General features: G+C 65.1%; 52 protein-coding genes and 2 pseudogenes (2 of these 54 only partly in view). 26 read left to right on the top strand and 28 right to left on the bottom strand.

The annotated features are described in order from the left end of the window. Both ACCC97_RS01095 and ACCC97_RS01100 read right to left on the bottom strand, forming a co-directional pair. Positions 1 to 4,071 (bottom strand): annotated as a pseudogene (locus ACCC97_RS01095) (hemagglutinin) (its annotated part extends 2,664 nt beyond the left edge of the window); the annotation flags it as partial. A 228-nt stretch (positions 4,072 to 4,299) separates the two neighbouring features. Continuing rightward, positions 4,300 to 4,428: pseudogene (locus tag ACCC97_RS01100) on the bottom strand (ESPR domain-containing protein); the annotation flags it as partial. Between the two features lie 470 nt (positions 4,429 to 4,898). Between ACCC97_RS01100 and ACCC97_RS01105 the strand changes: the two are divergent. After that, positions 4,899 to 6,035, top strand: a complete 1,137-nt coding sequence (locus tag ACCC97_RS01105) for a DUF2827 domain-containing protein (RefSeq protein WP_007830522.1) — start codon at positions 4,899 to 4,901, stop codon at positions 6,033 to 6,035. 20 nt (positions 6,036 to 6,055) lie between these two features. Further along, positions 6,056 to 6,916, top strand: a complete 861-nt coding sequence (locus tag ACCC97_RS01110) for a hypothetical protein (protein WP_413331397.1) — start codon at positions 6,056 to 6,058, stop codon at positions 6,914 to 6,916. A gap of 74 nt (positions 6,917 to 6,990) precedes the next feature. Here the strand turns inward: ACCC97_RS01110 and ACCC97_RS01115 are convergent, their stop codons facing one another. From ACCC97_RS01115 to ACCC97_RS01135, 5 genes are all read right to left on the bottom strand, one after another. After that, positions 6,991 to 9,576, bottom strand: coding sequence for a bifunctional aconitate hydratase 2/2-methylisocitrate dehydratase (locus ACCC97_RS01115; protein ID WP_007830518.1), 2,586 nt, complete (start codon positions 9,574 to 9,576; stop codon positions 6,991 to 6,993). Between the two features lie 76 nt (positions 9,577 to 9,652). Then, positions 9,653 to 10,201 (bottom strand): hypothetical protein, encoded by a 549-nt coding sequence (locus tag ACCC97_RS01120; protein ID WP_007830517.1) that lies wholly within the window; start codon positions 10,199 to 10,201, stop codon positions 9,653 to 9,655. 36 nt (positions 10,202 to 10,237) lie between these two features. Beyond that, positions 10,238 to 11,236, bottom strand: a complete 999-nt coding sequence (locus ACCC97_RS01125; RefSeq protein WP_007830516.1) for an HpcH/HpaI aldolase/citrate lyase family protein — start codon at positions 11,234 to 11,236, stop codon at positions 10,238 to 10,240. Beyond that, positions 11,233 to 12,021: a trans-aconitate 2-methyltransferase gene (gene tam, locus ACCC97_RS01130; protein ID WP_413331398.1), complete on the bottom strand. Its 789-nt coding sequence runs from the start codon at positions 12,019 to 12,021 to the stop codon at positions 11,233 to 11,235. The genes ACCC97_RS01125 and tam overlap by 4 nt, the downstream gene beginning before the upstream one ends. A gap of 14 nt (positions 12,022 to 12,035) precedes the next feature. Further along, complete coding sequence (locus ACCC97_RS01135) at positions 12,036 to 13,022, bottom strand: malate dehydrogenase (RefSeq protein ID WP_007830514.1); 987 nt, start codon at positions 13,020 to 13,022, stop codon at positions 12,036 to 12,038. Between the two features lie 185 nt (positions 13,023 to 13,207). On the opposite strand from ACCC97_RS01135, the gene ACCC97_RS01140 reads away from it, so the two are divergent. From ACCC97_RS01140 to accD, 19 genes are all read left to right on the top strand, one after another. Further along, positions 13,208 to 13,966, top strand: a complete 759-nt coding sequence (locus tag ACCC97_RS01140) for a GntR family transcriptional regulator (RefSeq protein WP_007830512.1) — start codon at positions 13,208 to 13,210, stop codon at positions 13,964 to 13,966. Between the two features lie 233 nt (positions 13,967 to 14,199). Continuing rightward, positions 14,200 to 14,646, top strand: coding sequence for a succinate dehydrogenase, cytochrome b556 subunit (gene sdhC, locus ACCC97_RS01145; RefSeq protein ID WP_007830511.1), 447 nt, complete (start codon positions 14,200 to 14,202; stop codon positions 14,644 to 14,646). Positions 14,647 to 14,659: 13 nt separating this feature from the next. Continuing rightward, on the top strand, positions 14,660 to 15,025 hold the full coding sequence (gene sdhD / locus ACCC97_RS01150; RefSeq protein ID WP_007830510.1) for a succinate dehydrogenase, hydrophobic membrane anchor protein: 366 nt from the start codon (positions 14,660 to 14,662) through the stop codon (positions 15,023 to 15,025). Between the two features lie 7 nt (positions 15,026 to 15,032). Continuing rightward, positions 15,033 to 16,841, top strand: a complete 1,809-nt coding sequence (gene sdhA / locus ACCC97_RS01155) for a succinate dehydrogenase flavoprotein subunit (protein WP_007830509.1) — start codon at positions 15,033 to 15,035, stop codon at positions 16,839 to 16,841. 16 nt (positions 16,842 to 16,857) lie between these two features. Next, the gene (locus ACCC97_RS01160) at positions 16,858 to 17,559 is read left to right on the top strand and encodes a succinate dehydrogenase iron-sulfur subunit (protein WP_413331399.1); all 702 of its coding nucleotides are present in this window, start codon (positions 16,858 to 16,860) and stop codon (positions 17,557 to 17,559) included. A gap of 23 nt (positions 17,560 to 17,582) precedes the next feature. Then, entirely contained in the window at positions 17,583 to 17,897 is a 315-nt protein-coding gene (locus tag ACCC97_RS01165; protein ID WP_007830507.1) for a succinate dehydrogenase assembly factor 2, read from the top strand. Positions 17,898 to 17,921: 24 nt separating this feature from the next. Continuing rightward, positions 17,922 to 19,232 carry a citrate synthase gene (gene gltA / locus ACCC97_RS01170; RefSeq protein WP_007830506.1) on the top strand — a complete coding sequence of 437 codons (1,311 nt, stop codon included), beginning with the start codon at positions 17,922 to 17,924 and terminating at the stop codon, positions 19,230 to 19,232. Between the two features lie 121 nt (positions 19,233 to 19,353). Continuing rightward, positions 19,354 to 19,494, top strand: coding sequence for an entericidin A/B family lipoprotein (locus ACCC97_RS01175; protein WP_007830505.1), 141 nt, complete (start codon positions 19,354 to 19,356; stop codon positions 19,492 to 19,494). 115 nt (positions 19,495 to 19,609) lie between these two features. Then, positions 19,610 to 20,563 (top strand): LysR substrate-binding domain-containing protein, encoded by a 954-nt coding sequence (locus ACCC97_RS01180; protein ID WP_007830504.1) that lies wholly within the window; start codon positions 19,610 to 19,612, stop codon positions 20,561 to 20,563. Between the two features lie 45 nt (positions 20,564 to 20,608). After that, positions 20,609 to 22,030 carry a 3-isopropylmalate dehydratase large subunit gene (gene leuC, locus ACCC97_RS01185; RefSeq protein WP_007830503.1) on the top strand — a complete coding sequence of 474 codons (1,422 nt, stop codon included), beginning with the start codon at positions 20,609 to 20,611 and terminating at the stop codon, positions 22,028 to 22,030. 16 nt (positions 22,031 to 22,046) lie between these two features. Continuing rightward, positions 22,047 to 22,697, top strand: a complete 651-nt coding sequence (leuD, locus tag ACCC97_RS01190) for a 3-isopropylmalate dehydratase small subunit (protein WP_007830502.1) — start codon at positions 22,047 to 22,049, stop codon at positions 22,695 to 22,697. Positions 22,698 to 22,740: 43 nt separating this feature from the next. Beyond that, positions 22,741 to 23,829, top strand: coding sequence for a 3-isopropylmalate dehydrogenase (leuB, locus tag ACCC97_RS01195; protein WP_007830501.1), 1,089 nt, complete (start codon positions 22,741 to 22,743; stop codon positions 23,827 to 23,829). A gap of 90 nt (positions 23,830 to 23,919) precedes the next feature. Then, entirely contained in the window at positions 23,920 to 25,065 is a 1,146-nt protein-coding gene (gene asd / locus ACCC97_RS01200; RefSeq protein WP_413331400.1) for an aspartate-semialdehyde dehydrogenase, read from the top strand. 169 nt (positions 25,066 to 25,234) lie between these two features. Continuing rightward, positions 25,235 to 28,054 carry a FimV/HubP family polar landmark protein gene (locus tag ACCC97_RS01205; RefSeq protein WP_413331401.1) on the top strand — a complete coding sequence of 940 codons (2,820 nt, stop codon included), beginning with the start codon at positions 25,235 to 25,237 and terminating at the stop codon, positions 28,052 to 28,054. A 29-nt stretch (positions 28,055 to 28,083) separates the two neighbouring features. Next, positions 28,084 to 28,905 (top strand): tRNA pseudouridine(38-40) synthase TruA, encoded by an 822-nt coding sequence (truA, locus tag ACCC97_RS01210; RefSeq protein WP_007830498.1) that lies wholly within the window; start codon positions 28,084 to 28,086, stop codon positions 28,903 to 28,905. After that, on the top strand, positions 28,902 to 29,594 hold the full coding sequence (locus tag ACCC97_RS01215; RefSeq protein ID WP_007830497.1) for a phosphoribosylanthranilate isomerase: 693 nt from the start codon (positions 28,902 to 28,904) through the stop codon (positions 29,592 to 29,594). Before truA ends, ACCC97_RS01215 begins: the two co-directional genes overlap by 4 nt. 47 nt (positions 29,595 to 29,641) lie before the next feature. Continuing rightward, entirely contained in the window at positions 29,642 to 30,919 is a 1,278-nt protein-coding gene (trpB, locus tag ACCC97_RS01220; RefSeq protein WP_007830496.1) for a tryptophan synthase subunit beta, read from the top strand. Then, positions 30,919 to 31,764, top strand: a complete 846-nt coding sequence (gene trpA / locus ACCC97_RS01225) for a tryptophan synthase subunit alpha (protein WP_007830495.1) — start codon at positions 30,919 to 30,921, stop codon at positions 31,762 to 31,764. The genes trpB and trpA overlap by 1 nt, the downstream gene beginning before the upstream one ends. Before the next feature lie 66 nt (positions 31,765 to 31,830). After that, a complete protein-coding gene (accD, locus tag ACCC97_RS01230; protein WP_007830494.1) occupies positions 31,831 to 32,703 on the top strand; it encodes an acetyl-CoA carboxylase, carboxyltransferase subunit beta in 873 nt (290 codons plus the stop codon). Positions 32,704 to 32,771: 68 nt separating this feature from the next. Here accD and ACCC97_RS01235 read toward each other — a convergent pair whose 3' ends face one another. Further along, positions 32,772 to 33,332 (bottom strand): YggT family protein, encoded by a 561-nt coding sequence (locus ACCC97_RS01235; RefSeq protein WP_007830493.1) that lies wholly within the window; start codon positions 33,330 to 33,332, stop codon positions 32,772 to 32,774. Positions 33,333 to 33,381: 49 nt separating this feature from the next. On the opposite strand from ACCC97_RS01235, the gene ACCC97_RS01240 reads away from it, so the two are divergent. The 5 genes from ACCC97_RS01240 (at position 33,382) to ACCC97_RS01260 (ending at position 38,229) form a co-directional block, all read left to right on the top strand. Beyond that, complete coding sequence (locus ACCC97_RS01240) at positions 33,382 to 34,026, top strand: LON peptidase substrate-binding domain-containing protein (RefSeq protein ID WP_413314978.1); 645 nt, start codon at positions 33,382 to 33,384, stop codon at positions 34,024 to 34,026. A 123-nt stretch (positions 34,027 to 34,149) separates the two neighbouring features. Further along, positions 34,150 to 35,712: a lysine--tRNA ligase gene (lysS, locus tag ACCC97_RS01245; RefSeq protein WP_413331402.1), complete on the top strand. Its 1,563-nt coding sequence runs from the start codon at positions 34,150 to 34,152 to the stop codon at positions 35,710 to 35,712. A gap of 2 nt (positions 35,713 to 35,714) precedes the next feature. Beyond that, on the top strand, positions 35,715 to 36,986 hold the full coding sequence (locus ACCC97_RS01250; protein WP_413331403.1) for an Hsp70 family protein: 1,272 nt from the start codon (positions 35,715 to 35,717) through the stop codon (positions 36,984 to 36,986). Then, a complete protein-coding gene (locus ACCC97_RS01255) occupies positions 36,983 to 37,504 on the top strand; it encodes a M48 family metallopeptidase (protein ID WP_413331404.1) in 522 nt (173 codons plus the stop codon). The genes ACCC97_RS01250 and ACCC97_RS01255 overlap by 4 nt, the downstream gene beginning before the upstream one ends. 38 nt (positions 37,505 to 37,542) lie before the next feature. Continuing rightward, positions 37,543 to 38,229 (top strand): hypothetical protein, encoded by a 687-nt coding sequence (locus tag ACCC97_RS01260; protein WP_413331405.1) that lies wholly within the window; start codon positions 37,543 to 37,545, stop codon positions 38,227 to 38,229. Positions 38,230 to 38,247: 18 nt separating this feature from the next. Here ACCC97_RS01260 and ACCC97_RS01265 read toward each other — a convergent pair whose 3' ends face one another. From ACCC97_RS01265 to fabD, 20 genes are all read right to left on the bottom strand, one after another. After that, positions 38,248 to 39,114, bottom strand: a complete 867-nt coding sequence (locus ACCC97_RS01265; RefSeq protein ID WP_007830488.1) for a hypothetical protein — start codon at positions 39,112 to 39,114, stop codon at positions 38,248 to 38,250. A gap of 21 nt (positions 39,115 to 39,135) precedes the next feature. After that, complete coding sequence (locus tag ACCC97_RS01270; RefSeq protein WP_413331406.1) at positions 39,136 to 40,482, bottom strand: galactosyl transferase GMA12/MNN10 family protein; 1,347 nt, start codon at positions 40,480 to 40,482, stop codon at positions 39,136 to 39,138. Positions 40,483 to 40,485: 3 nt separating this feature from the next. After that, positions 40,486 to 41,580 carry a beta-N-acetylhexosaminidase gene (nagZ, locus tag ACCC97_RS01275; RefSeq protein WP_007830486.1) on the bottom strand — a complete coding sequence of 365 codons (1,095 nt, stop codon included), beginning with the start codon at positions 41,578 to 41,580 and terminating at the stop codon, positions 40,486 to 40,488. Continuing rightward, on the bottom strand, positions 41,577 to 41,969 hold the full coding sequence (gene acpS / locus ACCC97_RS01280) for a holo-ACP synthase (protein WP_007830485.1): 393 nt from the start codon (positions 41,967 to 41,969) through the stop codon (positions 41,577 to 41,579). Before acpS ends, nagZ begins: the two co-directional genes overlap by 4 nt. 13 nt (positions 41,970 to 41,982) lie before the next feature. After that, positions 41,983 to 42,759, bottom strand: a complete 777-nt coding sequence (locus ACCC97_RS01285; protein ID WP_413331407.1) for a pyridoxine 5'-phosphate synthase — start codon at positions 42,757 to 42,759, stop codon at positions 41,983 to 41,985. After that, complete coding sequence (gene recO / locus ACCC97_RS01290; protein WP_413314986.1) at positions 42,756 to 43,526, bottom strand: DNA repair protein RecO; 771 nt, start codon at positions 43,524 to 43,526, stop codon at positions 42,756 to 42,758. The genes ACCC97_RS01285 and recO overlap by 4 nt, the downstream gene beginning before the upstream one ends. Before the next feature lie 129 nt (positions 43,527 to 43,655). After that, complete coding sequence (gene era, locus ACCC97_RS01295; protein ID WP_007830482.1) at positions 43,656 to 44,621, bottom strand: GTPase Era; 966 nt, start codon at positions 44,619 to 44,621, stop codon at positions 43,656 to 43,658. A 7-nt stretch (positions 44,622 to 44,628) separates the two neighbouring features. Then, positions 44,629 to 45,315: a ribonuclease III gene (gene rnc / locus ACCC97_RS01300; RefSeq protein WP_007830481.1), complete on the bottom strand. Its 687-nt coding sequence runs from the start codon at positions 45,313 to 45,315 to the stop codon at positions 44,629 to 44,631. Between the two features lie 17 nt (positions 45,316 to 45,332). Continuing rightward, a complete protein-coding gene (locus ACCC97_RS01305; RefSeq protein WP_007830480.1) occupies positions 45,333 to 45,701 on the bottom strand; it encodes a DUF4845 domain-containing protein in 369 nt (122 codons plus the stop codon). Positions 45,702 to 45,735: 34 nt separating this feature from the next. Beyond that, a complete protein-coding gene (lepB, locus tag ACCC97_RS01310; RefSeq protein WP_413331408.1) occupies positions 45,736 to 46,701 on the bottom strand; it encodes a signal peptidase I in 966 nt (321 codons plus the stop codon). Positions 46,702 to 46,708: 7 nt separating this feature from the next. After that, complete coding sequence (gene lepA / locus ACCC97_RS01315) at positions 46,709 to 48,520, bottom strand: translation elongation factor 4 (RefSeq protein WP_007830478.1); 1,812 nt, start codon at positions 48,518 to 48,520, stop codon at positions 46,709 to 46,711. A gap of 521 nt (positions 48,521 to 49,041) precedes the next feature. Next, on the bottom strand, positions 49,042 to 50,523 hold the full coding sequence (locus tag ACCC97_RS01320) for a DegQ family serine endoprotease (RefSeq protein ID WP_413331409.1): 1,482 nt from the start codon (positions 50,521 to 50,523) through the stop codon (positions 49,042 to 49,044). A gap of 94 nt (positions 50,524 to 50,617) precedes the next feature. Further along, positions 50,618 to 51,700: a MucB/RseB C-terminal domain-containing protein gene (locus tag ACCC97_RS01325; RefSeq protein ID WP_413331410.1), complete on the bottom strand. Its 1,083-nt coding sequence runs from the start codon at positions 51,698 to 51,700 to the stop codon at positions 50,618 to 50,620. Positions 51,701 to 51,729: 29 nt separating this feature from the next. After that, positions 51,730 to 52,404, bottom strand: coding sequence for a sigma-E factor negative regulatory protein (locus tag ACCC97_RS01330; RefSeq protein WP_007830475.1), 675 nt, complete (start codon positions 52,402 to 52,404; stop codon positions 51,730 to 51,732). Between the two features lie 17 nt (positions 52,405 to 52,421). Beyond that, on the bottom strand, positions 52,422 to 53,096 hold the full coding sequence (gene rpoE / locus ACCC97_RS01335) for an RNA polymerase sigma factor RpoE (protein ID WP_413314991.1): 675 nt from the start codon (positions 53,094 to 53,096) through the stop codon (positions 52,422 to 52,424). Positions 53,097 to 53,106: 10 nt separating this feature from the next. Next, positions 53,107 to 53,589, bottom strand: coding sequence for a hypothetical protein (locus ACCC97_RS01340; protein ID WP_007830473.1), 483 nt, complete (start codon positions 53,587 to 53,589; stop codon positions 53,107 to 53,109). A 16-nt stretch (positions 53,590 to 53,605) separates the two neighbouring features. Beyond that, on the bottom strand, positions 53,606 to 54,850 hold the full coding sequence (gene fabF, locus ACCC97_RS01345) for a beta-ketoacyl-ACP synthase II (RefSeq protein WP_007830472.1): 1,245 nt from the start codon (positions 54,848 to 54,850) through the stop codon (positions 53,606 to 53,608). Between the two features lie 99 nt (positions 54,851 to 54,949). Beyond that, positions 54,950 to 55,189 (bottom strand): acyl carrier protein, encoded by a 240-nt coding sequence (gene acpP / locus ACCC97_RS01350; RefSeq protein WP_007830471.1) that lies wholly within the window; start codon positions 55,187 to 55,189, stop codon positions 54,950 to 54,952. A gap of 98 nt (positions 55,190 to 55,287) precedes the next feature. After that, positions 55,288 to 56,031, bottom strand: coding sequence for a 3-oxoacyl-ACP reductase FabG (gene fabG / locus ACCC97_RS01355; RefSeq protein ID WP_056510018.1), 744 nt, complete (start codon positions 56,029 to 56,031; stop codon positions 55,288 to 55,290). A gap of 27 nt (positions 56,032 to 56,058) precedes the next feature. Further along, a protein-coding gene (gene fabD, locus ACCC97_RS01360; RefSeq protein WP_007830469.1) for an ACP S-malonyltransferase crosses the window boundary here: on the bottom strand, positions 56,059 to 56,636 show its 3' portion. Its footprint extends 376 nt past the window's final position; the window shows 578 of its 954 coding nt (coding positions 377-954); the start codon falls outside the window, past its right edge; the stop codon is at positions 56,059 to 56,061.

A 56,636-nucleotide genomic window follows, 5' to 3' on the forward strand; every position in this document is an offset into this window, starting at 1 on the left:
GCTGTCGATGCTGCTCGTAGCAGTGCTCAGACCCGTGGAGGTCGAGGTCGACAGGCTGGCAACGTTGCTGTTCGTCGTACTCAGGCCGCTCGACAGGCTGGTGATACCGCTTGTCGCAGTGCTCAGGCCGGTGGACAGACTGCTTATGCCGCTTGTTGCAGTGCTCAGGCCCGTCGAAGTCGAGGTCGACAAGCTGGCCACATTGCTGTTCGTCGTGCTGAGGCCCGTCGAAAGGCTGTTGATGCCGCTCGTCGCTGTGCTCAAGCCGGTGGAGGTCGAGGTCGACAGGCTGGCGACGTTGCTGCTCGTCGTGCTCAGGCCGGTGGACAGGCTGGTGATGCCGCTGGTGGCCGTGCTCAGGCCCGTCGAGGTCGAAGTCGACAGGCTGCTCACATTGCTGTTGGTTGTGCTGAGGCCCGTCGAAAGGCTGCTGATGCCGCTCGTCGCGGTACTCAAGCCGGTCGAAGTCGACGTGGACAAGCTGTCGATGCTGCTGGTAGCCGTACTCAGCCCGGTAGACGTCGAGGTCGACAGGCTGGCGATACCGCTGGTCGCCGTGCTCAAACCGGTCGAGGTCGACGTGGACAGGCTAACCACGTTGCTGTTTGTCGTGCTGAGCCCCGTCGACAGGCTGCTGATGCCGCTTGTCGCAGTACTCAGACCCGTCGACGTCGACGTAGACAGGCTAGTCACGTTGCTGTTGGTGGTGCTCAAGCCGCTCGACAGGCTAGAAATACCGCTGGTGGCCGTGCTTAGCCCCGTGGAAGTCGAAGTCGACAGACTGCCGATACTGCTCGTCGCAGTGCTCAGGCCGGTTGACGTCGAGGTCGACAAGCTGGCAACAGTACTGTTGGTCGTGCTCAGGCCGGTCGACAGACTGTCGAGACCGCTGCCCGCCGTGCTCAAAGCGGTCGACAGGCTGGAGATGCCGCTGGTGGTCGTACTCAGCCCCGTGGAGGTCGAGGTCGACAGGCTGGCAACGGCACTGTTGGTCGTGCTCAGGCCGGTCGACAACGAACCCGCGGTCGTGGAAAGTTGGCTGACATTGACGGCATCCTGCGGAGCACTGCCCGGGGCCACCCCCGTGATCTGGCGATTGCCCACGTTTACCTCGCCCGACGAGGTTTGCGGCGCGGCTAGGCCGAAGGCGGTGTAGTTGGTCAGCGCCCCCACGTTGGCCACTGAGCCAGCGCCCAGCGCTACGCTGTTGGCCACGTTGGTCTGCGCATTCAAGCCCAGCGCCACGCTGGAGTTGCCATTCGATATCGCGTTCTGGCCGATGGCCACGCTGTCGGCACCGAGAGCCTGACTGTCTGCACCCGTACTGTTGGTATGGAAATACTTCGTACCGGTGTTGTAGATCGTGCTGACCGACGAACTCAGCGTACTCAGGTTGCTGTTCGTCGTGCTCAGCCCCGTCGACAAGCTTCCAATGCCGCTGAAGGAGGTGCTCAGGCCCGAGGATGTCGAAGTTGAGAGGCTGCTGAGGCTGCTGTTGGTCGTGCTGAGGCCCGTCGACAGGCTGGTGATGCCGCTGGTCGCAGTGCTCAAACCCGTCGAAGTCGACGTGGACAAGCTGCCGATGCTGCTCGTAGCCGTGCTCAGACCGGTCGACGTCGAGGTCGACAGGCTAGCCACATTGCTGTTCGTCGTGCTCAAGCCACTCGACAGACTTGTGATGCCGCTGGTCGCGGTGCTCAGCCCCGTGGAGGTCGAGGTCGACAGGCTGGCGACGTTGCTATTGGTCGTGCTCAGGCCGCTCGACAGGCTGGTGATGCCGCTGGTAGCTGTGCTCAGGCCCGTCGACGTCGAGGTCGACAAGCTACCCACGCTGCTGTTCGTCGTGCTCAGGCCGGTGGAGAGGCTGCTGATACCGCTGGTCGCGGTGCTCAAACCCGTCGAAGTCGAGGTGGACAAGCTGTCGATGCTGCTGGTGGCCGTGCTCAGCCCGGTGGACGTTGAAGTCGACAAGCTGGCAACGTTGCTGTTCGTCGTGCTGAGCCCCGTCGACAGGCTGCTGATGCCGCTTGTTGCAGTGCTCAGGCCCGTCGAGGTCGACGTAGACAGGCTGGCCAGGTTGCTGTCCGTTGTGCTGAGGCTGGTAGACAAGCTACCGATACCGCTGGTCGCAGTGCTCAGACCCGTCGAAGTCGAAGTCGACAGACTGCTCACGTTGCTGTTGGTTGTGCTGAGGCCCGTCGAAAGGCTGCCGATGCCGCTCGTCGATGTGCTCAAGCCGGTGGAGGTCGAGGTCGACAGGCTGCTGATGCTGCTGGTGGCCGTGCTCAGCCCCGTGGAGGTCGAAGTCGACAGGCTGGCAACAGCACTGTTGGTCGTACTCAGGCCGCTCGACAGGCTGGTGATACCGCTCGTAGCAGTGCTAAGACCCGTCGAAGTCGAAGTCGACAAGCTGGAGACATTGCTGTTCGTCGTGCTCAGGCCGCTTGACAGGCTCGTGATGCCGCTGGTTGCGGTGCTCAGGCCTGTGGAGGTCGAGGTCGACAAGCTCGTCACATTGCTGTTGGTGGTGCTCAGACCAGAAGACAGGCTGGTGATGCCGCTGGTCGCAGTGCTCAAACCCGTCGAAGTCGACGTGGACAAGCTGCCGATGCTGCTCGTAGCCGTGCTCAGGCCGGTCGACGTCGAGGTCGACAGGCTGGCCACATTGCTGTTCGTCGTGCTCAAGCCACTCGACAGACTTGTGATGCCGCTGGTTGCAGTGCTCAGCCCCGTGGAGGTCGAGGTCGACAAGCTCGCGACATTGCTATTGGTGGTGCTCAGGCCCGTCGAAGTGGAAGTCGACAGGCTAGCCACATTGCTGTTCGTCGTGCTCAAGCCACTCGACAGACTTGTGATTCCGCTCGTTGCCGTGCTCAGGCCTGTGGAGGTCGAAGTCGACAAGCTCGCGACATTGCTATTGGTGGTGCTCAGGCCCGTCGAAGTGGAAGTCGACAGGCTGGCCACATTGCTGTTCGTCGTACTCAAGCCACTCGACAGACTTGTGATGCCGCTGGTTGCGGTGCTCAGCCCCGTGGAGGTTGAGGTCGATAAGCTCGCGACATTGCTGTTGGTGGTGCTCAGACCAGAAGACAGGCTGGTGATACCGCTCGTCGCGGTGCTCAGACCCGTCGAAGTGGAAGTCGACAGGCTCGCCACGTTGCTGTTCGTCGTACTCAGGCCACTCGACAGACTTGTGATGCCGCTGGTTGCGGTGCTCAGCCCCGTGGAGGTCGAAGTCGACAAGCTGGTGACGTTGCTATTGGTGGTGCTCAGGCCAGAGGACAGGCTGGTGATACCGCTCGTCGCAGTGCTCAACCCCGTGGAGGTCGAGGTGGACAGGCTAGCCACATTGCTGTTCGTCGTGCTCAAGCCACTCGACAGACTTGTGATGCTGCTGGTTGCGGTGCTCAGCCCCGTGGAGGTCGAGGTCGACAGGCTGGCGATGCTGCTGCCGGTCGTGCTCAGCCCGGAAAACAGCTGACTGCCGTTGATCGCATCCGTCGAGCTGGATGTCACGCGGCCCGCGGCCACATTGGTGACTTGGCGCTCCGAACCCACTCCACCACCGACGCTGACCACTCCGATCGGTGCAGCGCCTGCGAAGCCCCCATAAGTGACGCTTCCGATGGTTGCACTGGGAACGGCGGTCGCCGCAGCCGTCGTACTGCCATCACCGAGCGCGACGCTGCGCGCGGTGCTCGCAACGGCACCGCGCCCGATGGCAATGCCGGATGTTGCAGCCGCAACCACGGATGACTCGCCGCCAATGGCGATGGCATCGGATGCACCTGCCTGCGCTCCCTTGGTCGCATTGCTGCCGATGGCAACAGCTCCAGCGCCCGAGGCGGTCGTGGAATTGGCAACGCTCAACGGTGTAGTCCCATTTCCCCCTGAGCCTCCTATCGCAACAGCATTGATAGCTGAAGCGTTGCTCCCGAAGCCCATCGCGATACTCGAGATGCCCGTTGCGCTGGACTCGAGGCCAAAGGCAGTGCTCCATTTATTCGCGTTGCTGAGAAAACCGAACGCCGCAGCACCGTCTCCGCCAGCCTTTGCAAAGGCGCCCACCACAGTAACGCCAATAAACCCCCCACCAACGGCGTTACACCCCTCGACGACCGAGTACGTGCCTGAGCCGTCTTGCGCCGGCGAACCGTTGCCAGAAGGCCCGTCAGTTGTGGTACCGGGATTGATTCGACCGACCACACCGCTCGAAAAGGTGGTGCACGTGTCGTTCGTTTTGACAACATTGGCTAGCGATGCAGTCGGCCACCCCTGCATCAATCCAAATGCGGCAGCGATCGCAGCCAATACAGGCATGGATCTTGTCGTCCCGCTACTCCGTTTACCCCGTGCCAAAGTGATTTCGGACGTAGCCACCCATGCACCAAGTGCTTCGTTCCAGATGCTTCTGTAGGACTTGTTCATTTGCTTTGATTCGGCTCGCGGTGAGAAACGGGCAGGTTGAAATCGACCGAAAGTGCGATGCGCCCTGCGCCAGGTTTCATCGCTGAAGGCACACGCGGGCGCCTTGATTGCAGGAATGCTGGAATGTACGGACTTGTTTACATTTAGGAGTAATCGCCGGGACCAGGAAAACTAATCCTGATGATTTAGTTCACAAAACCAGGAGAAGAGTTACTTTTCCCGGAGGCGGTAGTTGTCGGAGTACTACGGCCAGAAGAGCAACTTCTAGAATGCCAACAGGGAGTAACTTCGCTCATCGCCGCCCTTACTGCTGCGTTCTGGACGACCGGCGATCCCCTCTCTTTTTCGCAAGATTCAAGGGCGACTACCCGGAAAAGTATGAAATTCATCACAAAAATCCGGACGAATTCGATATACGAATACGGTCTTAAATGGTCTGCCTAGGCAATTAACATTTACGAAACAATTTAATGCCACCCGCTTCCAAGCTTCGCATCGGCATCACCATCGGCCTCCACCACGAGGCCGAAACCCTCTGGAACAACGGCATCAAGCAGAACGCCGTGTTCCTTGCAGAAGCGCTGAAGCACTGCCCGGGCGTGGCCTCGGTGGTGTTGGTCAACACCACGGCGACCCCCATCACTCCTTCCCTGCCCTGGGATCAGGCGCGCTGGCCCACCATCACCTTCGATGGCGCCAAAGACGGCGTGGACGTGCTGATCGAGCTCGGTGGCCAGATCGACCCGGCGCAGACCGACTACCTGAAGCGACGAGGCGCGCGGCTGGTGTCCTACTGCTGCGGCTTCGAATACGTGCACGCCATGGAGTCGATGCTGTTCAACAAGCCGCTCTGGGGGCAAAACCTGTTCGTGAACCAGCGCTACGACGACATCTGGATGGTTCCGCAGGTGGCAAACATCAGCCAGCCCTACTTCGAGGTGCTGCGACGGGCCGAAGCGCGCCCCGTGCCCTTCGTCTGGAGCCCCGTGTTTCTCGACGAACGCACGCGCGCCCTGCCCGATGCCGGCGTCTATCAGCCGCACGCCGGGCCGCGCCGGCTGAGCGTGATGGAGCCGAACATCAACGTAGTGAAGTTCTGCCTCTACCCCGTCCTGATCGCCGAACTGGCCTACCGCGCGCGGCCCGGCTCCATCGCACTGCTGCAGGTCACCAACGCCGAACGCCTGGCCAGGGAGAACATGGAATTCATCACGCTGATGAACCAGCTCGACCTCGTCCGCGAGCACAAGGCGGTGTTCCTCGGGCGGCACGAAACGCCTGTTTTCCTGGCGCAGAACACGGACATCGTGGTCTCGCACCAGTGGGAGAACCCGCTCAACTACTTCTACCTGGAAACCTGCTGGCAGGGCTATCCGCTGGTGCACAACGCGCACCTGTGCGCGGACCTCGGCTACTACTACGAGGGCAACGATGTGGCCGGTGGCAGCGACCGGGTGCTCGAAGCCATCGACACGCATGATGCGCAGGCAGCCGCCTATCGCGAGCGCCAGCGCAGCCTGATCGACCGCTACCTCCCCGGCAACGCCGCGGCCACCGAGGTCTACAACAACCTGCTGCTCGGCCTGATGCAGCGCCCCGCCCGATAGACAGGCACACGGAGTCCGCAATGCTTGACCCGTCCGAACTCGGGCAGTTCTTTCCCGTGGTCGTGACGCCGAGTCACGACGGCAAGTTCTTCCAGAACTACGTCGCCTCGATGCTGAACTTCACGGTCCAGGCCGAGCGCGCCGGCATGCGGATGCAGGTGCTGATGCACCAGGGCGAGAGCCTGGTGACGCGCGCGCGGAACAACTGCGTGGCCCAGTTCCTCGCCAATCCGCAATGGACCCACCTGTTCTGGATTGACGCCGACATCGGCTTCTCGGCGCAGGCGGCCTTCCGGCTGCTGCTGTCGGGCTACGACATCGCGGCCGGCGTCTACCCATTGAAGCGGGAGAACTGGCCCGATGGCGGCGTGGCCGCGGGCACGACGCAGCAGCAGTTCGAGGCCACCTTCACCCGCTACACGGTCAACGCCAAAGCTTCGGAGACCACTTCGCAGGTCGAGCTCACGATCCAGCCTGACGGCTTCATGGAGATGACCGAGGCGCCGACCGGCTTCATGGTGATCAAGCGTGCCGTGTTCGAGCGGCTCATGGCGAGCTACCCTGATCTCCGCTACGTACCCGACAGCATCGGCGAGGCCGACGTCGGCCTGCACTACCGCTTCTTCGATGTCATGGTCGACCCGCAGACGCGTCGCTATCTCTCGGAAGACTACGGCTTCTGCCGCCTGTGGTCGGGGCTGGGCGAGTCGATCTACATCGATGCCAATTCCAACCTGACGCACCAGGGCGCCAAGCTGTACCGCGGCGACTTCGCCAACTCGTTGCTGACCTCCCTGCCCCATGCAGTGGGCGGCCCGGTCGGCGCGAAGATGGTGCTCACGGGCCAGGAGTACCTGCAGCCCAACGCGCCGTCGCTCTGAGCAACGAGGGGCGCATCGCCCACAAAAAAGCCCCGCCGAAGCGGGGCTTTTTGATTGGAGCGATCCGAAGAAGATCAGGCCGCGACCGTGTCCGCCACACCCTTGTAGTCTTCGATTTTGTCGAAGTTCAGGTACTGGTAGATCTGTGCGCTGGACGCATCGAGCACGCCCGTGGCAGCCATGTATTCTTCACGCGTCGGGATGCGACCCAGGCGCGAGCAGATGGCGGCCAGTTCGGCCGAGCCGAGGTACACGTTGGTGTTCTTGCCCAGGCGGTTCGGGAAGTTGCGGGTGCTGGTCGACATCACCGTGGCGCCTTCGCGCACCTGTGCCTGATTGCCCATGCACAGCGAGCAGCCCGGCATTTCGGTGCGGGCACCGGCATTGCCGAACACGCCGTAATGGCCTTCTTCGGTGAGCTGGTGTGCGTCCATCTTGGTAGGCGGCGCGATCCAGAGCTTGACCGGAATGTCGCGCTTGCCCTCGAGCAGCTTCGACGCGGCGCGGAAGTGGCCGATGTTGGTCATGCACGAGCCGATGAACACTTCGTCGATCTGGGCTCCGGCCACGTCGCTGAGCGTCTTCACGTCGTCGGGGTCGTTCGGGCAGGCCACGATGGGCTCGTGGATCTCGGCCAGGTCGATTTCGATGACAGCGGCGTATTCGGCGTCAGCGTCGCCCTTGAGCAGTTGCTGGTCGGCCAGCCATGCCTCTTGCGCGGCGATGCGGCGTTGCAGCGTGCGCGCGTCGGTATAGCCTTCGGCAATCATCCACTTCATCAGCGTGATGTTGCTGTTGATGTACTCGGCGATCGGCTCCTTGTTCAGGTGCACGGTGCAACCAGCGGCCGAGCGTTCGGCCGAAGCGTCGCTCAGCTCGAAGGCTTGCTCCACCTTCAGGTCGGGCAGGCCTTCGATTTCGAGGATGCGGCCCGAGAAGATGTTCTTCTTGCCTTGCTTGGCCACGGTCAGCAGGCCCGCCTTGATGGCGTACAGCGGAATGGCGTTGACCAGGTCGCGCAGCGTGACGCCGGGCTGCATCTTGCCCTTGAAGCGCACGAGCACCGACTCGGGCATGTCCAGCGGCATCACGCCGGTGGCAGCCGCGAAGGCCACGAGGCCGGAGCCGGCCGGGAAGCTGATGCCGATGGGGAAGCGGGTGTGGCTGTCGCCGCCGGTGCCGACGGTGTCGGGCGTCAGCAGGCGGTTGAGCCAGGAATGGATCACGCCGTCGCCCGGGCGCAGCGACACGCCGCCGCGGTTGGCCATGAACTCGGGGAGTTCGTGGTGCATCTTGACGTCGACCTTCTTCGGGTACGCGGCCGTGTGGCAGAACGACTGCATCACAAGGTCGGCCGAGAAGCCCAGGCAAGCCAGGTCCTTCAGTTCGTCGCGCGTCATCGGGCCGGTGGTGTCCTGCGAGCCGACCGAGGTCATCTTGGGTTCGCAATACGTGCCCGGGCGCACGCCCTGGCCTTCGGGCAGGCCGCAGGCGCGGCCGACCATCTTCTGCGCGAGCGAGAAGCCCTTCTTGGTGTCGACGGGGCTGGTCGGCAGGCGGAACAGCGTCGACACGGGCAGGCCCAGTGCCTCGCGCGCCTTGGCCGTCAGGCCGCGGCCGATGATCAGCGGAATGCGGCCGCCGGCGCGCACTTCGTCGAACAGCACGTCGCTCTTGACCTGGAATTCGGCGATGACCTTGCCGTCTTTCAGCGCCTTGCCTTCGTAGGGACGCAGCTCGACCACGTCGCCCATGTTCATCTGCGTGACGTCGAGTTCGATCGGCAGCGCGCCCGAGTCTTCCATCGTGTTGTAGAAGATCGGGGCGATCTTGCCGCCGAGGCAGACGCCGCCAAAACGCTTGTTAGGAACGAAGGGAATGTCTTCGCCGGTGAACCAGAGCACCGAGTTGGTGGCGCTCTTGCGCGACGAACCCGTGCCGACCACGTCGCCCGCGTAGGCCACGAGGTGGCCGCGCGCGCGCAGGTCTTCAATGAACTTCACCGGGCCGCGCTTGCCGTCTTCCTCGGGCACGATGCCGGGGCGCGCGTTCTTGTGCATCGCCAGGGCGTGCATCGGAATGTCGGGACGGGTCGTCGCGTCGGGGGCGGGCGACAGGTCGTCGGTGTTGATTTCGCCAGCCACCTTGAAGATGCTGACGGTGATGCTCTTCGGCACTTCGGGGCGGCTGGTGAACCACTCGGCGTCGGCCCAGCTTTGCAGCACGCCCTTGGCGTGCACGTTGCCCTTGTCGGCCTTTTCCTTGACGTCGTGGAACTGGTCGAACATCAACAGGGTTTTCTTCAGGCCTTCGGCCGCCACGGCGCCGACTTCGGCGTCGTCGAGCAGGTCGATCATGGGGCTGATGTTGTAGCCGCCGAGCATGGTGCCGAGCAGTTCGGTGGCGCGGGCGCGCGACAGGAACTCGCTCTTCTCGGTGCCGTGGGCCACGGCCGCAAGGTAGCTCGCCTTGACCTTGGCCGCGTCGTCGACGCCGGCAGGCACACGATGGGTGAGCAGATCGAGCAGGAAGGCGCCGTCTTTTGCATTCGCGCTCTTGAGGAGCTCGATCGCTTCAGAAGTCTGCTTCGCGCTCAAAGGCAGCGGCGGGATACCGAGCGCGGCGCGTTCGGCAACATGGTCAACGTAGGCTTGCAACATCTTCTTTTCTCCGGAAACTGGGCTGGCGGGCGTGCAACGCAGCAAGCAAGAGCCGCGCCGCACGCCGTTTCGTTACTTACTTCTTGGCCGGGTCGGCGCCTTCGAAAAGGCTCTTCGGCGGGTTTTTCTTCATTTCTTCTGCAAACGCGACCTGGGCGGCCGTCTGGCATTCGTCGGCGATGCGCAGGCCGGCCTTCTGGTTCATCAGCATCGACTTGTTGCCAAGCTGCAGCCACATGGCGCCGGCACGCGGGTCTTCGAGGCGGATGGCGCCGGTGCGGCTTTCGACCGGGTGCATCCGGTACTTCAGGCCCTTGGTGGTCACGGTGAAGAAGCCGGGCTTCTTCTCGTCGGGCGTGACGGTCACGTCGGCGCCGAGTTCGCACTGGGCACGGCCGGTCGACACGCGCTGGGCCACGGCGAGGTCAGCGTCGTTGAGCGTCACGTCGGTATCGGTGTTGACCGGGGTGACTTCCTCGACGGCCTTGGCGGCGCGGCGGGTGACTTGATGCTTGGCCGGCGCCTTCTTGGCCGTCGTCTTGGCGGCGGGCTTGGCCGCATCCTGGGCCAGTGCGGCGAACGGCAGCGCCAACGCGACGGCGGCAATCAGGGCAATTTTCTTCATGTGTGGGTTTCCTTGAGGCTGGATTCAGGGGTGGTTTCAGGAGGCCGCGAGCGCAAACCAGGCTTTCGCCTCGGGGGGCAACGCGCGCCCTGTTGCGTGGGCACGCGTCAAGACCTGCCAAAAGTGGCGGTAGCTCGCGCGGTCGTGCAATGTGCCATCAATTTGTGTCGGAGCCCAATCCGCGGCCGCGGCTTTTGCAATGATTTGTGAGGCGATCTGAATCTGCGCCTCATCCGGCGCAAAGGCCTCGAGGATGGGGCGGATCTGGTTCGGGTGGATGCTCCACATGCGCGTGTAGCCGAATTCGTCGGCCGCCTTGCGCGCCGCCGTACGCATGGCATCGGCGTTGTTGAACTCGGTAACCACGCAGTGCGACGGCACCTTGCCATAGGCATGTGCGGCCGACGCGATGGCCAGCTTGGCGCGCACCACCAGCGGGTGGCTGAACTGCCCTGCCGCCCCCATGCCATCGGCGGGGATCGCACCAGCATGCGCCGAGACGAAATCCATGAGGCCGAAGCTCAGCGACTGCACGCGCGGATGGGCCGCAATCTCGAAGGCGTTGTGCACGGCGAGCGGCGATTCGATCAGCACGTGCAGCGGCAATGCGCCGGCATCCGCCGCCTCGAGCGCCGCAACAGCCTGCAACACATCGGCCACCGATTCGACCTTCGGCACCATCAGGTGGCTCAGGCGTTGGGCGGCACGGCCGGCAATGGTGATCACGTCGCCAGCAAAGGCGGGGTGATCGACGGGGTGCACGCGCACGCCGACGCGCATGCCGGGTTTCGCGGCCAGCGCCAGTTCGGTAACGAGCGCGGCATGCTCGGCTTCGCCACCCACGGGGGCGCCGTCTTCGCAATCGAGGGTGACGTCGAATACGCAGGCGCCGAACTCCTCGGCCATCTCGGCCTGGAGCGCGAGGCTCTTCTTCATGCGCGCCTCGACGCCGCTGTAGTGATCGCACACGGGCAGCGTCACGGCGCCGGCCTGTGCACCCAGCAGCACTTCGGCGGGATGGGCGGTGTGGGTCATGCCCTGCCCTTTTGCGCCACGATGAACATGCGCGGGAAGGCGAGCAGCCGCTTGCCGTCGGCGCGGGCGGGATATGCCTCGTCCACGCGGCGCTGGTACTCGGCGAGGTAGCTCGCCTGCAGGTCGACCGGCAAGCGGTCGACGAAAGGCTTCAGGCCGGTGCTGCGCACCCATTCGACGATGGAGGCGGCATCGACCATGCGGTGCTGGTAGATCGTGTGCCAGACATCGACGCTGGCGGCATGGGGCGCCAGCAGGTCGTAGTAGCCGCCGAGCGGCAGCAGCAGGGTGCGCAGCCTGTCGGCATCGCCGATGGGCTCGGCCCACGGCGCTTCGGCCGCCAGCGCGCGCATCAGGCGGTGTGTAGGTTCCTGGCGGTTGTCGGGCATCTGGATGGCGAGCACGCCACCCGGGGCCAGCGCGTCGAACAGGCGCGGGATCAGCTTTTTGTGATCGGGCACCCATTGCAGGGACGCATTGGCGTAAATGAGGTCGGGCGCTTGTTCCGGAGACTGCGGCGCCCAGGTCGCGATGTCGCTCAACTCGAAGCCTGCCTTCGGCAGCCGCTCGCGCGCGCTGACCAGCATGGCTTCGGAGTTGTCGGTTCCGAGGACTTGCGCCTTCGGGAACCGCTGCACCAGCAGCTCGGTGGAATTGCCCGGCCCGCAACCGAGGTCGACCACGCGGTCGGCTGCGGTTAGCGGCACCCGCGCGAGGAGCTCCTGCGCGGGTCGTGTGCGCTCGTCCTCGTAGCGACGGTAGAGCGCGGGATTCCAGTCGAGCATGCTGATCGAGTTGCTTACAGCAGGTGGGCGACGCCGGCGCGTTCGCCTTCGAGCTCTTCGAGCGTCTTGTTGATGCGTTCCTGGCTGAATGCATCGATCTCGAGGCCTTCGACCAGCTTGTACTCACCGTTTTCGCAGGTGACCGGAAAGCCGAACATCACGTCCTTCGGAATGCCGTACTGGCCATCCGACGGGATACCCATCGTGACCCACTTGCCGTTGGTGCCCAGGGCCCAGTCGCGCATGTGGTCGATGGCGGCGTTGGCGGCCGAGGCGGCAGACGACAGGCCGCGAGCTTCGATGATGGCCGCGCCGCGCTTGCCGACGGTCGGCAGGAAGGTGTTCGCGTTCCATTCCTGGTCGTTGATCATCTTGGCGACGGACTCGCCCTTGATCGTGGCGAAACGGTAGTCGGCGTACATCGTGGGCGAGTGGTTGCCCCAGACGGTGAGCTTTTCGATGTCGGCCACGGGCTTGCCGGTCTTGGCGGCGATCTGGCTGGCAGCGCGGTTGTGGTCCAGGCGCAGCATGGCGGTGAAGTTCTTGCGCGGCAGGTCCGGTGCGCTCTTCATGGCGATGTAGGCGTTGGTGTTGGCCGGGTTGCCGACCACCAGCACCTTGACGTTGCGGCTGGCGACGGCGTTCAGTGCCTTGCCCTGTGCGGTGAAGATGGCACCGTTGACGGCCAGCAGTTCAGCACGCTCCATGCCGGGGCCGCGGGGACGCGAGCCGACGAGCAGTGCGTAGTCGGCGTCCTTGAAGGCGGTCATCGGGTCGCCGTGGGCTTCCATGCCGGCCAGCAGCGGGAAGGCGCAGTCGTCGAGTTCCATCATCACGCCCTTGAGCGCCTTCTGGGCCTTCTCGTCGGGGATTTCGAGCAGCTGAAGAATGACCGGCTGGTCTTTGCCGAGCATTTCACCGGAGGCGATACGGAACAACAGGGCGTAACCGATTTGACCGGCTGCACCGGTGACGGCAACGCGGACGGGCTTTTTGCTCATGGGAAGACTCCAGAAGGTGATGAAAACGGTGTTGGCGCTCTCGTGGGGCGCCAGGGTCCTGCGGGATCGGAATACCTTCCCGCAGCGCGGGACCGGCCGCATTTTAAGCCGATTCAATGAGCCTTGTCTTATGTCTTATATAAGATATCCTCCTGGGGTCCGCCAAGGCGCACCCCACCGCTGCCATGAACACGCCCACCACACTCGACGAGCCCTCGACGCCGTCCTTCAGTCCGCTCTATCAGCAGATCAAGACCCTGATCCTGCAGAGCCTGCAGGCGGGCGAGTGGAAGCCGGGCGAGCCCATCCCGAGCGAGATGGAACTGGCCGTGCGCTTTCGCGTGAGCCAGGGCACGGTGCGCAAGGCCATCGACGAACTCTCGGCCGAAAACCTGGTGGTGCGCCGCCAAGGCAAGGGCACCTTCGTCGCCACGCATGCCGAGCAGCATGTGCAGTACCGCTTCCTCAAGCTCGTGCCCGATGCGGGCGACCCGAACACCGAAGGTCCCGCGGTACGCACCATCGTCGACTGCAAGCGCCTGCGCGCATCGGCCGACGTGGCGCGTGCCCTCGGCCTGCGCACGGGCGACGCGGTGCTGCAGGTGCGGCGCGTGCTCGCCTACGGCGGCGTGCCGACCATCCTCGAAGACCTCTGGCTGCCCGGCACACCCTTCAAGGGACTCACCGCCGAGCGGCTGCGCGCGTGGCCCGGCCCGATGTACGCGCTGTTCGAGACGGAGTTCGGCGTGCGCATGGTGCGTGCCGAAGAAAAGATCCGCGCCGTGCTGCCCGATGCCGAACAGGCCGCGCTGCTCGACGTGACACCGCAGATGCCCCTGCTGAGCGTGGAGCGCGTGGCGCACACCTACCATGACATGCCGATGGAACTGCGTCGCGGGCTCTATCGCACCGACACCCACCACTACAGAAACCAGCTGGGCTGACCCGATGCAGACGAAAGCCGGATACCGGTGCGCCAGCGTGCGCACACAACGCGTGCGAAGCGCAGCGAAGTCAAGAGCATCCGACTGCAACGGTGCACTGACTCGCATGCGTCCGCTGCCCGATGGTGCATTGCAATAGAATTTTGCGTTGTTTGCATTTCCGCAGAAGAAACAAAAGCGTTCGCTCTCAGAACAAGCCAACAAGTCACAAAGCCACGAAAGCAATCCCCCCAATGACAGAGCTTGCAACCCCTCCCCGGCCACCGCGTCGCGAATTCCGCAACATCAATGCCTTCACGGACCTCACGACCTATCGGCTGCCGCCGGCGGGCATCGTGTCGATCCTGCATCGCGTCAGCGGCGTGCTGATGTTCCTGCTGCTGCCGTTCATCATCTGGATGTTCGACACGTCGCTGTCATCCGACTATTCGTTCGCGAGATTCAAGAGCGCCTTCAACGTCGGCATCGGCTTCGCTCCGGGGTGGTTCTTCAAGCTCGTCGCGCTCGCGCTCATCTGGGCCTACCTGCACCACTTCATCGCCGGCCTGCGCCATCTCTGGATGGACGTGAGCCACGCCGCGGTGACCAAGGAGTTCGGCCATACCTCGGCCGTCGTCACGCTGGCACTGAGCATCCTGCTCACCGTGGTGCTCGGCGCCAAGCTGTTCGGCCTGTACTGAGAAGGAGCCAACCATGTCTGTGAATTACGGCTCCAAGCGCATCGTCGTCGGCGCTCATTACGGTTTGCGCGACTGGCTCAGCCAGCGCATCACGGGCGGCCTGATGGCGCTCTTCACGATCATCCTGCTCGCACAGCTGATCTTCTCGCGCGGCCCCATCGGCTACGACCTCTGGGCCGGCATCTTCGCCGCGCAGTGGATGAAGGTGCTGACCTTCTCCGTGATCGCTGCCCTGCTCTATCACGTGTGGGTCGGCATGCGCGACGTGTGGATGGACTACGTCCAGCCCGTCGGTATTCGCCTCGCCCTGCAAATTTTCACCATCGTCTGGCTTGTCGGTTGTGCGGGTTGGGCCATTCAAGTGCTTTGGAAGATCTGACCCCACCATGACCTACACAAAAGAAAAAATCACCAAGCGCAAGTTCGACGTCGTGATCGTCGGTGCCGGCGGTTCCGGCATGCGCGCTTCGCTGCAACTCGCACGCGCCGGCCTCAACGTGGCCGTGCTCTCGAAGGTGTTCCCCACGCGTTCGCACACCGTTGCTGCGCAGGGCGGCGTCGGCGCCTCGCTCGGCAACATGAGCGAGGACAACTGGCACTACCACTTCTACGACACGATCAAGGGCTCCGACTGGCTCGGCGACCAGGACGCGATCGAGTTCATGTGCCGCGAAGCACCGAAGGTCGTGTACGAACTCGAGCACTTCGGCATGCCGTTCGACCGCAACCCCGACGGCACCATCTACCAGCGTCCGTTCGGCGGCCACACGGCCAACTACGGCGAGAAGCCCGTGCAGCGCGCCTGTGCCGCGGCCGACCGCACCGGCCACGCGATGCTGCACACGCTCTATCAAAAGAACGTCGAAGCGCGCACGCAATTCTTCGTCGAATGGATGGCGCTGGACCTCATCCGTGACGACGAGGGCGACGTGGTCGGCGTGACCGCGCTCGAAATGGAAACCGGCGACCTGCACATCCTGCAGGCCAAGACCGTGCTGCTGGCCACCGGCGGCGCGGGCCGCATCTTCCAGGCCTCGACCAACGCCTTCATCAACACCGGCGACGGCCTCGGCATGGCGGCCCGCTCGGGCATTCCGCTGCAGGACATGGAGTTCTGGCAGTTCCACCCGACCGGCGTAGCCGGCGCGGGCGTGCTGCTGACCGAAGGCTGCCGCGGCGAAGGCGCGATCCTGCTGAACAGCAACGGCGAACGCTTCATGGAGCGCTATGCGCCCACGCTGAAGGACCTGGCACCGCGCGACTTCGTCTCGCGCTCGATGGACCAGGAAATCAAGGAAGGGCGCGGCTGCGGTCCCAACAAGGACTACGTGCTGCTCAAGCTCGACCACCTGGGCGCCGACACCATCCACAAGCGCCTGCCTTCGGTGTACGAAATCGGCGTCAACTTCGCCAACGTCGACATCACGAAGGAGCCGATTCCCGTGGTGCCGACCATCCACTACCAGATGGGCGGCATTCCGACCAACATCCACGGCCAGGTCGTCATCCAGAAGGGTGAAGAGAACAGCGCCGTGGTGAACGGTCTCTACGCCGTGGGCGAATGCTCCTGCGTGAGCGTGCACGGCGCCAACCGCCTGGGCACCAACTCGCTGCTCGACCTCTTGGTGTTCGGCCGCGCGGCCGGCAACCATATCGTCGAGTTCAACGACAAGCTCAAGGAACACAAGGAACTGCCCAAGGATGCGGCCGACCGCACGCTGGAGCGCCTGAACCGCCTCGAGTCGACCACCGGCGGCGAATACGCGCAGGACGTGGCCGGCGAGATCCGAGCCGTCATGCAGCAGCACGCGGCCGTGTTCCGCAAGCAGGCCTCGATGGACGAAGGCGTGACCAAGATCGCCGCCGTGCGCGAACGCGTCAAGGCCATCGGCCTGAAGGACAAGTCCAAGGTGTTCAACACCGCCCGCATCGAAGCGCTGGAAGTCGACAACCTGATCGAAGTGGCGCAGGCCACGATGGTCTCTGCCGCCGCCCGCAAGGAATGCCGCGGCGCCCACACCGTAGAAGACTACGAACGCCCGGCGGACGATCCTGTCGCGCCGCTCGGCCGCGACGACGCCAACTGGATGAAGCACACGCTCTGGTACAGCGCGGACAACCGCCTCTCGTACAAGCCGGTCAAGCTGCAGCCCCTGACGGTCGCATCGGTGCCCCCGAAGGTCCGGACATTCTAAAAATTAGGAACACACGATGAAGCGCACATTCCAGATCTACCGCTACGACCCGGACAAGGACGCCAAGCCCTACATGCAGACGGTCGAGATCGAACTCGACGGCCATGAGCGCATGCTGCTCGACGCCCTGATGAAGCTCAAGGCGCAGGACCCGACGCTGTCGTTTCGCCGCTCGTGCCGCGAAGGCGTCTGCGGTTCCGACGCGATGAACATCAACGGCAAGAACGGTCTGGCCTGCCTGACCAACATGAACACGCTCAAGGGCATCGTGGTGCTCAAGCCGCTGCCGGGCCTGCCCGTCATCCGCGACCTGATCGTGGACATGACGCAGTTCTTCAAGCAGTACAACTCGATCAAGCCCTACCTGCAGAACGACAGCGTGCCGCCCGAGAAGGAGCGCCTGCAGTCGCCCGAGGAGCGCGACGAGCTCAACGGCCTGTACGAGTGCATCCTGTGCGCGAGCTGCTCCACGAGCTGCCCGAGCTTCTGGTGGAACCCCGACAAGTTCGTGGGCCCGGCCGGCCTGCTGCAGGCCTACCGTTTCATCGCCGACAGCCGCGACGAAGCCACCGCTGAGCGCCTGGACAACCTGGAAGACCCGTACCGCCTGTTCCGCTGCCACACGATCATGAACTGCGTGGACGTGTGCCCGAAGAGCCTGAACCCGACCAAGGCCATCGGCAAGATCAAGGAACTGATGGTGCGCCGCGCCATCTGACGCCCGTCCTGCAAGAAGTCACCATGCAAACCGCCGCCGACTCCGACCAGCCGCTCAGCGAACGTGCGCTGAGCAAGCTGAAATGGCGCTGCCGGCGCGGACTGCTCGAGAACGACCTGTTCATCGCCCGCTTCTTCGAGCGGCACGAATCCCGCATGACCGTGGGTCAGGCGGGAGCGATGGAGACATTGATGGACCTGTCGGACAACGATCTCCTCGACCTCCTTCTGCGCAGAAAGGAGCCCGAGCCCGAATGGGCCGGGGCCGAGGTGGTCGCATTGCTGCAGCTGATGCGAACCGACGGCGCACAGCGTCCCGCCATCTCTCCTTCGTCCTGAATCCACCTCTGAAAGTAAACCGAAATGAAAGCATCCGATACCAAGGCCACGCTGTCGTTCAGCAACGGCGGCGACAGCGTCGACCTGCCGATCTACAAGGGCACCGTGGGCCCTGACGTGATCGACATCCGCAAGCTGTATGCGCAGACCGGCATGTTCACGTACGACCCAGGCTTCATGTCGACGGCGGCTTGCCAATCGGCCATCACGTACATCGATGGCGACAAGGGCGAACTGCTGTACCGCGGCTACCCCATCGAGCAGCTCGCAACCAACTGCGACTTCCTCGAGACCTGCCACCTGCTGCTGTACGGCGAACTGCCGGACGCCGCCAAGAAGGCCAACTTCACCAAGATCGTGACCAACCACACGATGGTGAACGAGCAGATGCAGTTCTTCCTGCGCGGCTTCCGCCGCGATGCGCACCCGATGGCCATCATGACCGGCCTCGTGGGTGCGCTGTCGGCCTTCTATCACGACAGCACGGACATCAACAATCCCGAGCACCGCGAGATCGCCGCGATCCGCCTGATCGCGAAGATGCCCACGCTCGTGGCCATGGCCTACAAGTACACCGTCGGCCAGCCCTACATGTACCCGAAGAACGACCTGAGCTATGCGGGCAACTTCCTGCACATGATGTTCGCCACGCCGTGCGAGGAGTACAAGGTGAACCCGGTGCTCGAGCGCGCGCTCGACCGCATCTTCATCCTGCACGCAGACCACGAGCAGAACGCCTCGACCTCGACCGTGCGCCTGTGCGGCTCGTCGGGCACCAACCCCTTCGCGGCCATCGCGGCCGGCGTGGCCTGCCTCTGGGGCCCGGCCCACGGCGGCGCCAACGAAGCGGCGCTCAACATGCTCTACGACATCCAGAAGGAAGGTGGCGTGGAGAAGATCGGCGAGTTCATCAAGAAGGTCAAGGACAAGAACTCGAACGTCAAGCTGATGGGCTTCGGCCACCGCGTGTACAAGAACTACGACCCGCGCGCCAAGCTGATGCAGGAAACCTGCAACGAAGTGCTGACCGAGCTGGGCCTGGAGCAGGATCCGCTGTTCAAGCTGGCCAAGGAACTCGAGAAGATCGCGCTGGAAGACGAGTACTTCGTGTCGCGCAAGCTCTACCCGAACGTCGACTTCTACTCGGGCATCGTGCAGCGCGCCATCGGCATCCCGGTGCCGCTGTTCACCGCGATCTTCGCACTGGCCCGCACGGTCGGCTGGATCGCCCAGCTGAACGAAATGATCGGCGACCCCGAGTACAAGATCGGCCGCCCGCGCCAGCTGTTCGAAGGCTCGCCCAAGCGCGACGTGCAGCCCATCGGCAAGCGCTGATCGCGCTGCCTGCGCTCAATACGGAAAGCTGCCCTCGGGCAGCTTTTTTGCGTCTTGGCCGACATGCAGCGCGCGGAAATCGGCGATAGCCTGCAACGCGCTTAGTCGAAGGAGTTTCATCATGAAGTCGCTCGTCGCATTGTTCGCGGTCGCGTTTACTCTTGCCGTGCCACTGTCGGGTTGCAACACCTGGAGAGGAGCCGGCCAGGACATCCAGAAGGCAGGGGAAAAGATGGAGGATTCGGCCAAGAAGCGTCAGTGACGCCTCCTTCGCTCATCGCGCGACGACAGTAATGCCATCGCGCATGGCGATGACCAAGACCTGAAAACAAGGGGAAAATACGGGATTCCATCTCCATATGAGATGCCAAACCCGTATGACCTCTTCCGAACGCAACTTCGCCCGGCGCATCGACCTCACGTCGCTGCAACTGTTCGTGGCCGTTTGCGAACTGGGCAGCATCGGGCGGGCGGCGGAACGCGAATTCATTGCCGCTTCGGCCATCAGCAAGCGGCTTTCGGACCTGGAAGCCACCCTGGGCACCACCCTGCTCTACCGCCACGCGCGAGGCGTCGATCTTTCCCCCGCGGGCGAGAGCCTGCTGCACCATGCGCGCTCGGTGCTCTACAGCCTCGAGAAAATGCAGGGCGAACTCAGCGAATACGCCGAGGGCGTGCGCGGCCATGTCCGTGTGCACGCCAACATCTCGGCCATCGTGCAGTTCCTCCCCGAGGATCTCGGCGCCTTCACGCGCGAGCACGACGCGATCAAGATCGACCTCGAAGAGCATCTGAGCAACGAGGTGGTGCGCGCGATCCAGGAAGGCGCCGCCGACCTTGGCATCTGCCACATTCCCGACGGCACCAACGAGTTGCAGACGCTTCCCTACCGCCACGACCGGCTCGTGCTGATCGTGCCGGCCGGGCACCCGCTGGCCACACAGGGGCCGATCGATTTCTCCGCCTCGCTGGACTTCGACCACGTCGGCCTGCACACCAACAGCTCGATCTACGTGGCCATGCACCAGGCCGCGCTGGAGGCGGGCCGCGGCGTCAAGCTGCGCATTCACGTGACGGGGCTCGACGCCATGTGCCGCATGATCGACAACGGACTGGGCATCGGCGTGATGCCGCAGCGCGCATTCGAACTGTTGCAGGCAGGCATCGGCAGCCGCCTGCGCAGCGTGGCGCTGAACGACACCTGGTCCAGGCGCGAGATCCGACTGGTGGCACGCGACTTCTCCACCTTGCCGGTGGCCGCGCGCACATTGGTCAACCATCTGCGCACGTCGGCGGCCGCCGCCGATGCCGCCGAGCCTCTCGCCGCATAGAACGCAAGACAATTCACCTCCCCACGAAAGACAGAAGAGACCGACATGGCACGCACGCTCTACGACAAGATCTGGGACGAACACGTCGTCCACACCGAGGAAGACGGCACCGCGATCCTCTACATCGACCGCCACCTGGTGCACGAAGTGACCAGCCCGCAGGCCTTCGAAGGCTTGCGCGAAGCCGGCCGCAAGCTGTGGCGCATCAGCTCGGTCGTGGCCACGGCCGACCACAACACACCGACCACCGGCTGGGAGCGCGGCTACGAAGGCATTGCCGACCCGACCAGCAAGGAACAGGTCACCACGCTGGACCACAACATCGCCGAATTCGGCGCCGCCGCGTTCTTCCCGTTCCTGAGCAAGCGCCAGGGCATCGTGCACGTGATCGGCCCTGAATCGGGCGCGACGCTGCCGGGCATGACGGTCGTCTGCGGCGACTCGCACACCTCCACGCACGGAGCCTTCGGCGCGCTGGCGCACGGCATCGGCACCAGCGAGGTCGAGCACGTGATGGCCACGCAGACGCTGCTCGGCAAGAAGGCAAAGAACATGCTCGTGAAGGTCGAGGGCAAGCTGCCTTTGGGCTGCACGGCCAAGGACATCGTGCTGGCCATCATCGGCAAGATCGGCACGGCCGGCGGCACGGGCTACACCATCGAATTCGCGGGCTCGGCCATTCGCGACCTGAGCATGGAGGGCCGCATGACGGTCTGCAACATGGCCATCGAGGCCGGCGCGCGCGCCGGGCTGGTGGCGGTCGACGAGAAGACCATCGCCTACGTGAAGGGCCGCCCGCTCGCGCCCACCGGCGTTGAATGGGACCAGGCCGTGGCCTACTGGCGCACGCTGCAGTCCGACCCGGGTGCGAAGTTCGATGCCGTGGTCGAACTCGACGCCACGCAGATCCAGCCCCAGGTGACCTGGGGCACCTCGCCCGAGATGGTGGTCGACATCAACGGCCGCGTGCCCGATCCCGACAAGGAAAAGGACGCCAGCAAGCGCAGCGCCATCGAGCGCGCGCTCGTCTACATGGGCCTGGAGCCGAACAAGGCCATGAACGACATCTTCATCGACAAGGTGTTCATCGGCTCGTGCACCAATAGCCGCATCGAGGACATGCGCGAAGCCGCTGCCGTGGTGAAGAAGCTGGGCCAGAAGGTCGCCAAGAACGTGAAGCTCGCGCTGGTCGTGCCCGGCTCGGGCGTGGTGAAGGAACAGGCCGAGCGCGAAGGACTCGACCTGATCTTCAAGGCCGCGGGCTTCGAATGGCGCGAGCCCGGCTGCTCGATGTGCCTGGCGATGAACGCCGACCGCCTGGAACCCGGCGAGCGCTGCGCATCCACCAGCAACCGCAACTTCGAAGGCCGCCAGGGCGCCGGTGGCCGCACCCACCTCGTGAGCCCGGCCATGGCCGCCGCCGCCGCGGTGCACGGCCACTTCGTCGACGTCCGTACGTTCGCCTGACCCCAAAGAGATTCACATGCAGAAATTCACCGTGCACAAGGGCCTCGTGGCCCCGATGGACCGCGAGAACGTCGACACCGACGCGATCATTCCGAAGCAGTTCCTCAAGTCGATCAAGAAGACCGGCTTCGGCGTGAACCTGTTCGACGAATGGCGCTACCTGGACGCCGGCTTTCCGGGCCAGGACCCGGCCAGCCGCAAGCCGAACCCCGACTTCGTGCTGAACCAGCCGCGCTACGCCGGCGCCTCGGTGCTGCTGACGCGCAAGAACTTCGGCTGCGGCTCGTCGCGCGAACATGCGCCGTGGGCGCTCGACCAGTACGGCTTCCGCGCGATCATCGCGCCGAGCTACGCGGACATCTTCTTCAACAACAGCTTCAAGAACGGCCTGCTGCCGATCGTGCTGCCCGAAGCGCAGGTGGCCCAGCTGTTCGACGAGACCTTCGCCTTTCCGGGCTACACGCTGACCATCGACCTGGAGCGCCAGGTGGTCGTGAAGCCTGACGGCCAGGAGTTTGCGTTCGACGTGCAGGCCTTCCGCAAGTACTGCCTGATCAACGGGCTGGACGACATCGGCCTGACGCTGCGCCACAAGGACAAGATCAAGGCCTTCGAGGCCGAGCGCCTGGCATCGAAGCCTTGGCTGGCGCACACGATGATCTCGTGATCGACCGCATTTCCGTTTTCAAGAAAAAACCTCGGACCAACTTATGAAAATCGCAGTTCTCCCCGGTGACGGCATCGGCACCGAAATCGTGGCGGAAGCCGTCAGGGTGCTCGAAGTCCTCGACCTGAAGTTCGAGATGGAGTCGGCGCTGGTCGGCGGTGCCGCCTACGAGGCCCACGGCCATCCCCTGCCCGATTCGACGCTGAAGCTGGCAAAGGAATCCGACGCGGTGCTGTTCGGTGCGGTCGGCGACTGGAAGTACGACAAGCTCGACCGGCCGCTGCGCCCCGAGCAGGCCATCCTGGGGCTGCGCAAGAACCTGGGCCTGTTCGCGAACTTCCGCCCGGCCATCTGCTACGAGCAGCTGGTGGGCGCATCGAGCCTGAAGCCCGAGCTGATCGCGGGCCTGGACATCCTGATCATCCGCGAACTGACCGGCGACATCTACTTCGGCCAACCGCGCGGGCGCCGCACTGCGGTCGACGGCCACTTCCCGGGCGCCGAGGAAGCCTTCGACACGATGCGCTACTCGCGCCCCGAGATCGAACGCATCGCCCGCGTGGCCTTCGAGGCCGCCCGCAAGCGCAGCAAGCGCGTGACCAGCGTGGACAAGGCCAATGTGCTCGAGACCTTCCAGTTCTGGAAGGACGTCGTCACGGAGGTGCACAAGGACTATCCGGACGTCGAGCTCGACCACATGTACGTCGACAACGCAGCCATGCAGCTCGTGAAGGCGCCCAAGAAATTCGACGTGGTCGTCACCGGCAACATGTTCGGCGACATCCTCTCGGACGAAGCCGCGATGCTCACCGGCTCGATCGGCATGCTGCCCTCGGCATCGCTCAATTCGAGCAACCAGGGCCTGTACGAGCCCAGCCACGGCAGCGCGCCGGACATTGCCGGCAAAGGGGTTGCCAATCCTTTGGCTACAATCCTGTCTGCTGCCATGATGCTTCGCTTTTCACTCAACCAGCCCGAAGCTGCCGACCGTATCGAGTCGGCGGTCAAGGACGTGCTCGCTTCGGGGCTGCGCACGGGCGACATCTGGTCGGAAGGCACGAAGCGCGTCGGCACCCGCGAGATGGGCGACGCGGTCGTTGCAGCAATCACCAAAAAGACGATTACCGGCTAACCGCAGCCCGCTTCGTCACGCCCCTCCCCGGCTCGACGAGTCGGGGGCAAAAAAAGACAACTTTTTCTTTTTTCACAAGGGCAAACTGAAATGGCGAACGCATCCAATCAACCTCTGGTCGGCCTCGTAGGCTGGCGCGGCATGGTCGGCTCGGTCCTGATGGACCGCATGCAGGCCGAAGGCGACTTCGGTCTCATCGAGCCAGTCTTCTTCTCGACCTCCAACGCTGGCGGCAAGGCTCCGGCAATGGCCATGAACGAAACCGCGCTGAAGGATGCGAACGACATCGAGGCACTGAAGAAGTGCGACATCGTCATCACCTGCCAAGGCGGGGACTACACCAGCGAGGTCTTCCCCAAGCTGCGCGCCGCGGGCTGGGCCGGCCACTGGATCGACGCCGCCTCCACCCTGCGCATGCAGGACGACGCGGTCATCGTGCTTGACCCGGTCAACCTGCCGGTGATCCAGAACGCGCTCGCCAACGGCGGCAAGAACTGGATCGGCGGCAACTGCACCGTGAGCTGCATGCTCATGGGCGTTGGCGCCCTCTACAAGGCCGGCCTTGTCGAGTGGATGACCAGCATGACCTACCAGGCAGCCTCTGGCGGCGGCGCTCAGCACATGCGCGAGCTGCTGACCCAGTTCGGCACCCTGAACGCCGAAGTGCGCGCGCTGCTGGACGACCCGAAGTCGGCCATTCTCGAGATCGACCGCAAGGTGCTGCACAAGCAGCAGAACCTGAGCGCAGCCGAAACGGCCAATTTCGGCGCGCCGCTGGGCGGCTCGCTGATCCCCTGGATCGACAAGGACCTGGGCGACGGCATGTCCAAGGAAGAGTGGAAGGCCGGTGCAGAAACCAACAAGATCCTCGGCCAGGGTGCGGGCTTCGGCACTGCCGCCGTACCCGTCGATGGCTTCTGCGTGCGCGTCGGTGCGATGCGCTGCCACAGCCAGGCCCTGACCTTCAAGCTCAAGAAGGATGTCCCCCTGGCCGACATCGAAGCGATGATCGCCGCGGACAACCCGTGGGCCAGCGTGGTGCCGAACACGCGCGAAGCCACCGTGAAGGACCTGACGCCGGTGGCCGTGACGGGCACCATGAACATTCCGGTCGGCCGCATCCGCAAGCTGGCGATGGGCCCTGAGTACGTCGGTGCCTTCACCATCGGCGACCAGCTGCTGTGGGGCGCCGCCGAACCCCTGCGCCGCATGCTGCGCATCCTGCTCGAAGCTTGATGCAGGCAGCTCAGGGCCTTTTGAAACACAAACTGTTGCCTTCCGGCAACGGAAGATGTGATCGTAAGTATGCGCGCACTGGGTAGAACACGCGCACTGCCTTGTCAGTACCCGGTGATGGTGCTAACGTCCTCTTACAAATTCTGGGCCTGAGCCGCCCCCTATCAGCATGACAAGACATCTGTTGCCTGCGGCCAGCCCATCGGCCGCTCGCCCGCTTCTGCCATCGAATGGCTGGCGGCTTTCCATCCTCGGCGCGGCGGCAGCCGTGGCCCTGGGCATCGCCAGCACCGACGCCAGCGCTTTTGCGCTGGGTCAGCTGAAGGTGCAATCGGCCTTGGGCGAACCGTTGCGCGCCGAGATCGACGTGACCGAAATCGCCGCCAACGAGGCGGACGGTCTGAAGATCAACATCGCCACGGCCGAAGCCTTCAAAAACGCGGGCGTTCCGTACAACTCGGCACTGAGCGACGTCAAGGCGACGCTGCAGCGTCGCGCCGGCGGCCAGTACGTGGTGCGTCTGAGCGGCAACCGCCCATTGAACGACCCGTTCGTCGACCTGCTGCTCGAAGCCAACGGCGCCTCCGGCCGGATCGTGCGCGACTACACCGTGCTGCTCGATCCGCCGGCCACGCGCCAGCCAACGACCAGCGCGCCGGCCACGCCCATTGCACCCCGGATCGCCACGCCGACCGAACGCACTGCCCCGGCAGCGCGTGCGCGCCGCGAGCGCGCCCCTGTGGCGGCGCCATCGGCAGCACCCGCGGCGCCTGCGCCGGCCGCAGCAGCGCCCGCGCCGGTCACTGCGGCCGCACCTGCTCGCAGCAGTGGCGGCGAACAGGTTACGGTGCAGCGCGGCGACACCGCCAGCAAGATCGCGGCCGCCCACAAGCCCGCCGACGTGTCCCTGGACCAGATGCTGGTCGCGTTGCTGCTCGCCAATCCGGATGCGTTCTCGGGCGGCAACATCAACCGCATGCGCGCCGGCGCCGTGCTCGATCTGCCGAGCAGCGCCGAGGCGGCCGCCGTCCTGCCGGACGAAGCCCGCCGCACGGTCACGGCACAAAGCCGCGACTTCGGCGCCTATCGCCAGCGGCTGGCCGACAACGCGCCGACCTCGAACGTCGCGGCCGCGAGCCGCAAGGCCTCGGGCAAGCTGCAGGCCAACGTCGAAGACCGCAACGCGGCGGCCAGCACGCCCGACAAGCTCACGATCTCGCAAGGCAGCGCGGCCTCCCGCGCCGCCGACGAGAAGGTCGCCCAGAGCCGCCAGGCGCAGGACAGCAGCAACCGCGTCGCGGAACTGTCGAAGAACATCAGCGAGCTGAACAAGCTCAAGGCTGCAACGGGCACCGGTTCGTCGGCACCTGCTGCTGCCGGTGCGGCTGCACCGGCACCGGCACCGGCAAAGCCGGGCATCCCGGTTCCGACACCGGCCACCAGCGCGACGGTCGCGCCTCCAGTCGCCGCAAGCCCTGCCCCCATTGCTGCGCCGGCGCCAGCCCCGGCCCCGGCTCCTGTCGTCGCGGCCGCACCCGCAGTTCCTGCAGCGGCAACGGCAGCACCGAGCCCCGCCGCGCCCACGCCCGAGGCAACGGCTGCCGCTCCTGCTGCTGCCCCGACGGCAGAGGCCGCCGCTGCCGCACCGGCCGCAGCCGCAACCGATGCAGCTGCTGCTCCCGCAACTCCGGCTGCGAGCGCCGCCGTGGCCGCCACGGCACCCAAGCCGGCCGTGAAGAAGCCGGCACCGCCGCCCCCGCCGGAGCCCACCTTCCTCGAAGAGCTCCTGGACAACCCGCTGATGCTGGCCGGCGCGGCACTGATCGCGCTGCTCATCGGCTTCCTGCTGTACCGCGTGCTGGGCCGCCGGCGCGAGGAAATGAGCGAGAGCGTGTTCCTCGAAAGCCGCATCCCGAAGGACTCGTTCTTCGGCGCCAGCGGCGGCGAATCGGTCGACACCAAGCATCGTGGCGACTCCACCGTCTCGTCGCTGTCGTACTCGCCGAGCCAGCTCGACGCGGGCGACGTCGATCCCGTGGCCGAAGCCGACGTCTACCTGGCCTATGGCCGCGACCTGCAGGCCGAGGAAATCCTGCGCGAAGCGCTGCGCCTGAACCCGGACCGCACCGCCATCCACCTCAAGCTGCTCGAGATCCACGCCAAGCGCCGCGACGTGCGTGCCTACGAAGGCCTCGCCACCGAAGTGCACAAGCTGACGGGCGGCCTCGGCTCCGACTGGAACCGTGTGGTCGACATGGGCAAGGATCTCGATCCGGGCAACCCGCTGTACGAATCGGGCGCTCCCCGCAGCGGCGGCGCCAGCGCGGCCGAGACGGCCGCCTTCGCGGGCGCCCTCGCCGCGGCCGCCAAGCCGGCAGCACCTGCTCCCGTTGCACCGCCGGTTGCCGTTGCTCCGCCCGCCTTCGTGCCCTCGGTGGCACCGCTGGACTTCGACCTCGACCTGACCACGCCGCCGGCACCCGCCCCCGCACCGGCCCAGCAACATGCACCGGTCAGCGCCAGCCTGCCGAAGTCGATCTACGCGTCCGCTCCGACGACCGCACGCCCCCCAGCCCCCCTGTCGAATGGCCACGCCGCCACGCCTGTCGATCTCGAAAACGATTTCGACACCGCCCCCGGCGCGCTGACGGTCGACACGCTCCCCGGTTCGCTGAGCGATGCGGACAACACCCGCCCCGCCATGCTGCGCAATGCGCTGCCGGCCGACTCGGGCTTCATCGAGTTCGACATGAGCGCGCTGGCAGGCCTGCCAGCCCGCCCCGCCGAAACCGCGAAGCCCGCCGCAACCGCCACGCACGATGACGATGAAGGCGACGACAGCCCGCACGCCGTCAAGCTGTCGCTGGCTCGCGAACTGCAAGCCATCGGCGACGTCGAAGGTGCCCGTTCGCTGGTCGAGGAAGTCGAAGCCGAAAGCGCCGGCGATCTCAAGTCGCAAGCCCGTCAGCTGCTCGCAGAACTGCGCTGAGCGGTTGTTGTTGTACCGTCCCTGAATTCGTGAGGCTGGCGCTCGGCATCCGGTACAACGGCCAGGCGTACGAGGGCTGGCAAAGCCAGCGCTCGGGCCGCACGGTGCAGGACAAGCTCGAAGCGGCCCTCACGAAGTTCGCCGCGCAGCCATCCGGCAAGATCGGCACGCTGTGCGCCGGCCGCACCGACGCCGGCGTCCACGCGCTGATGCAGGTGGTGCACTTCGACACCGACGTCGAGCGCGAACCCTTCTCCTGGACGCGCGGCACCAACCGCTTCCTGCCCGACGACATCGCGGTGCAGTGGGCGCACCCGGTGCCCGATGAATTCCATTGCCGCGCCAGCGCGCTGGCACGCCGCTACCTCTATGTGCTCTCGCAGTCGCCGGTGCGGCCCAGCCTGGATTCGGGCCGGGTCGGCTGGTCGATGCATGCGCTCGACGGCGATGCAATGCGCAAAGCCGCCGCCGTGCTCATCGGCACGCATGATTTCAGTTCGTTCCGTGCCTCGGCCTGCCAGGCCAAGTCGCCCGTGAAGAACCTGCGCCGCATCCAAGTCACGCGGGTTGGCGAAGGCGAACGCTGCCGCTGGCATTTCGAGTTCGAGGCCGACGCGTTCCTGCACCACATGATCCGCAACCTGATGGGCTGCCTCGTGCGCATCGGCCGCGGCGACGAGCGGCCCGAATGGATTGCCGAGGTGCTCGAGGCGCGCAGCCGCAAGGCGGCGGCGCCGACCTTCTCCGCGGACGGCCTGTACTTCCTGGGCCCGTTGTACGACGCCAAGTGGGGTCTGCCGGCCGAGGCGACGCTGCAGGCCGGCGGCGCTCCGTATGATGGACCTCCATGACGTCTCCCCGCACCCGCATCAAGATCTGCGGCCTCACACGCGAGGCCGACGTGGATGCCGCGGTCGAAGCGGGTGCCGATGCCATCGGCTTCGTGCTCTATGCGAAAAGCCCCCGCGCAGTGACGGCCGAACGCGCTGCCGAACTCGCTTCGCGCCTGCCCCCGTTCATCACACCGGTGCTGCTGTTCGTGAACGAGGATGCTCCTGAAGTCATAGCAGCACTCGCCCACGTGAAGGGCGCGATCGCCCAGTTCCACGGCGAGGAAACGCCCGAACGGTGCGAGGAAGCCACCGGCCCAGGCCGCTTCCGCTACATGCGCGCCGCCCGCATTCCACTGGGGGCTGCCGGCGCCGGCTTCGACCTCGTAAAATACGCTTCCGATTACTCCCACGCCCAGGCCATCCTGCTCGACGCGCATGTCGAAGGTTATGGCGGTGGCGGCAAGGCATTCGATTGGTCACTTCTTCCACCCGCCGTCGACGCTCACCTCGTCTTGAGTGGTGGGCTCACACCTGCAAACGTGAGCGATGGCATTCGCATCCTGCGGACGCGCTGCAAGACGCTGTCCGTTGATGTGAGCTCGGGCGTCGAAATCGACGGTCCCGGGAACAAGGGCCTCAAGGACGCCGGAAAGATCCGGCAATTCGTCGCAGCCGTCAGGGCGGCCGACGCGTCCTTCTCCAGCTAGCCGCCGCAGCCGATCGATGTCGGGCTGCGGCCCACCGATCGAGAACCATGCAAAGCAACTACCAGCAACCCGACGCGACCGGCCATTTCGGCAATTACGGCGGCACCTTCGCGAGCGAAACGCTCACCCACGCGATCAACGAACTGCGCGACGCGTACGCCAGGTTCAAGGACGATCCGGCCTTCCTTGCCGAATTCCACTACGAGCTGAAGCACTTCGTCGGCCGTCCCTCGCCGATCTACCACGCCGCGCGCACCAGCCGCGAAATGGGCGGCGCGCAGATCTACCTGAAGCGCGAGGACCTGAATCACACCGGCGCCCACAAGATCAACAACGTGATCGGCCAGGCGATGCTCGCGCGCCGCATGGGCAAGCCCCGCGTCATCGCCGAGACCGGCGCCGGCCAGCACGGCGTGGCCACCGCCACCATCTGCGCACGCTACGGCCTCGAATGCGTGGTCTACATGGGCAGCCAGGACGTGAAGCGCCAGAGCCCGAACGTCTACCGCATGAACCTGCTCGGCGCGACCGTGGTGCCCGTCGAATCGGGCAGCAAGACGCTGAAGGACGCGCTCAACGAGGCGATGCGCGACTGGGTCACGAACGTGGAAAACACTTTCTACATCATCGGCACCGTGGCCGGTCCGCACCCCTACCCGACCATGGTGCGAGACTTCCAGAGCGTGATCGGCACCGAGTGCATCGAGCAGATGCCCGCCATGCTCGCGGCCGACGGCATTACCGGCGAGGCCGAGGGCAAACAGCCCGACGTGGTGGTCGCCTGCGTGGGCGGCGGCAGCAATGCGATGGGCATCTTCCATCCGTACATTCCGTTCACGGGCACGCGCCTGATCGGCGTCGAGGCGGCAGGCGAAGGACTCGACAGCGGCAAGCACTCGGCCTCGATCCTGCGCGGCAGCCCGGGCGTGCTGCACGGCAACCGCACCTACCTGCTGCAGAACGACGACGGCCAGATCACCGAGACGCACAGCATCAGCGCGGGGCTCGACTACCCCGGCGTGGGCCCCGAGCACGCGTACCTGGCCGACATCGGCCGGGCCGAATACGTCGGCATCACCGACACCGAGGCGCTCGAAGCCTTCCATTATTTGTGCCGAACGGAGGGCATCATTCCCGCGCTCGAATCCAGCCATGCCGTGGCCCACGCGATGAAGCTCGCGAAGACCATGCGCCCCGATCAATCCATCCTGGTGAACCTCTCGGGCCGTGGCGACAAGGACATCGGCACCGTGGCCGACCTGTCGGGCGTCGACTTCTATGACCGCCCCTCGATGCGCGGCCTCAGCGTGAAGGGAGGCAAGTGATGAGCCGCATTGCAACCACCTTCGACGCACTGAAAAAAGACGGCCGCCGCGCCCTCATTCCCTACGTCACCGCCGGTTTCCCGTTCGCAGACATCACGCCCGAGCTGATGCACGGCATGGTCGAGGCCGGCGCCGACGTGATCGAGCTGGGCGTGCCCTTCTCCGACCCCATGGCCGACGGGCCCGTGATCCAGAAGGCCGGCGAGGCCGCGCTGGCGTTGGGCATCGGCATGAAGCAGGTGCTGGCCATCGTCGCCGCCTTCCGCCAGAAGGACGCGACCACGCCCGTGGTGCTGATGGGCTATGCCAACCCGGTCGAGCGCTACGACCTCGTGCACGGAAAGAAGGCCTTCATCCGCGATGCGGCCGCGGCCGGCGTCGACGGCCTGCTGGTGGTCGACTACCCGCCCGAGGAATGCGAAGCTTTCGCTGCGGACCTGAAGGCGGCCGGCATCGACCTGATCTTCCTGCTCGCGCCAACGAGCACCGACGAGCGCATGGCGCAGGTCGCGCGCATCGCGAGCGGCTACGTCTACTACGTGTCGCTTAAGGGCGTGACCGGCGCCGGCCACCTCGACACCGAGGCGGTCGGGCAGATGATTCCGCGCATCCGCCAGCACGTGAGCATTCCGGTCGGCGTGGGTTTCGGCATTCGCGACGCGCGCACCGCGCAGGCGGTCGGCTCGGCCGCCGATGCGGTCGTGATCGGTACGAAGATCATCCAGTTGATCGAAGACCAGCCCCGCGAAAAGGTCGTGCCCGTGGTGCGCGAATTCCTCGCCGGCATCCGCGAGGCGCTCGATGCGCTGCCGGCGGCTATCCCGAAGAATGCGGCTGGCCGATAATCGCTGCTGCCCCTCACCCCCAGCCCCTCTCCCGCATGCGGGAGAGGGGAGCTAATTCGGAGTCCTATGAGCTGGCTTGAAAAACTGCTACCCGCCAAGATCGCACAAACCGACCCATCGGAGCGCCGCCAGGTGCCCGAGGGCCTGTGGATCAAGTGCCCCGCCTGCGAGACCGTCCTCTACAAGACCGACCTCGAGCACAACCAGAACGTCTGCCCCAGCTGCAGCCACCACCACCGCATCGGCGCCCGCGCGCGGCTCGACGCGTTCCTCGACGCCGAGGGCCGCTACGAAGTCGGCCAGGAAGTGCTGCCGGTTGACGCCCTGAAATTCAAGGACAGCCGCAAGTACCCCGAGCGGCTCAAGGAAGCGCTGGAGAACACCGGCGAGACCGACGCGCTGGTCGTCATGGGCGGCTCGGTGCACAGCATCAGCGTGGTCGTGGCCTGCTTCGAGTTCGAGTTCATGGGCGGCTCCATGGGCAGCGTGGTCGGCGAGCGCTTCGTGCGCGGCGTCGAAACCGCCATCGAGCAGAAGGTGCCCTTCATCTGCTTCACCGCAACCGGCGGCGCGCGCATGCAGGAAGGCCTGCTCTCGCTCATGCAAATGGCCAAGACCAACGCCGCGCTCACGCGCCTCGCGAAGAAGGGCCTGCCCTACATCAGCGTGCTGACCGACCCGACCATGGGTGGCGTGTCGGCCGGCTTCGCCTTCGTGGGCGACGTGGTGATCGCCGAGCCCAAGGCGCTGATCGGCTTCGCCGGCCCGCGCGTGATCGAGTCGACCGTGCGCGTGACGCTGCCCGAAGGCTTCCAGCGCGCCGAGTTCCTGCAGACCAAGGGCGCCATCGACTTCATCAGCGACCGCCGCGAACTGCGCAAGACCATTGCCAGCTCGCTGGCCATGCTGCTGCGCCAGCCGGCCGACGCGGTCAGCTGAGGAACGAACAGCAAGCCAATGCAAAAGAGCCCGGGTGCATCGCACCCGGGCTCTTTTGCTTGTGAGGCTCAGAACGTCAGTTGATAGGCAAACACCAGCAGGTTGCCCAGCACGATCGCGATCACCTGCAGTACCACGATGGCCGCCAGCGGCGAGAGATCGACGCCGCCGATCAGCGGGATGAAGCGCCTGAAGGGCCGCACCAGCGGCTCGGCCAAACGGGAGATCAGGTCAAGCAGCATCGGCGACGCGCCCGGAATCCAGGACAGCACCGCATAAACCACCAGCAGTGCGGTCAGGCCCGAGACGGCCAGCTGCATCAGCCCGACCAGCGACACCAGGGGAAGGGTCGCGATCCGCCCCAGGTTGCCGGCAAGCAGCCACAGCAGCAGGAACTTCAGCAACACCAGCAGCCAGGCCGCTATCAGGCTGGCCAGGTCCCAGCGCTTCACCGACGGCACGATGCGCCGCAGCGGCAGCACGATCCAGTCGGTGATGGCGAACACGAAGCGCCCGAGCGGATTGCCGAACGGCACCCGGTGGTATTGCATGTAGAGGCGCAGCAGGCAGGCGCCGCCGAGCAGGCCGACGATCACGTCGAGGAGGAACGAGGGAATCTGATAGAGCATGGGGCGCAGCCGTGAGCGGAATGCGATGATAGCCACGCAAGGCTCTTCGATGACGACACTACCCCTTTTGCATTCACTGCCATTGTTTCCGCTCGGTACGGTCCTGTTTCCGGGCGGCCTTCTTCCGCTGCGCATCTTCGAGGTCCGCTATCTCGACATGATCGGCAAATGCCGAAAGGCCGACGCGCCCTTCGGCGTGGTGAGCCTCACCAGCGGCAGCGAAGTGCGCAAGGCCGGCGCCGATGCGGAGAGCTTCGCCGCCATCGGGACGTTGGCGATGATTCGCGAGTTCGAATCGCCGCAAAGCGGGCTGCTGCAGATCGAATGCGTGGGCACGCAACGCTTCCGGGTGCGCGACACTGAGTTGCAGAAGCACGGTCTGTGGGTCGCCGAAGTGGAGGCCGTGGCCGACGACGTCGCGCTGGAAATTCCCGACGACCTGAAACACACCGCCACGGCACTGCAACGCCTGATCGACACGCTCGAGGAGCGGCGCCGCGAACAGGGCGGATCGGTACGGTTGCCCATCGGCATGCCCTACCTGCTCGACGATTGCGGCTGGGTGGCGAACCGCTGGTGCGAACTGGTGCCGATGCAGCTCGAACTGAAGCAGCGCCTGATGGAGCTCGACAGCCCGCTGATGCGCCTCGAGCTGATCAGCGATCTGCTCGCACGCACGGGTATTGCTCAATAGATCGCTATATTTTTCGTAGCGCATTACGCAGGATCGGCGGGCATTGGACAGCGGCTTCGCCTGAATCCGATCGGCTAAAATGCCGGGCTCGCGCACGCTCCCGTTGCGCCTCACCCGCTCCCCATGTCCGATCACCTGACCCCTCCCATTCCCACGCCCGCTGCAGCGCCCGCCCCTGCGCCGGCCGTCGACGACAACCAGCTCATCGCCGAACGCCGCGAGAAGCTCAAGCTGCTGCGCACAGCGCAGACCGAGGGCAAGGGTGTTGCGTTCCCGAACGACTTCAAGCCGGGCCACCGCGCCGCGGCACTCGTCGAGGCACATGGCGCCACCGAGGCCGAGGCCCTCGAAGCGCAAGCCGTTTCCGTGAGCGTGGCCGGCCGCATGATGCTCAAGCGCGTGATGGGCAAGGCCAGCTTCGCGACCGTACAGGACGCCACGAGCCGCATCCAGCTCTACGTGACGCGCGACGCGGTCGGCGAAGACGTCTACGCCGATTTCAAGCGCTGGGACCTCGGCGACATCGTGGGCGCCGAAGGCACGCTGATGAAGACCAAGACCGGCGAGTTGTCGGTCAAGGTCACGAAGCTGCGCCTGCTTACCAAGAGCCTGCGCCCGCTGCCCGACAAGTTCCACGGCATGGCCGACCAGGAGCAGAAGTACCGCCAGCGCTACGTCGACCTGATCACCGACGAAACCGCCCGTGTGCGCTTCACCGCTCGCAGCAAGGCAGTGAGCGCGCTGCGCGAATTCATGGTGGCCAATGATTTCCTCGAAGTCGAGACGCCCATGCTCCACCCGATTCCGGGCGGCGCGAACGCCAAGCCTTTCAAGACGCACCACAACGCGCTCGACCAGGAAATGTTCCTGCGCATCGCGCCCGAGCTCTACCTCAAGCGCCTGATCGTCGGCGGCTTCGAGCGCGTGTTCGAGATCAACCGGAGCTACCGCAACGAGGGCATCTCGGTGCGGCACAACCCCGAGTTCACGATGATGGAGTTCTACGCGGCCTACTGGAACTACCGCGACCTGATGGACTTCACCGAGACGCTGATCCGCACCATCGCCGACAAGGCCGTGGGCACGCAGCAGCTCACGTACGGCGGCAAGGCCGTCGATCTGACGCAGCCCTTCGAACGCCTGACGATCCGCGAAGCGATCCTCAAGCACACCGACGCCGGCGACGGTGTGAACGACAGCGCCTGGCTGATCAATGCATTGCGCAAGATCGGCCTCAGCGAAGAGAAGGACAAGCTCTCGCAGCGCAGCCTCGCGAGCCTGCAGGTGATGTACTTCGAGGAAACCGTCGAAGAAAAGCTCTGGCAGCCGACCTTCATCATGGAGCACCCGACCGAGATCTCGCCGCTGGCGCGCGCCAACGACGAGCGCCCCGAAGTCACCGAGCGCTTCGAGCTCTACATCACGGGCCGCGAATTCGGCAATGGCTTCAGCGAGCTCAACGACGCCGAAGATCAGGCCGCGCGCTTCAACGCCCAGGTGGCCGCCAAGGACAGCGGCGACGACGAAGCCATGTTCTACGACCACGACTTCGTTCGCGCCCTCGAATACGGCATGCCGCCCACCGGCGGCTGCGGCATCGGCATCGACCGGCTGATGATGCTGCTGACCGATTCGCCGAGCATCCGCGATGTGATTCTGTTCCCGGCGCTGCGCAGGGAATCTTGAACGTGCAGTTACCGTCGTCGCTGCCGACGATCGGCATCGACTTCGGCACCTCCAACTCCGCCGTGGCCTGCCGGGTCGACGGCGAGGCCCGCTTGTTGCCCATCGAAGGCGCGGCCACCACCCTGCCCACCGCGATCTTCTTCAATGCCGAAGACCGAACCACGCATTTCGGCCGCGACGCCATCGGCCAGTACCTCTCGGGCACCGAAGGCCGGCTGATGCGCTCGCTGAAGAGTCTGCTCGGCAGCGCCCTGATGCAGGAGAAGACCGCCATTTACGACGGCCTCGTGAGCTTCGAGGACATCATCGCCCGCTTCCTGCGAGAGCTGGCCGTGCGCGCCAGCCGTGAACTCGGCCAGCTGCCCGAGCGCGTGGTGATCGGCCGGCCCGTGCACTTCGTGGACGACGATCCGAAGCGCGACGAGCGTGCCGAGGAAAGCCTGCGCCACGCGGCACGCGCAGCGGGGTTCCGCGAGATCGCCTTCCAGCTCGAGCCGATCGCAGCCGCGTTCGACTACGAGCAGCGCATCGCCAAGGAGTCGATCGTGCTCATCGTCGACATCGGCGGCGGCACCTCCGACTTCACCGTGGTGCGCGTCGGCCCCGAGCGCGCGACCCGCGAGGACCGCAGCGACGACGTGCTGGCCACCAGCGGCGTGCACATCGGCGGCACCGATTTCGACCAACGCCTGAACCTCGAGCGCGTGATGCCGCAGTTCGGCTTCCGGCACCACGGCCCGCAGGGGCGCGAAGTGCCGAGCAAGGTGTTCTTCGAACTCTCCTCCTGGCACCTTATCAACTGGCTCTACGCCGCCAAGGCAGTGCGCCAGGCGAAAGACCTGCGCACGAGCTACAGCGACACGCGGCTGCACGACCGGCTGATGACCGTGCTCGAGGAACGGCACGGGCATCGCATCGCGAGTGCGGTGGAAGCGGCCAAGATCGATGCGTCGATCACCGACGCCGAAACCGCCATCGATCTCGGTTGTGCCGAGCGCGGGTTGGTGGCCTCGCTCACGCCGGCCGACATGGCTCAACAATTGGCAGGTTCGCTCGAGAACGTGATCGCCTGCGCGCACGCCTGCGTCAAGCGCGCGGGCCTGCGCAGCGGTGACCTCGACGCGATCTATCTCACCGGCGGCTCTTCCGCCCTTCGGCCGTTCCAGCACGCTCTGCGCAGGAGCTTCGCGGGCGTGAATCTGGTCGAGGGTGACCTGTTCGGCGGCGTGGCTACGGGACTCGCCTGCGCGGCGCGCACCGGGTACCGGGCATGAAATACCTGGCGGGCTATCCGGCGCCCCTGCTGGATCAGGTCCGCCAGCTGATGGCCGAGGACAAGCTGACCGCGATGCTCGGCAAGCGCTATCCCGACGGGATGCACAGCGTGCAGACCGACCGCGCGCTCTACGACTACGTGAGCGACCTCAAGAGCGAGTTCATGCGCAAGGCCGAGCCGCTGTCGAAGGTCATGTTCGACAACAAGCTGCATGTGATCCGCAACGCGCTCGGGACGCACACAACAGTTTCGCGCGTGCAGGGCGGAAAGCTCAAGGCAAAGCGTGAAATCCGGGTGGCGAGCCTGTTCAAGGGCGTGCCGCTGGCTTGGTTGCGGATGATCGTTGTGCACGAACTCGCACATACCAAGGAAAAGAGTCACGACAAGGCCTTCTACGCGCTATGCGCGCACATGGAGCCCGACTACCATCAGCTCGAATTTGACCTGCGGCTCTACCTGACCCACCTGGACACCGGCGGCGAACCGCTCTGGTCGACGGCCTCGAAGGCGCCGTGACCGCCCGCCTTTCCCTTTTCCACGGATCGACCGCACCCATGTCCACCCCGCCGACCGAAGCCATCTTCTCGAACATCTTCAACACCAACACGTGGGGTTCGATGGAAAGCGTGTCGGGCGCGGGCTCCGAGCTCAGCAACACCGCGCAGATCATCCGCGAGTTGCCGGCCCTGTTGCGCGAGCTGCGCGTGCAGACCTTCCTCGACATGCCCTGCGGCGATTTCAACTGGATGCAGCATGTCGACCTTGAAGGCATCGACTACCTGGGCGCGGACATCGTCGATGAACTGGTGCAGCGCAACAACGAGCGCTTCGGCCGCAGCGGCCGGCGCTTCGGCAAGCTCGACCTGCTCTCGGGCGACCTGCCCAAGGTCGACCTGGTGTTGTGCCGCGACTGCCTCTTCCACTTCTCGCATGCGGACGTGTTCCGGGCGCTGCACGCACTAGCCGAAAGCCGCTCGCAGTGGCTGCTGACCACCACCTTCACCTACCGCACGCTGCCGCGCAACGGGGACATCGAAACGGGCGGCTGGACCCCCATCAACCTCGAGATGGCGCCCTATCACCTGCCGCCGCCGCGGCGACTGATCGTCGAAGGCAACGTGACCGAGGCGATCATCTATCCCTTGCTGGAAGGCTCCCCGCGGTTTCCGCAGACCGACCGCAGTCTGGGTTTGTGGCTGCTGGACGATGTGCGCGAGACGCTGGCACGCATCGGGCGCTGAAGACTTCCCGCGTCTTCCTCAGTCCACCGCGGCCCTGACCTGCTCGACGTCGGCGACGGCCAGCCAGTGGCAGTAGCCGCCCGAGGTGCGCCGGTCGATTTCGTCGAGCGCCATGCCGGCATATTTGCCAGCGCGGTACTGGTGCTTGGACCAGTACTGGTCGGTGTGCCACGCATGGATGTGCAGGACGTCGCTGCCCAGCGCGCGGTTCGCATAGGGCAGATGGTCAAGCAGTCCCAGCGAGCATTGCTGGGGGTAGGTGCGACGCAAGGCCAGTTCGCCCGCGTACATCGTGACGACGTTCTTGCACCAGCCCGGCCATGTACCCTGGAAGTGGCGAAACTCCTCGTCGAGCAGCTTGTTGCAGTAGTCGAGCTGGGACTCCACGAAATTGCAGACGAACTCGGACGGCCCGAGCACCGAAGCGCCGACGTTGTGCAGGCCGGAATGCGGAAAACCCCAGCGCTGGCTGCACTCGGACAGCTTGCGGCGAACCTCTTCTTCATAGGCGTACGCGCCGAAGCCGAAGCACAGGCCGGTCGGCGTGAAGTTCGTGAGCGCCGGCGTGACGAAGGTATCGCAATCGGTCTTCAGCAGGGTGTCGTACTTCCTGCACTCCTCGATCACGGCCGGCTCGCACAGGTTCGCCACGGAATTGATGTAGCCGTAGCCGTTCCAGTCGGCATTGCGCTGCGCGTAGGGCTCGCTCGGAATCACGACGATCCGCTCGTCCTGAGGCAGTGCGCCGACGGCGTCCGGATGGCAGACGGCGATGATCCTTGCACGTGAGAACAGGTTCGAGAAGATCATGCTTTTGTAGAGCCATGAAAACTCGTCGATGATTTCCCGTTTGTTGTCGATGTAGACCAGCACGCCCATCGTCATGTCGTTTCCTTTCGCCAACTGCTATCGGATCCGTTGCGAGCGGGCATCCATCGCGGCCATGTACACGGAGCGGTAAGGCTCGCCGAGATTGATGAAATGCACCAGCAAGGAGTCCTCGCTGGCCAGATGCGGCGGCGTGTTGATGCTGAGGTTGTCAAGGATGTTCTGCTCGCCGACAAGGCCCTCTTCCATCAGCACCTCGTTCGTGTAGTACTGGTCGCCCTGGCTGCTGTAGACCGCCGACTTGTCAGCCACGCCGCCGATGCGCTCCCAGATGCGGTCGAGCAGGCGCGAGTTGCCGGGCGTGTTCCGAAAACCCATGACGCCAGAGTTGAACTGCCAGGCGCCGACGTCCTTGGCAAGCAGCAGGTCGCGGCCTTCGAGCAGTGGCTCGATGCGTTTCGCCTGGTTGTAGAAGACGACATCCGCATCCACCCAGATGACCCACTCATGACGGGTCAGGTGCTGGTTGATGAGCCAGCTCCGGATCCAGGAGCCGTTGATGTTCGGACCGATGGATGCGGGAATGTCGCGGTACACGTGGTACGCATGGCCATGCCTGTCGCAATAGCGGCGCACGTTGTGCTCGGACACCCGCGCGTAGCTCCGGATATGCGGCGTATAGAGCGTCAGAAAGGCGACGGGCGCCTCCGGGTTGTAGCTGTCCACCGCCGCCGGCGATACCTCCGGGTACGCCGGCTCCTGCAGGACCGGACGCCCCTGGGTCAACGCCTCGTCGACCTGCTCTGCCAGCAAGCGCTGCAGGTTCAGATCGTGCAGCATGTCCTCGCGCAGTTCGCCCTCCACCTCGACCGGCAGCGGTCCCAGGTTGACCACGAAGATCGACGCCTGGTACCACTGCGCAATGCGCCAGGACACGTTGACGTAGAACCCCTGCTCCATGGCATTGCATCCCAGCAGGCCCGCAGGCCGCAGGCGCGCGGCCTCGTCGATGCGTTTCGCCGCCAGCGCGATCACGTGCCCTGAATCGACGATCAACTGGTGCAGCATCGACCGGTTGGCAGCCGTGTTGCGCACGACCATCATGTTGGTCATGGCCAGGCCCGTCTGGCTGCCCACGGGAGGACTCTCGACCACGAGCAGGTCACGTCCCTGCATCAGGACGTCGATCGCCACGGGGTGGAAGACCACCGAATCGCCATCGATGAAGAACAGCCAGTCTCCTTCGGTCAGCGTGCGCAGATGGCGCAGGATCTCGCTGTACTTGGCGCTGGCGCGAAGCGCCGGGTGAAGGATGCGGTCGCTCTCGATCCATTTGTGGGGATAGCCGTAGAGCCTGCAGTAGTGCGCGTGGTTGCGCAGCACCGCTTCGTCCTGGCGCTGAAGGATACTGAGGCACAAGGGCATGGCTTACTCCGCAAGGCCGGGCTGGGCCAACGCACGCTTGGCGTCACGGTAGGCCGTGGAAGCCACCAGTGCGTCCCAGGCAATCGAGGGGCCACTTGGCAACAGGCCCCTGCGGCGCGCTTCGCTGCGCATGTCAGGCTTCCAGCGCTCAGTACGCGCCGCGAGAGCGAAGTCTTCGAGCATTTCATCCAGCGGCGCGCCGTCGCCAACGCTCTTGTTGCACAGCATCGCCAGATCGCACCCGGCTTCGAGCGCAGCCAGCGCCGCATCGGCGTAGCTGAGCAACCGGCCATCGATATAGCGGCCCGCCTCCATGCTCAGGTCGTCGCTGAACACGGTGCCGCCGAAGGCAAGGCGCTGGCGCAGGATTGCCTTGAGCCACTTCGACGAAAACCCCGCCGGCCGCTTGTCGACCTTCGGATAGATCACGTGCGCAGGCATCACCGCAGCGAGCGTGCCCGACAGCCAGTCGTACGGCTTGGCATCGTCGTCCAGGATGGCCTTGAGGCCGCGCTCATCCACCGGAATCTCGACGTGCGAATCCGCATGCACGAACCCGTGTCCCGGGAAGTGCTTGCCGCAGTTGCGCATGCCCATCTGCAGCATGCCGTGCATCACGCTCTTGGCCAGCAGCGCGACCACGCGCGGGTCGCGGTGGAAGCTGCGGTCGCCGATGACGCTGCTGCCGCCGTAGTCCAGGTCGAGCACCGGTGCGAAGCTGAAGTCGACGCCGCAGGCGCGCAGCTCGCCCGCCAGCACCTGTCCGGCAGCGGTCGCGGCCTGGGTGGCGCGCATGGCGTCGCGCATCCACAGCTCGCCCAGCGCGCGCATCGACGGCAGGCGCGTGAAGCCGTCGGTGCGAAAGCGCTGCACGCGGCCACCTTCGTGGTCGACGCAGATCAGCAGGTCGGGCCGGATTGCCTTGATCTCGGCATTGAGCGCGGTCATCTGGGCGCGATCCCGCCAGTTGCGGGCGAAATGGATCACGCCGCCGACAAGCGGATTGGCGAGGCGCCGGCGGTCGGCGTCGTTGAGTTCAGTGGCCGCCACATCGATGATCAGCGGCGCGTGGGGGCGATCGGCAAGCCCGGCGGTCATGTTTTCTCCACCACCACGAAGCTCGCGGCGTATTCGGTTTCGTCGGTCACGGTCACGTGGGCCGTGAGGCCCTGCGCCTCGAACCAATCCTTCAGGTCGCCATGCAGCACGATGACGGGCTTGCCGCTGCGCAGGTTCGCGATTTCGCACAGCCGCCAGCTCATGGGCGAACGCATGCCCAGGCCGATAGCCTTGCTGAAGGCCTCCTTGGCGGAGAACCGGGTCGCAAGGTAGCTCAGGCCGCGCTTGGGCCAGCGAGCGCGGCGGGCTTCCCAGACCTTGAACTCGGCATCGCTCAGCACCTTGCGGGCAAAGCGTTCACCCTGCCGCTCGAAGGTCGCTGCAATGCGACGCAAGTCGCAGATGTCGGTGCCAATGCCGTAGATCATGCGGCGCTGGCGTTCATTGCTGCGCCTCGTCGATGCAGCGCAGGTAGTCGCGCGTGGCGGCCGTGTAGCCAAGCTCGAGCGCGTCGGCCACGAAGGCATGGCCGATCGAGACCTCCTGCACGCCGGGCACCGCGCGCAGGAAGGCGGTGAGGTTGTCGCGGCTCAGGTCGTGCCCGGCATTGACGCCCAAACCCGCGGCCAGCGCCGCGCGCGCCGAATCGGCATAGCGCGCCAGCACCGCCTGCTCGTCGGGCGTGCCGCGTGATGCCGCGTAGCCTTCGGTGTAGAGCTCGACGCGGTCGGCGCCCACGGCCTTGACCGCGGCCATCATCTCGGGGATCGGGTCCATGAACAGGCTGACGCGTACGCCCAGCGCCTTGGCTTCGGCGATCAGCGGGCGAAGGCGGTCGGCGTCGTCGGGGAAGGTCCAGCCGTGGTCGCTGGTCGACTGGGTTTCGCTGTCGGGCACGAAGGTGGCCTGGTGCGGCTTCAGCGTGCGCACGAAATCCATCAGGTTCTGGAACGGGTTGCCCTCGATGTTGAACTCGATGGCCGGCCAGTCCTTGGCGAGCAGCGCCGACAGGTCGCTGACGTCGTGCGCGCGGATGTGGCGTGCATCGGGCCGCGGATGCACCGTGATGCCGTGCGCACCGGCGGCCAGGCAGGCCTGGGCAGCCTTCACCACGCTCGGAATGCCCAGGTGGCGCGTGTTGCGGACCAGGGCGACCTTGTTGAGGTTGACCGACAGCGAGGTGGCAGTGGCGATGCCGGCATGGCCTGAAGTGCTCATAGTGCTTGCAGATCTCTCATCATTTGCCGCGTGCGCAGCGTGGACACGCCGCAATGGTAGTTGAGCAAGGCGCGCAACTGGTTGCGCAGGGCACTGTTGCTACCGGCGTTCATGGTGGCAATTTCACGCAACGTGGCGGTAAAAGGAGCCCGGTCGTCGAGAACGGCCTGCAGAGCCTGCCACTCGGTACCGGTCAGTGCTGCCTCGTCGGCGGCGGCCTGGCGCAATCCGGCTTCGGGCACGAGGCTGTAGCGCTCCCGGGCGGCGAGCGGTTCCAGCGTGAGGGTCTGCGCATCGAGCGAGGGCAGCAGGCCAACCCCGCGCAGCAGCAGCAGTTCGAAAGCGCGCAGCGCCGCCGCCTGGGTGGCCGCCTGGGCCTCGGCGTGATCGCCCGCCAGCACCTGAACAACCCCGGCGTAGGCGTCGAACAGCGCTTCGTGGGCGTCATCGCGCGCCAGCAGTCGCAGCAGCAGTTCGTTGACGTAGTAGCCCGACAGCAGCGCCTCGCCGGTCGGCATGACGTGGCCGCCCATCCATTCGGCGCCCTTGAGCGTGCGGATCTCGGCGTCGCCACCGTAGTTGAGCTGCAGCGGCTGCAGCGGCAGCAGCACGGGACGGAAGTTGGAGCTCGGCCGCTTCGCCCCCTTGGCCACGAGCGCGATGCGCCCGTGGTGGCGGGTGAATACCTCGAGGATCAGGCTCGACTCGCTCCAGTCGTAGCGATGGAGGACGTAAGCCGGCTCGTGCGAAACGCGGTGGGTGGCCATGTCAGTGCGCTATGGAGCATCGAGGCTTGAAGGCGGCAAACGCCGTGGAACCGGCTTCGCCGGGCCACTGGCGTTGCCCCCTGCAAGGGGGTTGGCGGCTACGCGAAGCGAGCAAGCCTGGGGGTTTGCCTACTCATAGCCGAAGGAACGCACGCGGGCTTCGTCATCGGCCCAGCCCGAGCGCACCTTCACCCACAGTTCGAGGAACACCTTGGCGTCGGCCAGCTTTTCGAGCTCGACGCGCGTTTCCATGCCGATGCGCTTGATGCGCTCGCCCTTGTCGCCGATCACCATGGCCTTGTGGCCGTCGCGCTCGACCACGATGGTGGCGGCAATGCGCAGCAGGCGCTTCTGGCCCTTCTTCTGGGGCGGCTCTTCCTCGAACTTGTCGATGATGACGGTCGAGGTGTAGGGCAACTCGTCGCCGGTGAGGCGGAACAGCTTCTCGCGCACCAGCTCGCCGGCGAGGAATTTCTCGCTGCGGTCGGTCAGCTCGTCCTCGTCGTAGAACCAGGGCTGTTCGGGCAGGTACTTCTCGCAGATGCCGAACAGGCGCTCGACATCCTTGGCGTTCTTCGCCGACATCGGTACGAACTCGGCGAAGCTGTGCTTCTCCTGCATGGTCTTCAGCCAGGGCGCGATGTCACCGCGGCGATGCACGTTGTCGAGCTTGTTGGCCAGCAGCACGGTCGGGATGCCCTTGCCGAGCAGCTTGAGCACGCGCTCGTCGGCCGGCGTGAAGCTGCCGGCCTCGACCACGAACAGGATCAGGTCCACGTCGCCGACCGCGCCCTGCACGGTCTTGTTGAGCGACTTGTTCAGCGCGTTGGCGTGCAGGGTCTGGAAACCCGGCGTGTCGACGAACACGAACTGCGTGGCGCCCAGCGTGCGCATGCCGGTGATCCGGTGGCGCGTGGTCTGCGCCTTGCGCGAGGTGATGCTGATCTTCTGGCCCACCAGCGCGTTGAGCAGCGTCGACTTGCCCACATTGGGCTTGCCGACAATGGCGATGAGCCCACAGTGCTGGGGACCGCCGGTACCCGCGCCGCCTTCTGCGTCTTCGGGCCCGGCTACGGGATTGATAGCATCGTTCATAGTGATTTCACGCGGCACCGCGTGCCTTGAGCCGGATCAACATGGCAGCCGCGGCCGCCTGCTCACCGGCGCGGCGCGAGCCGCCGATGCCGCGTTCGCGAAGCCCCAACTCGGGCACCTCGCACTCGACATCGAAAGTCTGCTTGTGCGCCGCGCCCAGTGTGGCAGCCACGCGATACACCGGCAGCTTCATTTTGTGACCCTGCAGCCATTCCTGCAATTCGGTCTTCGGATCCTTGGCCGCGGCTTCCATGCGCGGGTTGATTTCGACCGACTCGTAGAGCCGGTGCACCAGCGCCTCGGCGGCGGCAAAGCCGGCGTCCAGATAGACCGCGCCGATCAGCGCCTCGAGCGCATCGGCCAGGATCGACGGCCGGTTGGGCCCGCCCGAGCGCGCCTCGCCCTCGCCGAGCCGCAGCAGCGGCGACAGCGCCAGTCCTACCGCCAGGCGATGCAGCGTGTCCTGCTTGACGAGGTTGGCACGCACGCGCGACAGGTCGCCTTCGGGCAAAGCCGACAGGCGCATGTAGAGCAGATGCGAGACCGCCAGGTTCAGCACCGAGTCGCCGAGAAACTCGAGGCGCTCGTTGTGGTCGGCCGAGAAACTGCGGTGCGTGAGCGCGAGCTGGAGCAGCCGCGGGTCGGAGAAGGTGTGCTGGAGGCGCGCCTGCAGCGCGGCGAGGCTGCCGTCCACCTTTTTTGGCGCCGTGTTCAGCGGGTTTCGCCCTTGTACTTGAGCGTCAGGAAGGCGGGGCCGAACAGGGGGATCTCGCGCTCGTACGAATACGACACGACCACCTTGTCGCCGACCTTCTTGATCTCGAGGTCCCTGCCGCTGACCGACTTGAAGTCGTCGATGGCCTGGGCGCGATCGAAAATCGCGCGCACTTCGGGCACGGTTGCCCCCTCCTTGGCCTTGTTGGCGGCCTTGTCGATGGCCTGCCATTCGATCAGCGTCGGGATGACCTGCGCGACGACCACGCCCAGGCACCCGAGCACCACCGCGACGAACACCAAGCCGATGAACGAAATGCCGCGTTGCTGCGCAGCCCTGCTGCGAACGAACCGATGTGTTCTCATGCCCTCATACCCCTCGAACTATGCTGATGAATGCTTATTGAAACGGACCGATGCGACCCAGATCGCCGAAGTTCATCCAGACGAAGAACGCCCTGCCCACGATGTTCTTGTCTGGAACGAAGCCCCAGAAACGCGAGTCCGCCGAATTATCGCGGTTGTCGCCCATCATGAAATAGTTGCCGGCCGGCACCTTGCAGACCACGCCTTCGACCGAGTAACGGCAGTTTTCGCGAAACGGAAAGTCGCTGGCGCCCGGAACGAAGGACGGCGCGGCCTCGTCGTTGAGCAGCTTGTGCTGCTTGCCGCCCAGGTCCTCCCCATATTGCTTGAGCAGGCGCATCGACTCGCTGTCGAGGTAGTCGGCATCCGCCACCTTGGACACCGGCTGGCCGTTGATCGTCAGCTTCTTGTTCAGGTAAGCCACTTCGTCGCCGGGAATACCGACCACGCGCTTGATGTAGTCCATGCTCGGCTTGGGCGGGTAGCGGAACACCACCACGTCGCCGCGCGCCAGCGGCGTTCCGTCGGTGATCTTGGTGTTGATCACGGGCAGGCGCAGGCCGTAGGTGAACTTGTTGACCAGAATCAGGTCACCGGTCAGCAGCGTGGGCATCATCGAGCCCGAGGGAATCTTGAAGGGCTCGTAGAGAAACGAGCGCAGCAGGAACACCACCAGGATCACGGGGAACAGGCCCGCGGTCCAGTCGAGCCACCAGGGCTGCATCAACAGCCGCTCGCTCGCCTTCGCGTCGGCCGTATCGACCTGCCTGATGCCCTGCTCGGCCAGGCGCGCATTGCGCTCGGTCAGCGAGTCTTCGAGCCTGGCGGCGGCCCGTTCGCGCCGGGGCAGGAAATAGAAGCGCTCGGCCAGCCAGTACAGCCCGGTGACCACTGTGGCCAGGAACAGCAGCAAGGCGAAGTTGCCTTCGATCGCGTTGAAATACCAGGCGCCGACATAGGCGGCAAAAGCCGCGAGGACCAGGGAGGTGAGGAATGCCATTTTTTGATCAGTCTTCGACTTGCAGAATCGCGAGGAAGGCCTCTTGCGGGACCTCGACGGAGCCGATCTGCTTCATTCTTTTCTTGCCCGCCTTCTGCTTCTCGAGGAGCTTCTTCTTGCGGGTGATGTCGCCGCCATAGCATTTGGCCAGCACGTTCTTGCGAAGCGCCTTGATTGTCTCACGCGCAATGATGGTGACCCCAATGGCCGCCTGGATTGCCACGTCGTACATCTGGCGCGAAATGATCTCGCGCATCTTCGACACCACCGCCCGGCCGCGGTACTGCGACTGGCTGCGGTGCACGATGATCGACAGCGCGTCGACCTTGTCGCCGTTGAGCAGGATGTCGACCTTGACCACGTCCGAAGCGCGGTACTCCTTGAACTCGTAGTCCATCGAGGCGTAGCCGCGGCTCACCGATTTCAGCTTGTCGAAGAAGTCGAGCACGATCTCGCCGAGCGGCATCTCGTAGGTCAGCATGACCTGGCGGCCGTGGTAGGCCATGTTCATCTGCACGCCGCGCTTCTGGTTGGCCAGCGTCATGACGGAGCCGACGTATTCCTGCGGCATATAGAGATGCACGGTGACGATGGGCTCGCGGATCTCCGCCATCCTGCCGACGTCGGGCATCTTGGACGGGTTCTCGACCATGAGCACTTCGCCGTCGTTCTTGACCACCTGATAGACCACGCTCGGCGCGGTCGTGATCAGGTCCTGGTCGAACTCGCGCTCCAGGCGCTCCTGCACGATCTCCATGTGCAGCAGGCCGAGGAAGCCGCAGCGAAAGCCGAAGCCGAGCGCCTGGCTCACCTCGGGCTCGTAGCGCAGCGACGAATCGTTGAGCTTGAGCTTTTCGAGCGCGTCGCGCAGCGAGTCGTACTCGCTCGCCTCGGTCGGGTAGAGGCCCGCAAACACCTGCGGCTGGATCTCCTTGAAGCCGGGCAGCGCCTCGGTGGCCGTGGCCGCCGCGCCGCCGCTGCCGGGCTTGATCAGCGTGACCGTGTCGCCGACCTTGGCCGCCTGCAGTTCCTTGATGCCCGCGATGATGTAGCCCACCTCGCCCGCCTCGAGCGACGCACGCGCTTCGTTGGCGGGCGTGAAGACGCCGACGCTGTCGGCGTTGTACATCGCACCCGACGCCATCATCTTGATGCGATCGCCCTTCGCGAGCCGGCCGTCGACCACGCGCACCAGCATGACGACGCCGACGTACGCATCGAACCAGCTGTCGACGATCATCGCGCGCAGCGGACCGTCGGGATTGCCGCGCGGCGCGGGCATTTTGGCGACGATGGCTTCGAGAATGTCGTCGATGCCCACGCCGGTCTTGGCCGAGCACGGGATCGCATCGGTCGCGTCGATGCCGATCACGTCTTCGATCTCGGTGCGTGCGTTGTCGAGATCCGCGTTGGGCAAATCGATCTTGTTGAGCACGGGCACCACTTCGACGCCGAGGTCGAGCGCGGTGTAGCAGTTGGCCACTGTCTGCGCTTCGACGCCTTGCGATGCATCGACGACGAGCAATGCGCCTTCGCATGCCGACAGCGAGCGGCTCACTTCATACGAGAAGTCGACGTGGCCTGGCGTGTCGATCAGATTGAGGTTGTAGACCTGCCCATCGCGTGCCTTGTAGTGCAGCGCAGCGGTCTGTGCCTTGATGGTTATCCCACGCTCTTTTTCGATGTCCATCGAGTCGAGCACCTGCGCTTCCATCTCGCGTTCTGCGAGGCCGCCGCAACGCTGGATCAAACGGTCTGCGAGCGTCGACTTGCCGTGGTCGATGTGCGCAATGATCGAAAAGTTTCTGATGTGATTCATCAACGGGAACGCTTAAGTACTTGAATTGGCTCGTGCGCAGAGTGCGACAGGCAAGAAAAAAGGGCGCGTCTTCTGGAGACGCGCCCTGAACCAACAAGCAATGGCAACTGCAGTAGTTGGAACTTCATTGTAGGCAAAAAGGGAAGCACGTACATCCGGGAACAGGGTCCAAAGGGGTCGTTGCAGGTCCACAACATCAAAGATACGAACAGGTTATCCACAGGATCGGTGGAGCAGTTGCTGAACAACTTGTGGGCGATCTGTGGAGCACCGGTGGACTGCCGTCTGACATCTCGCATCGTGAAGGTCAGGGCACTCCTTATGCGCTGACCGCCCGCCGAGGGTGCCCTATTCTACCGAAATCCGTCCTTAGCCTTCCGATAAGTTAGTAATCGCAAACAAATATTGGCATTTCCAGGCCGTCAGATTTTTTTCGAGGCTGGCCCCAGAACGTCGCAAACACCTCAAAAAATGGCCCCAAACCCGACTGCCGGGTGGGGCCACTTGACGCCAACGCCGGATCAGCGTGCGGGACGAATCAGAGCGTACTGCGCCCAGTCGCCGCGACGGAACAGCACACTGAGCGGCTTGCTCTTGTCGGCCTTGCCGACGGCCGACTCGAATTCGCGCACACTCGAAACCTCGACATTCGCCACCGCCAGGATGACGTCGCCTTCGCGCAGGCCCGCACGAGCCGCGGCGTCGTTGGCGGCATCGACCTTCACGCCGCCCTTCAGCTTGAGTTCTTTCTTCTGCGCATCGGTGAGATCGCTCACGGCCAGGCCGAGCGACTTGAGGGCAGCGGATGCCGACGGCTTCGGCGCCGGCTCGTCGCGGTCGCTCGCGCGCTTGCCGGGCTTGTCGGGCTCGATCTCGGCAATGGTCACGTTGAGCTCGCGCGAAGCACCGCGGCGAAACACCGTGAGCGTGCTCTTGGTGCCCGGCTTGGTGTTGCCCACCAGGCGCGGCAGGTCGCTCGGCTTCTCGATGGCCTTGCCGTCGAACTTGGTGATGACGTCGCCCGGCTCCACGCCGGCCTTCTCGCCCGGCGAACCGGCTTCGACGCCGCGCACCAGTGCACCCTGCGCCTTGCCCAGGCCGATGGCTTCGGCCACGTCCTTGGTCACCTGGTCGATCTGCACGCCGATGCGGCCGCGCGAAACGCGCCCCGACGTGCGCAGCTGCTCGCTCACGCGGATCGCCTCGTCGATCGGGATCGAGAACGAGATGCCCATGAAACCGCCCGAGCGCGAGTAGATCTGGCTGTTGATGCCGACCACTTCGCCGCGCATGTTGATCAGCGGGCCACCCGAGTTGCCGGGGTTGATGGCCACGTCGGTCTGGATGAACGGCAGGTATTCGCCGGTGTCGCGCTGCTTGGCGCTCACGATGCCGGCGGTGACGGTGTTCTCGAGGCCGAAGGGCGAGCCGATGGCCATCACCCATTCGCCGACACGCAGCTTGGAGATGTCGCCGATCTTCACCGCGGGCAGGCCCGCGGCCTCGATCTTGACGACCGCGACGTCGGTGCGCTTGTCGGCGCCGATGATCTTGGCCTTGAACTCGCGCTTGTCGGTCAGCGTGACCAGCACTTCGGAGGCGTCCTCGACCACGTGCGCATTGGTCATCACGTAGCCGTCGGCCGTGAGGATGAAACCGGAGCCGACGCCGCGCGGACGCTCCTCTTCCTGCGGCTGCTGCGGCCGGTTCGGCCGCGGGGTCGAGCGCGGTGTGCCGGGCAGCGGCTGGCCGAAGAAGCGGCGGAAGAACTCCTGCATTTCCTCGTCCATCTCGCCGTTGCTGCCGCGCTGTGCGACCTTCTCGACGGTGCGGATGTTGACCACGGAGGGGCCCACCTGATCGACCAGGTCGGTGAAATCGGGCAGTGTGCGCGTCTGCGCATGGGCCGGCTCGACCGGCAGGAATGTGGCGCCAGCTGTCACTGCGAGCGCAAGAGCCAGCAGGCCGGAACGAAACTTGTGTCCCTCGACTTTGAAGATCATCGGTTTTCTTTCAAAAGAACAGAGCGGCTGAAAACAAGTGCTGTGAGTCTGCATCGTCCGCTTGGTTCAGCGCAATTGGCGCTTGTGCGGCCCGTCAGCGCGTACGCGCGAGGCTTTGGGCGAATGCATTGAGCGTCTGCTGCGGCACCTCGCCGACCGCGGTCAGCCACCAGTCGCCGGCCGGTTCGGGCAGACGCCGGCGGATGGCATTGGTCGCGCCGATGGTCAGCACGCCGTCGCGGGGCGCGCGCGCCGCGTCGTAGCGCTCGATGAAGAGCGACACCGAGGCCAGGCCATCGGAGAAGGTCCACTGGACCGTGGCCGCGTCCTGCTTCGGCTTGCCGCCGCCGCCTTCGCTGCCTGCTGTCGGACGGCGGAAGAAGCTTCGGGGCTTGAATCCGGCCACGGGTGTTCGCAGCATCCAGCCTTCGTCCTGCGCGTTGCTGCGCTCGAGCTCCAGCTTCTCGACGCGGTAGCCCGAGGTGTTGGACATCATCTGCGAGAGCGCCTGCGCCTTCACCGGCGCGTCGAGCTGCAGTTCGGAGAAGGCCGATTGCTCCACCACGCGGGATTCGCTGTCGACGGTCTGCAGCTTCACCACCAGTCCCGAGCGGCGCTCGCTCCAGATGCGATAGCCGAAGCGCAGCCCGTCGTGCGGCACCAACTGCACCACGTCGGCGTCGAAACCGGCCACGCGGTCCTTGCCGATCGCGCGCACGTCGTAGAAATCGCCGATCGATGAATCGGGCTGGTCCGGCAGGTTCGGGAAGAGATCGAGGTTCTCGCGCTTCTCGACCTTCACAACTTTTGCTTCCGGCAGGAAGGTCATGACATTGCGGTTGCGCCGGAAGGTCGAGCGCTGCGGCCCCGACAAGGCTTCGATGCGTTCGATCTGGTGCTCGCCGTCGCGCACATGCCAGATGCGCGCGCTCGACAGATCGCCGCCCGGCGCCGACACCACGAAGGTGCCCACATAGTTGCGCTGCCGAGCCCCCGCGTGCATGCGCTGCAGCCACTCGGTCACGCCCATGGCCGGCGGCTCGTCCGTCTGTGCGGTGGCCGCACTCTTCGCATTTGCAGCGCCCGAGCGGGTCTGCGCGGTGGCAGCCTGCGCAAGGCAGAAAGCGGCAAACACAAGCACGCAGGCGCGTGCGGAGATCGGCATCTGAACGGTCATTGCGGGCGGCGGGTAGGAGTTGCGCGCGCTCAGCGCGTCGGTCCCTCGAAAGTGGCATTGCGCAGGAAACCCGAAGGCATTTGCGATGCGCCGCCGGCCTGCTGGTGCGCCTCGAGCAGTTGGTCGAGCCGCGGATCGCGCAACATGACTTGAGGATTGCCATTGCCCACGAGCACGCGCGTCGGGGTCAGCACGCTGCCGGCGGGCTGCGGGCTGTTGATCGCTGCTGCCGCCAGCACCGAATTCACCGCCGGCTGCTGTTGCTGCGGGACCGACGCCAGCTGCGCGCCTCCCTGAGGAACCGCGGTGCCATTGCCGACCAGGGTCCAACTGATGGCGGCCACGGCCATCAGCGACGCGGCGCCGGCCACCAGCTTCCAGCGGAACACCGGCTCGTTGGCCGCTTCCGCCCTGCGCTGCACAGGCTGTGCCACCGATGCGGCGACCGGCGTCGACGCAGGGGCGACCATCACGGGCTCCGCCGCCAATCGCTGTTGGAAGCGCGCCAAGAATGTGGAGGTGTCGCTGCACGGCGAATGCGAACCCGAACGCAGCACGTCGCCCGCGACGTGGAAGGCCTGCCATGCCGCCCGCGCCTCGCCATCGGCGCAGATTGCTTGGATCGCTTGCGCGAACGCCTCGCCCTGCAAATGACCATCCGCAAGTGCAGACACCTGTTCCCGAACCGTCATCGTCTGATTCATTTCATTCACCTGCTTACTTACCAACGCTTGCCGGACTGGTTGTCCAGCAGTGGCTTGACCCTGGCCGAAATGGCCTCGCGCGCCCGGAAAATACGCGAACGCACCGTACCGATGGGGCAATCCATGACCTCGGCAATCTCTTCGTAACTCATGCCCTCGATTTCACGCAGCGTGACCGCCTGGCGCAGCTCGACAGGGAGTGCTTCCATGGCTGCCTCGACGGCACTGGCGATTTCGTTCGCCGCCATGACCGATTCGGGGGTTTCGTCGGTGGTTGGTTCGTTTCCGGGACGGTAAGTTTCATCGTCGTCCTCAGAAGAAGGCCTCAGGGCAGCCTCGGAAATGGTTGGATCGCGCTTCATGTCCACCAGCGCCTTCTTGGCCGTGTTGACGGCGATCCGGTAGAGCCAGGTGTAGAACTGCGCCTCGCCGCGGAACTGATGCAACGCGCGGTAGGCACGAATGAAAGTTTCCTGCGCGATGTCCTCGATCAGGTCGACGTCGCGCACCATCCGCCCGATCAGCCGCTCGATGCGGCGCTGGTATTTGATGACCAGCAGTTCGAATGCCTTCTGGTCACCCGCGACGGTACGCTGGACCAGTTGGAAATCGACCTCGCCCGGACGCGGCGCCGCGGCGGGCACATCGGTCAGGCCGGATTCCGGCGGCACGGGAGGCACGGAAGTGGTCATCGACGGGAGTTCAGGGCGCGTCTGCCGGCGCCGTCGCGCGCCAGGGATCGCCAGCAGATGCCGCGGACGGGGCGCGCGCATATATCGCGCGGCGCACGTCGCGCCAGCGCTCCGGCATGGCCCTCTGCTCGATCCAGAGCCAGCGCCTGGCGCGGCCCGGCTCGGTGAGGCCGACCAGCATCAGCGACTGGAAATCGAGCGCTGCAAATGCCCGGGCGGCATGCACGGTGCGGGAGGCAGGGGCTCCCGTCAGCGACCAATGGAGGCCGTCGAAATGCAGCACGCCCGCGCCATCGCGCCGCAAGCCGAAGCCCGCAGCGACGCCCGCGAACACGACACTGAAAACCAGCAGCAGCTGGCGCCATCCAACGCTATCGAAGAGATAGCAGGACGCGCCCGCACAGCAAGCGCCAAGGGCCCAGAGAACAACGAGAATCCGGGTTGCGCCACGCGAGCGCCCCACCGGATAGGTCACCGACGGCGCGCTGTGCATGAAAGAGCAATGCTGCTCAAGCGCGCTTGAACACCAGCGTGCCGTTGGTGCCGCCGAAGCCGAAGTTGTTCTTGACCGCGACATCGATCTTCAGATCGCGCGCCTCGTTGGCGCAGTAGTCGAGATCGCACTCCGGATCCTGGTTGAAGATGTTGATGGTCGGCGGGCTCTTCTGCTCGTGCAGCGCCATCACCGTGAACACCGATTCGATGCCACCCGCGCCGCCCAGCAGGTGGCCGGTCATGGACTTGGTCGAATTCACGACGAGCTTCTTCGCGTGATCGCCGAATGCCAGCTTGACCGCGTTGGTCTCGTTGAGGTCGCCGATCTGCGTCGAGGTGCCGTGCGCGTTGAGGTACTGCACCTGGTCGGCATTGACGCCGGCATTGGCCAGCGCCATGGCCATCGAGCGGCGCGGGCCGTCGACGTCCGGCGCGGTCATGTGGTACGCGTCGCCCGTCAGGCCGAAGCCCGCGACTTCCGCATAGATCTTGGCGCCGCGCGCCTTGGCGTGTTCGTACTCTTCAAGCACCAGCACGCCGGCGCCCTCGCCCAGCACGAAACCATCGCGGTCCTTGTCCCACGGGCGCGAGGCCGTGGCGGGATCGTCGTTGCGCGTGCTCAATGCGCGAGGCGCGGTGAAGCCGCCGATGCCGAGCGGGGAAATGGTCGATTCCGCACCGCCCGCGATCATCACGTCGGCATCGCCGTACTCGATCATGCGTGCCGACGTGCCAATGGCATGCAGGCCGGTGGTACAGGCCGTGACGACAGCAATGTTCGGGCCCTTGAAGCCGTACTTGATCGAGACGTGGCCCGAGATCATGTTGATGATCGACGCCGGCACGAAGAACGGCGAGATGCGGCGCGGGCCGCGATTCGCGTATTCGCCGTGCGTTTCTTCGATCATCGGCAGTCCGCCGATGCCGGAGCCGATGTTGCAGCCGATGCGCACGGCTTTTTCATAGGACAGCGCTTCGCCGGTCGGCAGTCCGCTGTCCTGCACCGCCTGGATGGCGGCGGCGAGTCCCAGATGAATGAAGCGGTCCATGTGACGCGCTTCTTTCTCCGAGATGTATTGGGTGATGTCGAAACCTTTGACCTCACCGGCGAACTTGCAGGCGAAGGCGCTTGCATCGAACGCGGTGATGTTCGCAATACCCGACTTCCCGGCCAACAGGTTGGCCCAGGATTCGGTTGCGGTGTTTCCGACAGGAGCGATGCAACCGAGTCCGGTCACGACGACGCGGCGTTTGGTCATGCCGGCAAACCTTTCTGGAAGCGCTGAACAGTTGCCTGTCGGCGCGAGCGGTTCAAGTAAAAGCCGCCGGCCGCAGTTGCAGTGTTGTCAGCTGGCCTATCAGGCCTTTTGATTCTTGGTGGCGTAGTCGACGGCGTTTTGCACCGTGGTGATCTTCTCGGCATCTTCGTCGGGAATTTCGATGCCGAATTCGTCTTCGAGTGCCATCACGAGTTCGACCGTGTCGAGCGAGTCCGCGCCGAGGTCGGCCACGAAGGCCTTTTCATTCGTCACTTGGGACTCTTCCACGCCGAGCTGCTCGGCGATGATTTTCTTGACACGTGCTTCGATATCGCTCATTTGGTTCCCTCTGAGGGTTGTAGGTAATCGGTGGATTTTAGCCGGGCGCATTGTGGCATTTGCCGTGCACCCGGTACGGGGAAATTTGCGCCTTGCGGCTACATGTGCATGCCGCCGTTGACGTGCAGCTCCTGCCCCGTGACGTAGGACGCCTGGGGCGATGCGAGGTAAGCCACCGCGTGCGCGATGTCGGCCGGCTTGCCCAGGTGGCCCAGCGGGATCTGCTGGAGCAGCGCCTGTTGCTGGGCTTCGGGAAGGCTGGCCGTCATGTCGGTCTCGATGAAACCGGGTGCGACGCAGTTGACGGTGATGTTGCGGCTGCCCAGTTCGCGGGCCAGCGCACGGGTCATGCCCGCGACGCCGGCCTTGGCGGCCGCATAGTTGGCCTGGCCGGCGTTGCCGGAAGCGCCAACCACGCTGGTGATGCTGATGATGCGGCCGTAGCGCTGCTTCATCATCGGCCGGATCACCGCGCGCGAGAGCGAGAAGACGGCCTTGAGGTTGGTGTCGAGCACCGCATCCCAGTCGCTGTCCTTCATGCGCATGGCGAGCGTGTCGCGCGTGATGCCGGCGTTGTTCACCAGCACGTGGATTGCGCCGTAGGCCTGCACGATCTCGTCGATCAGGGCCTCGACGGCGGCGCCGTCATTCACGTCGAGTGCACGGCCGCGGCCGTCGAAGGCACTGAGGGCCGAGGTGATCTTGGCCGCGCCGTCATCGGTGGTGCCGGTGCCCACGACCTTGAGGCCGCGCTGGGCAAGTTCCAGCGCGATCGCCGCGCCGATGCCGCGCGTTGCGCCGGTGACCAGGGCGACTTGCCCTTCGAATTTGGGAATGCTCATAAGAAAAAGTGTCGGGGCCTTGCCGGTTCAGCCGGCGAGCGATTGTCGGGTGTCCGCGAGCGTGGCCGGGTCGTACACCGACGCGGCTTCCAGATCGGGGGCGATGCGCTTCACCATGCCGGCCAGCACCTTGCCGGGACCGCATTCGATGATGGCGGCTATACCGCGCAGTTTCAAGGCCTGCACGCTCTCGACCCAGCGCACCGGGCCGGCAGCCTGCCGCACCAGGGCGTCGCGAATGCGGTTGGCATCGGTTTCAACGGCAACGTCGATATTGTTCAGCACGGGAATCTGTGGCGCGGCCAGTTCAATGGAAGCCAGCTTCTCGCGCAATGCTTGCGCCGCGGGTTTCATGAGGCTCGAATGGAACGGAGCCGAAACCGGCAGCAGCAGCGCGCGCTTGGCGCCGTTGGCCTTGAGCAGTTCGCAGGCCTTGTCGACCGCGGCCTTGCTGCCGGCGATCACGGTCTGCATCGGGTCGTTGAAATTCACCGCCTCGACGATTTCCGCACTGCCGGCGCCAAAACTGGCCGTGGCTTCCGCACACCCGGCCACTACCTTGCCCGACTCCATGCCAAGCACCGCAGCCATTGCGCCGACACCGA

The sequence above is a fragment of the Variovorax sp. Varisp85 genome, from assembly GCF_047304045.1.
Lineage (GTDB): Bacteria > Pseudomonadota > Gammaproteobacteria > Burkholderiales > Burkholderiaceae_C > Variovorax.

Bases quoted from the DNA above. Each gene is read 5' to 3' on its own strand.
- ACCC97_RS01105 (WP_007830522.1), top strand. From the start codon at position 4,899: ATGCCACCCGCTTCCAAGCTTCGCATCGGCATCACCATCGGCCTCCAC.
- ACCC97_RS01110 (WP_413331397.1), top strand. From the start codon at position 6,056: ATGCTTGACCCGTCCGAACTCGGGCAGTTCTTTCCCGTGGTCGTGACG.
- ACCC97_RS01115 (WP_007830518.1), bottom strand. From the start codon at position 9,576: ATGTTGCAAGCCTACGTTGACCATGTTGCCGAACGCGCCGCGCTCGGT.
- ACCC97_RS01120 (WP_007830517.1), bottom strand. From the start codon at position 10,201: ATGAAGAAAATTGCCCTGATTGCCGCCGTCGCGTTGGCGCTGCCGTTC.
- ACCC97_RS01125 (WP_007830516.1), bottom strand. From the start codon at position 11,236: ATGACCCACACCGCCCATCCCGCCGAAGTGCTGCTGGGTGCACAGGCC.
- tam (WP_413331398.1), bottom strand. From the start codon at position 12,021: ATGCTCGACTGGAATCCCGCGCTCTACCGTCGCTACGAGGACGAGCGC.
- ACCC97_RS01135 (WP_007830514.1), bottom strand. From the start codon at position 13,022: ATGAGCAAAAAGCCCGTCCGCGTTGCCGTCACCGGTGCAGCCGGTCAA.
- ACCC97_RS01140 (WP_007830512.1), top strand. From the start codon at position 13,208: ATGAACACGCCCACCACACTCGACGAGCCCTCGACGCCGTCCTTCAGT.
- sdhC (WP_007830511.1), top strand. From the start codon at position 14,200: ATGACAGAGCTTGCAACCCCTCCCCGGCCACCGCGTCGCGAATTCCGC.
- sdhD (WP_007830510.1), top strand. From the start codon at position 14,660: ATGTCTGTGAATTACGGCTCCAAGCGCATCGTCGTCGGCGCTCATTAC.
- sdhA (WP_007830509.1), top strand. From the start codon at position 15,033: ATGACCTACACAAAAGAAAAAATCACCAAGCGCAAGTTCGACGTCGTG.
- ACCC97_RS01160 (WP_413331399.1), top strand. From the start codon at position 16,858: ATGAAGCGCACATTCCAGATCTACCGCTACGACCCGGACAAGGACGCC.
- ACCC97_RS01165 (WP_007830507.1), top strand. From the start codon at position 17,583: ATGCAAACCGCCGCCGACTCCGACCAGCCGCTCAGCGAACGTGCGCTG.
- gltA (WP_007830506.1), top strand. From the start codon at position 17,922: ATGAAAGCATCCGATACCAAGGCCACGCTGTCGTTCAGCAACGGCGGC.
- ACCC97_RS01175 (WP_007830505.1), top strand. From the start codon at position 19,354: ATGAAGTCGCTCGTCGCATTGTTCGCGGTCGCGTTTACTCTTGCCGTG.
- ACCC97_RS01180 (WP_007830504.1), top strand. From the start codon at position 19,610: ATGACCTCTTCCGAACGCAACTTCGCCCGGCGCATCGACCTCACGTCG.
- leuC (WP_007830503.1), top strand. From the start codon at position 20,609: ATGGCACGCACGCTCTACGACAAGATCTGGGACGAACACGTCGTCCAC.
- leuD (WP_007830502.1), top strand. From the start codon at position 22,047: ATGCAGAAATTCACCGTGCACAAGGGCCTCGTGGCCCCGATGGACCGC.
- leuB (WP_007830501.1), top strand. From the start codon at position 22,741: ATGAAAATCGCAGTTCTCCCCGGTGACGGCATCGGCACCGAAATCGTG.
- asd (WP_413331400.1), top strand. From the start codon at position 23,920: ATGGCGAACGCATCCAATCAACCTCTGGTCGGCCTCGTAGGCTGGCGC.
- ACCC97_RS01205 (WP_413331401.1), top strand. From the start codon at position 25,235: ATGACAAGACATCTGTTGCCTGCGGCCAGCCCATCGGCCGCTCGCCCG.
- ACCC97_RS01215 (WP_007830497.1), top strand. From the start codon at position 28,902: ATGACGTCTCCCCGCACCCGCATCAAGATCTGCGGCCTCACACGCGAG.
- trpB (WP_007830496.1), top strand. From the start codon at position 29,642: ATGCAAAGCAACTACCAGCAACCCGACGCGACCGGCCATTTCGGCAAT.
- trpA (WP_007830495.1), top strand. From the start codon at position 30,919: ATGAGCCGCATTGCAACCACCTTCGACGCACTGAAAAAAGACGGCCGC.
- accD (WP_007830494.1), top strand. From the start codon at position 31,831: ATGAGCTGGCTTGAAAAACTGCTACCCGCCAAGATCGCACAAACCGAC.
- ACCC97_RS01235 (WP_007830493.1), bottom strand. From the start codon at position 33,332: ATGCTCTATCAGATTCCCTCGTTCCTCCTCGACGTGATCGTCGGCCTG.
- ACCC97_RS01240 (WP_413314978.1), top strand. From the start codon at position 33,382: ATGACGACACTACCCCTTTTGCATTCACTGCCATTGTTTCCGCTCGGT.
- lysS (WP_413331402.1), top strand. From the start codon at position 34,150: ATGTCCGATCACCTGACCCCTCCCATTCCCACGCCCGCTGCAGCGCCC.
- ACCC97_RS01255 (WP_413331404.1), top strand. From the start codon at position 36,983: ATGAAATACCTGGCGGGCTATCCGGCGCCCCTGCTGGATCAGGTCCGC.
- ACCC97_RS01260 (WP_413331405.1), top strand. From the start codon at position 37,543: ATGTCCACCCCGCCGACCGAAGCCATCTTCTCGAACATCTTCAACACC.
- ACCC97_RS01265 (WP_007830488.1), bottom strand. From the start codon at position 39,114: ATGACGATGGGCGTGCTGGTCTACATCGACAACAAACGGGAAATCATC.
- ACCC97_RS01270 (WP_413331406.1), bottom strand. From the start codon at position 40,482: ATGCCCTTGTGCCTCAGTATCCTTCAGCGCCAGGACGAAGCGGTGCTG.
- nagZ (WP_007830486.1), bottom strand. From the start codon at position 41,580: ATGACCGCCGGGCTTGCCGATCGCCCCCACGCGCCGCTGATCATCGAT.
- acpS (WP_007830485.1), bottom strand. From the start codon at position 41,969: ATGATCTACGGCATTGGCACCGACATCTGCGACTTGCGTCGCATTGCA.
- ACCC97_RS01285 (WP_413331407.1), bottom strand. From the start codon at position 42,759: ATGAGCACTTCAGGCCATGCCGGCATCGCCACTGCCACCTCGCTGTCG.
- recO (WP_413314986.1), bottom strand. From the start codon at position 43,526: ATGGCCACCCACCGCGTTTCGCACGAGCCGGCTTACGTCCTCCATCGC.
- era (WP_007830482.1), bottom strand. From the start codon at position 44,621: ATGAACGATGCTATCAATCCCGTAGCCGGGCCCGAAGACGCAGAAGGC.
- ACCC97_RS01305 (WP_007830480.1), bottom strand. From the start codon at position 45,701: ATGAGAACACATCGGTTCGTTCGCAGCAGGGCTGCGCAGCAACGCGGC.
- lepB (WP_413331408.1), bottom strand. From the start codon at position 46,701: ATGGCATTCCTCACCTCCCTGGTCCTCGCGGCTTTTGCCGCCTATGTC.
- lepA (WP_007830478.1), bottom strand. From the start codon at position 48,520: ATGAATCACATCAGAAACTTTTCGATCATTGCGCACATCGACCACGGC.
- ACCC97_RS01320 (WP_413331409.1), bottom strand. From the start codon at position 50,523: ATGATCTTCAAAGTCGAGGGACACAAGTTTCGTTCCGGCCTGCTGGCT.
- ACCC97_RS01325 (WP_413331410.1), bottom strand. From the start codon at position 51,700: ATGACCGTTCAGATGCCGATCTCCGCACGCGCCTGCGTGCTTGTGTTT.
- ACCC97_RS01330 (WP_007830475.1), bottom strand. From the start codon at position 52,404: ATGAATCAGACGATGACGGTTCGGGAACAGGTGTCTGCACTTGCGGAT.
- rpoE (WP_413314991.1), bottom strand. From the start codon at position 53,096: ATGACCACTTCCGTGCCTCCCGTGCCGCCGGAATCCGGCCTGACCGAT.
- ACCC97_RS01340 (WP_007830473.1), bottom strand. From the start codon at position 53,589: ATGCACAGCGCGCCGTCGGTGACCTATCCGGTGGGGCGCTCGCGTGGC.
- fabF (WP_007830472.1), bottom strand. From the start codon at position 54,850: ATGACCAAACGCCGCGTCGTCGTGACCGGACTCGGTTGCATCGCTCCT.
- acpP (WP_007830471.1), bottom strand. From the start codon at position 55,189: ATGAGCGATATCGAAGCACGTGTCAAGAAAATCATCGCCGAGCAGCTC.
- fabG (WP_056510018.1), bottom strand. From the start codon at position 56,031: ATGAGCATTCCCAAATTCGAAGGGCAAGTCGCCCTGGTCACCGGCGCA.